We start from the raw sequence: 55109 nt of genomic DNA, 5'->3' as shown, positions 1-55109 counted from the left end.
CCGCGAACGACTCCTCGAGCTGATCGACGGTGGTGCTCGCCACGTGGTGGTGGACCTCGGTCGGGTGGACTTCCTCGACTCGACAGGGCTCGGCGTGCTGGTCGGCGCGCACAAGCGGCTGCGGACGGCCGGCGGCTCGTTCGCCCTGGTCTGCGACAAGGAGCCGCTGCTCAAGATTTTCCGGATCACGGCGCTGGACCAGGTGTTCCCGCTGCACCCCACGGTCGAGGCAGCGGTCGGCGCGGGCCCGACCGGCGCCGACGCGTGATGGCGACCGTCCGGCTCTCCTTCTCTCCGGCGCCGGTGCACGTGCGCACCGCGCGTCTGGTCGGCGTCGCTGTCGCCCGGCGCGCTGGTGTCCGTGAGGACCTGCTGGACGAGGTGCGCCTGGCCATCGGCGAGGCGTGCACCCGGGCGGTGGCGCTGCACCGGCAGTACGGGCTTGCCGATCCGGTGCTTGTGGAGATGTCCGACGGCGGCACGTACGCGGTGCGCGTGGTGGACCGGGCGCCGATCGAGGCCGGTATCGGGTTGGCGGCGCTGCCACCGGACGAGCTGGCCAACGAGTCGCTTACCGATGAGGCGTTGACGACCGGCGTCGGCTTCGCGCTGCTCGCCGGCTTCGTCGAAGACCTCCAGGTGCGCCCGGTCGACGAGGGCATCGGCACCGAGGTGCGGATGGTGTGGCCGGTCAGCCGCTGACAGGTCCCGATTCGACAGGCCGCATCCCCACCGGGGGGTGCGGCCTCTTTGTCATGGACCGCTCCCTATATCAGATTTTGATTCATAACACAGCGACGAAGATCATCGAGACACGGTGCCACCTGCGTGTGACCTCCGACACGGTGGAGGGCTACAGTACCCGGGTTGTCAGCAAGTGACCCGTCCCGCAGCCAGCGGTTATGGGTGGTCATCGCTGGTCCGCTGGGATGGGATGGCGCGCTTGCGAGTCCGCATCCAGGCGCCGGTCGGTGCGTCTCCACCCACCGGCGCGAGTGTTCGGTAACAGGAGGACACAGATGTCCGAGACCTTGGCCGCCGATGGCGGCGGGCTATCCCTTACCGGTAGCAATGTCACATACGTCGTCATCGCTGCGGTCATCGCGCTGGTGGCGCTCGTCTTCGCCGCCGCACTGACAAAGGCGGTGCTGGCAGCCGGCAAGGGCACCACCAACATGCAGGAGATCTCGGGGGCGGTCCAGGAGGGCGCCTCGGCCTACCTGCTCCGTCAGTTCCGTACCCTGGCGATCTTCGTCGTCATCGCCGTGGTTCTGCTCTTCCTGCTGCCGGTGCACGACACCAATGGCAGTGAGTTCGCGGTCAAGTTCGGCCGCTCGCTCTTCTTCGTGGTGGGCGCCCTGTTCAGCGCGTCCATCGGTGGTGCCGGCATGTGGCTGGCAACCCGCGCGAACCTGCGCGTTGCCGCCGCCGCCCGGGAGCGACAGGGCGGCCGCGAGGCGGCCATGAAGATCGCCTTCCGGACCGGTGGCGTGGTCGGCTTCCTCACCGTCGGCCTCGGCCTCTTCGGTGCCGCGCTCGTCGTCCTGGTCTACAGGGGTGACGCGCCGACAGTGCTGGAGGGCTTCGGCTTCGGCGCCGCGCTGCTCGCGATGTTCATGCGGGTCGGCGGTGGCATCTTCACGAAGGCCGCCGACGTCGGCGCCGACCTCGTCGGCAAGGTCGAGCAGGGCATCCCCGAGGACGACCCGCGTAACGCCGCCACCATCGCCGACAACGTGGGCGACAACGTCGGTGACTGCGCCGGCATGGCCGCCGACCTGTTCGAGTCGTACGCGGTGACGCTTGTCGCCGCGCTGATCCTCGGCCGCGCCGCGTTCGGCGAGGACGGGCTGGTCTTCCCGCTGATCATCTCCACGATCGGTGTGTTGGTCGCGATCTTCGGGGTCTTCATCACCCGCCTGCGCGCGTCCGACCGCAACGCCCTGACCGCGATCAACAGGGCCTTCTACATCTCGGCCGTGCTCTCCGCCGTGCTCGTGGCGATCGCCGCCTACGCGTACCTGCCGGCGACCTTCGGCGAGTTCAGCGGCGGGCTGACCGAGGCGAGCGGCAACCCGCGGTTCGTGGCCATCGGCGCGGTGGTGATCGGCATCGTGCTGGCCGCCGCGATCCAGGCGCTTACCGGCTACTTCACCGAGACCAACCGCCGCCCGGTGCAGGACATCGGCAAGAGCTCGCAGACCGGCGCTGCCACCGTCATCCTGGCCGGCATCAGCATCGGCCTGGAGTCGGCTGTCTACTCGGCGCTGCTCATCGGCGCCGGCGTCTTCGGCGCGTTCCTGCTCGGCGGCAGCTCCATCACCCTGTCGCTGTTCGCGGTGGCGCTGGCCGGCACCGGCCTGCTCACCACCGTCGGCGTGATCGTGGCGATGGACACCTTCGGGCCGATCTCCGACAACGCCCAGGGCATCGCCGAGATGTCCGGTGACATCGACGAGCACGGCGCACGGACGCTCACCGAGCTGGACGCGGTCGGCAACACCACCAAGGCGATCACCAAGGGCATCGCGATCGCCACGGCGGTGCTCGCGGCGACCGCGCTGTTCGGCTCGTACACCGACTCGCTGAGCACCGCGTACGCGGACGCCGGCGTGAGCGACGTGGGCAACGAGATCCTCAACTCGCTGAACGTGGCGAACCCGCGCAACCTGGTCGGCCTGATCATCGGTGCCGCAGTGGTGTTCCTCTTCTCCGGGCTGGCCATCAACGCGGTGTCCCGCTCGGCCGGGGCCGTGGTGATGGAGGTCCGCCGGCAGTTCCGTGAGCTGCCCGGCATCATGGACCGCACCCAGCGCCCGGAGTACGGCAAGGTCGTCGACATCTGCACCCGGGACGCGCAGCGCGAGCTGGTGACCCCCGGCCTGCTCGCCATCCTCGCGCCGATCGCTGTCGGCTTCGGTCTCGGGCCCGGCGCGCTCGCCGCGTACCTGGCCGGAGCGATCGGTGCCGGCACCCTGATGGCCGTCTTCCTGGCCAACTCCGGTGGCGCCTGGGACAACGCCAAGAAGCTCGTCGAGGACGGCGCGTACGGCGGCAAGGGCTCCGAGGCGCACGCCGCCACGGTCATCGGCGACACCGTAGGTGACCCGTTCAAGGACACCGCCGGTCCGGCGATCAACCCGCTGATCAAGGTGATGAACCTGGTCTCCCTGCTGATCGCCCCCGCCGTGGTGGCGTGGAGCGTCGGCGACGATCGCAATGTCGGGCTGCGGGTGACAATCGCGCTTGTCGCGACGGCGATCATCGTGGCGTCCGTCGTGTTCAGCAAGCGCAAGGGCATCGCGATGGACGAATCCGACACCGGTGGCAACACCGGCGCGGGCAGCACCGACCACCGCCCGGAGACGGTGAACGCCTGACCGAAACCGGCACCTGGTCCCCGGTCGGCGCGACACGCCGACCGGGGACCGTCGGTGTCCGGTTCGATCCATCCGACCAGTGCCACACCTGCCCAAACGTCGTACGCTGCAACGCATGCGTACGTGCCGGGCGTCTGCCGCCGGAAAGTTCACGGTGGTCCTGGCCACGTTCGTCATCGTCGTCGCCGGCTGTGGGGGTGGACCCAGCCCACGGGCCTGGGCGGCCTCGGTCTGCGGCGCGCTCACCCCGTGGCGCTCCGAGATCAGCAAACTGACAAGCAGCACCGACGAACAGATGACCGCGCAGACCACCCCGGCGCAGGCCAAGGAGAACCTGGTGCGGCTCTTCGGCGGAGCGGAGCAGGCGAGCGAGACCGCGCGGCGCAAGGTGGAGCAGGCCGGCATCCCGGAGACCGAGAACGGCGAGGCCATCTCCGTCGGCTTCCGTACCTCCCTGGGGAAGATGCGCGACGCCTACGGCCGCGCGAGGGACACCATCGACGGGCTGGGCACCGGCGAGCCCACTGTCTTCTACGACGGTGTGCGGGCCGCCGTGGAGACGCTCAACAAGGAGTACGACGCCAGCGCGCTGGACACCAGCCAGCTCAACTCCGAGGAACTGAAACAGGCCTTCGACGAGGTGCCAGAGTGTCGCTGAGCGGGCTCGGCGAAACCGGGGCGACGCAGCCGCCGCCGGCCCTGTTCCCCGCACCCGAGCCCGACCCGCCGACGTCCGGCACAGCGACGTCCACGTCCGGCACGGCGACGTCCACGTCCGGCACAGCGACGTCCACGTCCGGCAAGCGCGCCTCCGGCACGGCCCGCTCCGGGTCGGCCGACGGCGATGACGCTGGGCGGCAACTTGTCTTCTTCGGCGCGGAGGCCGCCGAGCCGACGGTCGCCGATCTGGCCGGGTTGCTCGCCGGGCCGGGCGAGGTAGTCCGGATGGGCGGCACCGCGCGCCTCACGGTGCGGGTGGACGCCGCCTGGCGGGTGCACGTGCTCGTCGCCGAACTGGCGCTGCGGGGCCTCGCCGCGAGCTGGGAGCCGACCGAGGACGAGCGACACACCGTCCGTACGTCGTACACGAGGGTGTTGAAGCCGCTCGCGGTCGCCTGGCTGCACGGCACTGTCAAACGCGCGCCGGCGGTCTTTCACCTCACCGGCCGGCGGCTGCGGCTCTGGGTCGCGGCGGCCGGGAGGCCGGAGCCGCCCGGCGGCTACCTGCTGGGGCTCGGCGACGGCGACCAGGCTTCCTGGGACGCGATCGGTGCGGCGCTCGCCGCCGCCGGGCTGTCCGGCCCGTTGCTCGGCCCGGACGAGGGCGGCCCGGCGTACCGGATCACCGGCCGCCGCCGCCTGACCCGGCTCGCCGAACTGATAGGCGGCCCCCCACCCTCGACACCCCCGAACACCTGGCCCTCCCACCTCTGAGGTCGATCATGGAGTTGTGGTGGTGGACGTACCGCTCTCCGGGTGTTAAAACGCCCACCACAAGCCCATGATCGACGTGGTTGGATCGCAATCCAGAGGTGTCCGGTGCCGGACAACCGGCGGGCTTACGCCGAGGCGAACGGGTGGTTCGGGCCTCGGCTGAGGGTCCGCCATCGTCACAGTGACCCGCTTTGGGCCCTACCCACGGTGTACGGTGGCGCCGTTCGGCAGTGCCGAGCGCCGCGCCGCAGCGGTTTGCCGCCCGCGAAACCTGAAACGCGGACGGCGCGTTACGTTGGACATCCGGACCGCCGGTGCCACGGCGGGGTCGAGAACGGTCGCTTTTCGGGCGCCGGCAGGCCACGAGCAGGAGTGAGGTCGACAGAGACGTGCCGAGCAACGCTGGAACCACCCGTCTGGTCATCGTCGAGTCACCGGCGAAGGCCAAGACGATCTCGGGCTATCTCGGCCCGGGGTACGTCGTGGAGGCCAGCTTCGGTCACGTCCGCGACCTGCCGCGCAACGCCGCCGACGTGCCGGCGAAATACAAGGGCGAGGCCTGGGCACGACTCGGTGTCGACGTCGACAACGGCTTTCAGGCCCTCTATGTCGTCTCCGCCGACCGCCGCCAGCAGATCAACAAGCTGGTGAAGCTGGCCAAGGAGGTCGACGAGATCTTCCTGGCGACGGATGAGGACCGCGAGGGCGAGGCGATCGCCTGGCACCTGGTCGAGACGCTCAAGCCCAAGGTGCCGGTCAAGCGGATGGTCTTCCACGAGATCACCAAGCCGGCGATCCAGGCGGCGGTGGCCAACCCCCGGGAGATCGACCGCGACCTGGTCGACGCCCAGGAGGCACGGCGGATCCTCGACCGGCTCTACGGCTACGAGGTCTCGCCGGTGCTGTGGAAGAAGGTCATGCCGAAGCTCTCGGCCGGCCGCGTGCAGTCCGTGGCGACCCGCATCGTGGTCGAGCGGGAACGCCAGCGGATGGCTTTCCGCACCGCCGAATACTGGGACATCCTGGCCACCCTCGCCGTGGCCAATGCCGGTGAGGGCCCGCGCGCCTTCAACGCCACACTCATCGCGCTGGGCGGCGACCGCATCGCCACCGGCAAGGACTTCGAGCCCACGACCGGCAAGGTGAGGCCCGGCGCCGGCGTCGTGCACCTCGACGAGTCCGGTGCCCGTGGGCTGGCGGCCCGGCTTGAGGGCCGGCCGTTCACTGTCACCCGTGTCGAGGAGAAGCCCTACCGTCGTCGCCCGTACGCGCCGTTCATCACCTCCACGCTTCAGCAGGAGGCGGCCCGTAAGCTGCGCCTGTCCTCGCAGCAGACGATGCGCACCGCGCAGCGGCTCTACGAGAACGGCTACATCACCTATATGCGTACCGACTCGGTGAACCTGTCGGAGACCGCCATCTCGGCGGCCCGCCGGCAGATCGTCGAGCTGTACGGCGAGCGCAGCGTGCCGCCGGAGCCGCGTCGCTACACCGGCAAGGTGAAGAACGCGCAGGAGGCGCACGAGGCGATCCGCCCGGCGGGGGACAACTTCCGCACCCCGGGCGAGGTGGCCAAGGAGTTGTCCGCCGAGGAGTTCAAGCTCTACGAGCTGATCTGGCGGCGGACCATCGCCTCGCAGATGACCGACGCGGTCGGCTCCAGCGTCTCGGTGCGCATCCGCGCGGTCTCCACCGCCCAGGAGGAGGCCGACTTCGGCGCCACGGGCAAGACCATCACGGACCCGGGCTTCCTGCGCGCGTACGTCGAGTCGTCCGACGACGAGAACGCCGAGGCCGAGGACGCCGAGCGTCGGCTGCCGACCCTGGTCAAGGACCAGCCGCTGACCGCCGACGAACTGGCAGCGCAGGGCCACCACACCCAGCCGCCGTCGCGCTACACGGAAGCGTCGCTGGTCAAGGCCCTGGAAGAGCTGGGCATCGGCCGCCCGTCGACCTACGCGTCGATCATGCAGACGATCCAGGACCGGGGGTACGTCACCAAGCGCGGCCAGGCGATGATCCCGACGTTCCTGGCGTTCGCGGTGATCGGCCTGATGGAGCGGCACTACCCCCGACTGATCGACTACGACTTCACCGCCACCATGGAGAACGAGCTGGACGAGATCGCCGGCGGTGACCACGCCGCGGTCGACTTCCTCACGGCGTTCTACTTCGGCAGCTCCAACGGTGCCGGTGACCAGGACATCGCCCGCTCTGGTGGGCTCAAGAAGCTGGTCACCGAGAACCTCAACGAGATCGACGCGCGCAGCGTCAACTCCATCCCGCTCTTCACCGACGACGACGGCCGCGAGGTCGTGGTCCGGGTCGGCCGGTACGGGCCGTACCTGCAGCGGGAACTGCCCGAGGGCGCCCAGCCGGCGCCGGCCGCCACGGGTGACGGCGAGGAGGGCGGCACCCAGGGTGACCGGGCGCCGATCCCCGAGGGCCTGGCCCCCGACGAGCTGACCCCGGAGAAGGTGCACGAGCTGTTCCTCGGCGGCAGCGGCGAGCGCAAGCTCGGCGACGACCCGGCCACCGGCGAGCCGATCGTGCTCAAGGCCGGCCGCTTCGGCCCGTACGTGTCGAGCGGTGAGCGGAAGTCGTCGCTGCTGCGCTCGCAGACTCCTGACACGCTCACCCTGGAGCAGGCGCTGAAGCTGCTCAGCCTCCCCCGGTTGGTGGGTGTCGCGCCGGACGGCGTCGAGGTGTTCGCCAACAACGGCCGCTACGGCCCGTACGTGAAGCAGGGCGAGGAGTTCCGGTCGCTGGAGTCCGAAGAGCAGATGTTCACGGTCAGCCTGGACGAGGCGCTGGCTCTGCTGGCAGCTCCGAAGGCCCGTGGACGGCGGGCCGCCGCGCCGCCGCTGCGGGAGATGGGCGTCGACCCGCTGACCGAAAAGCCGCTGGTGATCAAGGACGGTCGGTTCGGCCCGTACGTCACCGACGGGGAGTTCAACGCCTCGCTGCGTCGCGCGCAGACCCCGGAGGCGCTGACCATCGAGGAAGCCTCGGAGATGCTCGCCGAGAAGCGGGCCAAGGGTCCGGCGCCGAAGAAGAAGGCTGCCGCGAAGAAGGCTCCGGCCAAGAAGGCTCCGGCGAAGAAGGCCACGGCCACCAAGAAGACGGCCGCCGCCAGCAAGTCCACAGCCGCGAAGAAGACCACAACAGCCAAGGCCACCACCGCGGCGGCAAAGAAGACCCCGGCCAAAAAGGCTGCCCCCCGCAAAGCCGCGACGGGCACGGAGTAGCCGTACTCCTGTAGATCTTGGAAGGAAAGTTCCCCTCGGGGGGCACTTTCCTTCCAAGATCTTTTCGTTGTCCACAGGGGCAGATGGCGGGGTTGGTGATCGCCAGACTTGACTGTCATGAGTTCCCGGAGAGGGTCGTCGCTGGCTGCCTGGGGTCGCCGGCTGCCGCACGACGACGCGGACGAGATGAGCTGGCTGCTCTTCCACCAGGACGACGTGGTGAGCCTCGACCAGGCGAGACGGCACCTCTCGGCGAAGGCCATCCGGCACCGCGTGGCGACCGGGTCGTGGCGACAGATCCACCGAGCCGTGTTCGTCACGCACAACGGTCCGGTAAGCGGCGGTCAACTCCGGTGGGCGGCCGTCCTCGCCGCAGGGCCGCAGGCGATCCTCGGCGGTCTGACCGCGGCGCAGGCCGGAGGGCTTCGAGGGTTCCCGGCCCGACCAGTCCACGTGTTGCTTCCCGCTGCTTGCCGACGCAGCTCGCTGCCGCCGGGTGTGGTGCTGCACCGGACCGTGAAGCTGACGGATCAGGATGTGCTGGCAGTCGGGCAGCCCCGGCGCACGATGCCGGCTCGTTCGATAGTGGACGCCGCGCAGTGGGCGCATGGTGACCAGGAGGCGCGGGCGATCGTCGCCGCCGGATTTCAACAACGGATGGTGGCGGCCGACGACCTGTACGAGATCGTCGACCGGCTTCCTCGGGTCCGCCGTCGCCGGCTGATCCTGGCGACGGCCGCAGATGCCGCAGGCGGCGCTCACTCCGTGGCGGAGTTGGATTTCCTGGGCCTGGTCCGTCGCGCGGGGCTACCCGAGCCGACGCGTCAGAAGATCCGCCATGACTCGACCGGGCGACGGCGCTACCTGGACGCCTACTTCGAGCAGTGGGCAGTGCACGTCGAGATCGACGGTGGGCAGCACGTCGATCCGCGCGCCTGGTGGGCCGACATGAGCCGCCAGAACGGCCTGTGGGTGGCCGGTGACCGCCTGTTGCGCTTCCCGTCCTGGGTTCTACGCGCCCATCCGGACGAGATCCTGGCCCAGCTCCGCGCTGCCCTCCGCGCCGCCGGCTGGCAGGGCTGAGCCGTACTCCTGGAGATCTTGGAAGGAAAACGCCCCTCGGGGGGCACTTTCCTTCCAAGATCTACGCGGGCGTTCTCAGGCGCCGAGGATGTGGGTCAGGTGGGGGTTTGTGAAGACGCGGTTGGGGTCCAGGCGGTCGCGGAGCGCCTGGAAGTCCGTGAAGCGCGGGTAGGCAGTGCTCAGCGAGTCGGCGCCGCGGTAGTGCAGCTTGCCCCAGTGCGGCCGGCCGCCCAGCTCGGCGGCGACCTTCTCGAAGGCCCGGAAGTACGGCTCGTACGGCATGCCGACGTACTGGTGCACGGCTATGTACGCGGAGTCCCGGCCGTAGCCGTGCGACAGCCAGATGTCGTCGGCGGCGGTGAACCGCACCTCCACCGGGAAGAGCACCTTGAACGGCAGCCCGTCGACGATGCGTCGGAGTGCGGTAAGCGCCTCGGGTAACGCCTCGCGGGGCAGGCCGTACTCCATCTCCACGAAGCGGACCCGGCGCGGTGTGCAGAACACCCGGTCGGAGCGGCCGGTGTACCGCCGTTCGGTGAGCGCGCGGGCGGAGACCGCGCTGATGCCCGGCGCCAGGGCGGGCACGGCCCGGCCGACGCGGCAGGCGCCGGCGAAGACGGTGTTGGAGAGGAAGTCGTCGTCCAGCCAGCCGCGCCACCGGGGCAGGGGTTGGTCGTTGGTGGGTACCCGGTCGTTGGCCTTGACCTGGACGCGCGTCGTGTAGGGGAACCAGTAGAACTCGACGTGGTCGTGCGCGTCGACGAGTGTCGGCAGTTCGCCGAGCAGGTCGGCGAGCGCGGCCGGGCGTTCGTGGGCGCGCAGGACGAAGGCGTCCACGCAGCGCAGCGTCACGTCGACCAGGACGCCGAGCGCGCCGAGTGAGACACGGGCGGCGGCGAAGACGTCGGGGTGTTCGTCGGCGGAGCAGTGCAGCACCTCGCCGGTGCCGGTGACCAGTGTGAGCGCCTCGACGAATGTGGAGAGGCAGCCGTAGGCGGCGCCGGTGCCGTGGGTGCCCGTGGAGATCGCCCCGGCCACCGTCTGCGCGTCGATGTCGCCGAGGTTGGGCAGTGCGAGGCGGTGCCGAGCGAGCAGCCCGTTGAGCGTTCGCAGGGTCATTCCGGCCGGCACTGTGACAAGTCGCCGCTCGACGTCGACACTGACTGTGGTGTCCAGCTCGGACAATTCCATCCGCTGGTCGTCGGCCAGGGCGATGGCGGTGAACGAGTGGCCGCTGCCCGCGACGCGGATCCGGCCTCCGGCGGCGGCGGTGGCCCGGACGGCCTCGGCGACGTCGCTCGGCGAGCCGGGGCGCAGGATCGCGGTGGCGCTGCCACGCTGGTTGCCGGCCCAGTTGGACCAGCGTGCGGTGGGCGGTGCGGTGCCGGCCATGCGCGCTCCTCATCACGAATATGAACTGACTTCATATCAGGAACGTTGTACCTGGTAAATACCGCAATTGCGGTCCGCTCGTTGTACCGGTAGTCACGGACTCGTGACATGAAGATATGTTCATCCGTCGAAGGGGGGTGGCGCCGAGTGTCCACACCAGCCGCCACGACCGGGCCGCTGCGCCGCGTACCGGTGCAGGGTCGAAGTGTCGCGCGGGTCCAGCGCATGTTGGATGCCTGCGCCGAACTCGTCGACGAGGTGGGGTACGAGGGGCTGACCACGACCCTGCTCGCCGAGCGCGCCGAAGTGGCGATCGGGTCGGTCTACCAGTTCTTTCCGGACAAGCGGGCGATCGTGCAGGCGTTGACCCTGCGCACGATGGAGTCCTACCTGCAGCGGCTCGACGAGCGCTTCGCCTCCGACGAGATGACCCACTGGTGGGACGGCGTCGACGCGGGGATCGACGAGTACATCACGATGCATCGCACCGTCCCCGGGTTCCGTACTCTGCACTTCGGCGACGTGGTCGACCTGCACCTGCTCGATGAGCAGCGGGACAACAACGGTGTGATCGCCGACCAGTTGGCCCGGGTGCTCACCGAGCGCTTCGGTCTGACCGACGTGCCGAAGCTGCGCTTCGTCCTGGAGATCGCGGTGGAGGCGGCCGACGCGCTGATCAAGCTCGCGTTCCGGCGGAAGTCCGACGGCGACGAGCGGGTGCTGCTGGAGGCGAAGGCGCTGATCCGGGAGTATCTGCACCGCCACGTCGACGGCTCCGAGAGCGACAGTTCCGCCGCCGAGCGGCCGACCGAGGCGGCCCAGCCCGCCTGAGTCGACCCCGTGGCCCAGCGCCACGGGCCACTCCGGCTCGTCGCTCCGGGCGGCGCTGCGGGCACAGCCCGGGTCGGCCCTGCGGACCCGTCCGGCCGGGTCAGAGGAAGGCGTGGCCCTCACCCCGATAGGTGGGCACTGTCGCCACGACCGTGTCCCCCTCGACCAGGTGCAGCTCGTTGACCCGTTCGCACAGCTCACCGGCCTTGGCGTGCCGGAACCACACCCGGTCGCCGACGCGCAGGGTGGTCGCCGCCGCGCCGGACAGCGGGGTCTGCACCTCGCCGGCTCCCTCGGTGCCGACCAGCTTCAGGCCGGCTGGCAACCACGGTTGGGGGAGTCGGCTGTCGGCGGCCGGCCCGGAGGCGATCCAGCCGCCGCCGAGCACTGTCGCCAACTCCGGCGTCGGCCGGCGGACCACCGCGCAGGCGAAGAACGCCGCCGGGGTGGGCCGCCAGGCACGGTACGCGTCGAACAGCGTCGGCCCGTACAGGCCCGATCCCGCGGTGACCTCGGTGACCGCGGGATCGGCGCTTGTCGCGGCCACGCTGCCGGTGCCGCCGCCGTTGACGAACTCCAGGTCGGCGTGCTCGCGTACCGCCGCCACCGCCGCGCCCCGGCGGGCCAGCAACTCGCGATACGACCCGCGCTGGGCCAGCCTGATCGCGCCGGCCAGCAGCGTCTGCCCGGGCGGCGCGTCGCCGAGGCCGGCGATCTGCGCCTCGTACGACATGAGGCCGACCAGCCGGAAGCCGGCGCGACCGGCCACGGTGGCGGCGAGCGCGCCGGCCGCCCGGGCGCTGTGCACCGGTGAGCGGCGGACGCCGACGTGGACCCGCCCGCGCAGCGGTCGCCAGGAGGCATCCAGGTCCAGGCAGAGGCGCAGTTCGGCACGCTGCCCGGGGGCCCGGACGCTGTCGATGAGGTCGAGCTGGCCGGTGCTGTCGATCATGAGGGTGATCGCGGCGGCGAGTGTCGGGTCGGCCGCCAGTTCGGCGAGCGCCGCCCGGTCCACGCTCGGGTAGGCGACGAGCACGTCGTCGCTCACCCCGGTCCGCACCAGCCAGATCGCCTCGGGCAGGGTGAAAGCCATCACGCCGTGCCAGCCGGATCGGCCGAGCGCTCGGCCGATCAACTCCCGACAGCGCACAGACTTGCTTGCCAGTCGGAGTGGTTTGCCGGCGGCGCGATCGGCAAGCGCGCCCGAATTCGCGTCGAATGCGGCGAGATCCACCACTGCGTAGGGCGGGTCGAGGTGCTCGGTCGCCCGTTCCAGGCGCTCACGAAGTTTGTCGCTCTCGATGGCCACGTGTGCACGCTAACTGTCCGACGATGAATGCGAAATACCCTCGCGTACGTCCGGGCTGCGGCTGGTGCCTTTAGCGGCCTAGGCTCAGCGAGCAGGAGAATGTCGCCGGTGGGACGGCACCCCACCCGGTCTAGAGTGTTCCACCGGAGGTGCCCAGCGATGGGCCGGCACGTGGAGGTACGGCCATCGAAAGCCAGAACAGCGGCGAGTCGCCCGGCGTGTCGCGATCGAGCGACCAGTCGAGCAACGCCGCCAACCAGTCCGGCGGTGCCCAGGTCGACCTGTCCGGTTACGCCGCGATCCGCTCGGTGCTGCGCATCCGGCCGTTCCGGCGGCTCTGGATCGTGCTCGGCGCTGCCTCCTTCGGCGACTGGCTCGGCCTGCTGGCCACCTCGGTCTTCGCCGCCTCCCAGGTGCAGGGCAGCACCGCGCAGGGCGCGGTCTTCGGTGGTGTCATCGCCATCCGGCTGCTCCCCGCCCTGGTGCTCGGCCCGGTCGCCGGCGTGCTCGCCGACCGCTTCGACCGTCGCTGGACGATGGTCATCTGTGACCTGCTCCGGTTCGTGCTCTTCGCCTCGATCCCGATGGTGGCGCTTGCCGGTGCCAGCGGCGGGGTGGTGGTCGCGTGGGCGACAATCGCCACCTTCCTGATCGAGTCGATCACCCTGATCTGGATCCCGGCCAAGGAGGCCGCGGTCCCCAACCTGATCCCGCGCGCCCGGTTGGAGGCCGCCAACCAGCTCACGCTGATCACCACGTACGGCCTCACCCCGGTGCTCGCCGCGCTTGTCAGCGCCGGCCTGGACCGCAGCGTCCGGGGCGTGACCGGCGGCAACTTCCCGGACTGGGCCGAGCCTGCGCAGTTGGCGCTCTGGTTCAACTCCCTGTCCCGGCTGGCCACCGCCATTGTCGTCGCGTTCGGCATCAAGGAGATCAGCCAGGGGCAGACCGCCGAGGGCGACCGCCACGAGCAGAGCATGATGCGCCAGTTCAAGGAGGGCTGGCAGTTCATCGGCCAGACCCCGCTGGTGCGCGGGCTTGTCCTCGGCATCCTCGGCGCGTTCGCCGGCGGCGGCATCGTCATCGGTACGGCGAAGTTCTTCGCCAGTTCGCTCGGTGCCGGCGACGCCGCGTTCTCGCTGCTCTTCGGTGCGATCTTCGTCGGCCTGGCACTCGGCATCGGCCTCGGCCCGATGATCGTCAAGGAGATGTCCCGGCGCCGCTGGTTCGGCATGAGCATCGTGCTTGCCAGCGCCGCCGTGATGACCCTCGCCTTCGCCATCCACCTGACCATGGCGATCGTCGGCGCGGTGCTTGTCGGCGCCGGCGCCGGCATGGCCTTCCTGGCCGGCACCACACTGCTCGGCGGCGAGATCAAGGACGAGGTGCGCGGCCGGGTCTTCGCCGTGGTGCAGATCGGCACCCGACTGGTGCTGATCCTGGCCATCGCGCTGAGCAGCCTGCTCGCCGGTGTCGGTGGCTCGCGCAAGCTGGAGATCGCCGACCTGGGCATCTCCATCTCGTCGACCCGACTGCTGTTGCTCGCCGCCGGTGCCGCCGGCATCTTCGCCGGAATCAGCGCGTTCGGCCAGATGGACGACAAGAAGGGCGTCCCCGTCCTCGCCGACCTCTGGGGCTCGATCCGGGGCCGCCCGCTGATGCCCGCCGAGCCGTTCGTCTCCGCAGGGCTGTTCGTGGTGTTCGAGGGCGGCGAGGGTGCCGGCAAGTCCACCCAGCTCGCCGCGCTCGCCGAGCGCCTGCGCGGCCAGGGGCACGACGTCGTGGTCACCCGCGAGCCGGGGGCTACCGCTGTCGGTCAGCGGATCCGGTCGCTTGTGCTCGACACCTCCGGCGACGACGCGCCCTCCCCGCGTGCCGAGGCACTCCTGTACGCCGCCGACCGGGCGCACCACGTGGCCGCCGTGGTTCGGCCCGCGCTGGTCCGGGGCGGCGTGGTGATCAGTGACCGGTACGTCGACTCGTCCCTGGCATACCAGGGCGCGGGGCGGACGCTCCCTGTCGACGAGGTTTCCTGGCTCTCCTCCTGGGCCACCGGCGGGCTCAAGCCCGACCTGGTGGTGCTGCTTGACGTCGAGCCGCGTACCGGCCTGTCCCGGGTCGCCTCCCGTAACGAGGGCACCGACCGGCTGGAGGCCGAGTCGCTGGCCTTCCACGAACGTGTCCGGTACGCCTTCCTCGACCTCGCCGCCGCCGACCCGAAGCGCTACCTGGTGCTCGACGCGTCCCGGCCGGTCGACGAGATCACCAGGCTGGTGGGCCGGCGTGTGGAGGAGCTGCTCGGCAAGCCGGGCGGCATCGTGCACCCCCGCCCGGCGCAGGGCCCGGACACGTCGGTGCAGCCCGAGTTATCCGACGCGGAGCTGGTGACGATGGAGCACAAGACCTGATGCCGGACGTCTTCGCCGACCTCGTCGGCCAGGACGAGGCGGTGACCGAGCTGCGCCGGGCAGCCGCCGCTGCCGCCGCCGTGCTGCGTGCCGGCGCGGCCGACCGGGCACCCGCGTTGCTCGCCGCCGGCCCGGCCAGTGATGCCGAGTCCGCGCTTGCGGCCGACGATGCCGCGCCCGGCGAGGTGGATCCGTCCGCCGGGATGACCCACGCCTGGATCTTCACCGGGCCGCCCGGCTCCGGCCGCTCGGTCGCCGCGCGGGCCTTCGCCGCGGCCCTGGAGTGTGTGCACGGCACCGGCTGCGGCGAGTGCGCCGGTTGCCGCACCACGATCGGCGGCACCCACGCCGACGTCCGGTTGGTGGTGCCGGAAGGGCTCTCCATCGGCGTCAGTGAGATGCGTGCGCTTGTGCTCCGCGCGGCAAGCACCCCGTCGGGCGGGCGCTGGCAGGTGGTGGTCATCGAGGACGCCGACCGGCTCACCGAGGCCGCAGGCAACGCGTTGCTCAAGGCGATCGAGGAGCCTCCGCCGCGTACGGTCTTCCTGCTCTGCGCCCCGTCCACCCACCCGGACGACATCTCGGTGACCATCCGGTCGCGCTGCCGTGTCGTACCCCTGCGGCAGCCGCCGGCTGCGGCGGTGGCCGAGGTGCTGGTCCGTCGGGACGGCATCGCGCCCGACGTGGCGCAGTGGGCGGCGGCAGCCGCGCAGGGCCATGTGGGTCGGGCCCGCCGGCTGGCCCGCGATCCGGAGGCCCGCAAGCGTCGTGAGGCGGTGCTCGCTGTGCCGCGTCGGCTGACCGGCGTCGGCGCGGCGTTCGACGCGGCGTCCGCGCTCATCGAGGCGGCCGAGGCGGAGGCCGAGGCGTCGGTGTCCGAGGCCGACACGACCGAACGGACCGCGTTGGAGCGGGCGCTCGGCGCGGGCGGCACCGGCCGGGGCGCCGCCGGGGCGATGCGCGGCGCCGCCGGGCAGCTCAAGGAGTTGGAGAAGCGGCAGAAGTCGCGAGCCACCCGCGCCCAGCGGGACGCGCTGGACCGGGCGCTCGTCGACCTGGCCGGTTTCTACCGGGACGCGCTCACAATGGCGCTGCGTGCGCCGGTCGATCCCGTGCACACCGACACCGCAGCGCTGGCCGGCGCCGGGGCTCAGAAGTGGGACGCCGAGGGGTCGCTGCGCCGGCTGGAGGCCGTGCTCGCCTGCCGGACGGCGATCGAGGCGAACGTCAAGCCACGGATCGCGGTCGAGGCCATGATGCTCGCCCTCTGGAAGGGCTGAACCGCAGCCCTTCGGCAGTGGCCCCGCCCGGTGGATCGGTCATCCACAGGGCATCGACACGCGCGATTGCTGTGCGGTACGGTCCGGTGTGCCGTGGTGACGGTCGCAGCACGCTCAGTGAGGACCATCCGGGAGGAGTCGCCGATGCCGCGGGAGATCGACGAAGCCTGGATCGAGGAGGCGGTGCGGCGCTACCGCCGCATCGAGTCGCTCCAGGCCGAGTTCGACCAGGCGGTGTCGACCGTCGAGGTCACCGTCCGCTCGCCGGACGGGCTGGTCGAGGTCGTGGTCACCGCCGGTGGTCGGATCACCGACGTCCGGTTCCTCGGGCCACTGCACGCCCGCAGCCCACGGGACGTGGCCAACTCCGTGCAGGCCGCGGTCACCGCGGCGGCCGACGCCGCCGAGTGGGCCCGCGAAAAGCTGCACAACGAGACGTTCGCCGCCTACCGACCACTCGCGGGGGCCTGAGATGGAGGCACTGCGCGCGCTCTCCGCACGCCTGGACGAGGCGAGCGCCACGCTTACCGCCATGTCCCACCGGGTCACCGCAAGCGATCCGGCCCAGGTCGCCTTCGGTGCGGACGCCCCAGGTCGACCCGGCGAGATCGGTCGCGCGTTGCACCGACAGTGGGCCGCCGCCACCGACGACCGGGCTCGCGAGGCGCGGGCAGCGGCCCACCGGCTGGCCGCCGCCGCCTCGGCTGTCCGCGAGGCCGCCGACCGCTACGGCGACGTCGACAGGGCCGCCCGACGCCGCATCACCGGGGAGCGGTGATGGACCCACTGGACCGGCTCGCCGACCCCGGCCTCGACTTGCTACGCCGGGTGGACGCGTTGCTCGCCGCAGGTGTTCCCGAGGGGCACCGGGTCTGGCCGCTGCTGCGCCGGATGCAGGTGCTGCCGGGCGACGCCGTCCGCGGTTTCCTCGACCTCCACCCGGCGCCGCTCGCCGGTGCCGGGCACGCGGTGCGCCGGCTGGTCCGGGGGTACGACGAGGTCAGCGCCACGCTCACCGACCCGGTGCTCTGGTCCGGCCCGGCCGCCACGGCGTACGGGCAGGAACGCGCGGCGCTGCTGCGCCACCTCGACGAGGGGCCGGAGAGCCTGGTCGGGCGACTGGAATCCACAGCCGGATACGCGGACGCGCTCGCCGACTGGGTGGAGGGCAGCCGCCTCGCACTGGCCCGCACCCTGGCCGACGTGCTGCGCTCGGCCGAGGCGGTCGCCGTGGTGGCCGCCACCGCCTCGGGCACACCGCACCGCATCGAGCCGGTCGGGCCGGGTGTGGCCGACGCGGCCGAGATCGCCGCGCGGGTGCTTGCGGTGCTCTGCGTCGCGTACGACGGTGTCGAGACGTTGCTGCGCCAGTGGGCACCGAGCCTGGCCGAGTCCACCTGGCGGCCGGCGGTGGACGGCCGGCCCCGCTACGACGAGCCCACCCGGGTCGGCTGGTAACTGGTCGCCGTCACCCCCCGGCGTCGCTCGCGGATGCCCGGCGCGAGCCGGCACCGGCTACGTCGACAGTCATGGATGGAAGCACGGTGTAGTCGTTCGGCGACGGCCGGAGCGCAATACCGCAGTGGTCCGTCGTAAGGTGGGGGTATGGGCATGCTCTGCGCGGTCAGCTTCAACCGGTACGGGCGCCTCTACTACCTCGACCCGGGTGAGTTACGCCCACAGGTCGGCGACAAGGTGCTGGTGCCGACCGACGACGGGCCTGAGGTGGCCGAGTGCGTCTGGGCCGCGCAGTGGGTGACCGAGGAGACCGACGGCTTTCCCCGGCTGGTGGGGCTGGCCGGTGACGACGACCTGAGCCGGGACGAGGCGCTGCGTCGGCGTAAGGCCGAGGCCAAGGTGGCGGCGAAGCGGCTGATCCGGGCGCACGGCCTGCCGATGAAGGTGGTGGCCGTCGACCACGTGCTCGCCTCCGCCGACGGCGGCGGCGAACGCAGCACCGTCTACTTCACCGCCCCGCACCGGGTGGACTTCCGCTCCCTGGTCCGCGACCTGGGCGCCACCCTGCACTGCCGGGTCGAGCTGCGACAACTCTCCGCCCGGGACTCCGCGCGGGTGCAGGGCGGCATCGGCTCGTGCGGCCGGGACCTGTGCTGCGCCACATTCCTCAACGACTTCGAGCCCGTGACCATCCGGATGGCCAAGGACCAGGACCTGCCGCTGAACCCGCTGCGCATCTCAGGCGCGTGTGGCCGGCTCATGTGCTGCCTGAAGTACGAGCATCCGCTCTATCAGCGATTCCAGGAGACCGCCCCGGCGGTGGGCAGCCGGGTCACCACGCCCGAGGGCGACGGTCGGGTGGTAGGCCACAGCGTCCCTCGCGACGCGGTGACCGTGCGGTTGGACGCCGACGGCTCACGCTGCTCCTGCTCCCGCGCCTCGGTCTGCGCCCCCCGCCAAGCCCACGACCAGCACTACACCCCCTGACCCACCCCCACCCGCCGGCCCCCCACACGGGCTTGATCATGAAGTTATTGCCCGTCGCCTCGGCGGGTCGTAGCAATAACTTCATGATCGACGAGGGTGATGGGGGGTTCGGCCAGGCGCGGGGTCAGGGGGTTTTTCGGGGTCAGCCAGCTCGCCGTCGGAGACTGGTCGGGGTTTACCTGCCAGTCACGGGAAACCCGGTCCACGCCGATCGGGTAGATGGTCAACGTGCCGTCCGGGTCGATGCGCAGCCGGAGGAACGACTTGGAGTCCTCGATGCCCTGCCCGGCGAACAGTTCGTTGACGTTCACCCCGAACGACCCCGCCACCAGCAGGTACGCCGCCACAAGCTGGCTGGACACCAGACCGATCACCGGGCCGTACACCACCGCCGCCGCAGCGGCCGGCAGAGGCCACGGCCAGTCGTAGAACGGCAGCGCCAGCCAGACCCAGGTGCCGGCCGCAGCCAGCGCCACATGCGCCACGCCGTGGCTGACGCCGAGGATCCAATGCCGTACGTGCCGCTTGCCGCTCGCGTTGGGCGGCTGGGCGAACAGGACCGTCGCAGCCACCGTGATCAGCACCATCGCCACCAGCGGCACGCTGAACAACCGCTGCCCGGTCGCGTCGGCCCAGTTCCCGACCGCGCCCGCCATGGCCAGCATCAGCAACGTGTGCAGGGTGCCGAGCAGGGTCGTGAAGCCCGGATTGCGGAACGGCAGCCGGGCGAAGATGCCCCAGCCGTAGCGGCGGGAGCGGGCCGCGTCCGGATAGCGGGCCACCAGGTCGTACGGCCGGGCGCGGCTGGCCTTTCGCGCCAACGTGTCGCGCGGCGGCACCTCGATGCGCTCCGGCAACTTGTGGGTGGGGTACAGGTACGCCCCGCCACCGCCACAGGTGATCAGCTGCCGATCCGTCCCCGTGTAGCGGGCGTAGTGGTGCAGGTCGCCGGAGAGCAGCAGCCGGACCTTCGCCCCGGTCGGGTCGATGATCGTCCGGATGAAGTAGTCGATGGAGTCGTACGCCGTCGGATGGTCCGCGGCCTTGACCCAGGTCGGCGCCGGCGCCGCGATAATGACCTTGGATTCCGGGCCGAGCCGCTTGGCGACCTCGTCGAAGTACGCAAGCTGCGGGTCGTCCAGGTACGAGCCGGACTGGTCGTCCACGCCGAGCAGCCACCAGCCGGCCGGCAACTCGACGGCGAAGTACGACCGCGACTGCCCGGTGCCCCAGCCAGCGAAGTTCCGGTCCCGGGAGCGGACGAACATCCGCAGGAACGCGGTCAGCCCGTCGTACCAGTCATGGTTGCCGGGCACCGCGAACAGCGTCGGCTGCTCCGGCGGCGCCACCGGCAGCGCGGCCTGGTACGGGCCTTTGCACCGGTTCTCGTACTCGGCGTAGGCCGCCGACGGGTACACCTGGTCGCCGCCCATCACCAGGGTCTGCGCCCGGGGCAGCCGGTGCCCGTCCACCGTCAGATCCGGCTGCGCCAGCAGGTACGCCACTGAGTAGGTGGCGTTGAAGCCGTCACCCAGATCGGCCACGTAGTCGAGCCACAGCCCGCCATCCGGCCCGACCTGGCGGAAGATGCCGTCGCCGAACGCGTTCTGCAACTCACGCTTGTCCAGGTACGCCCCGAACAGCATCGCCAGCAACGTCCGGATGCCCGTGCTGATCAGCAGGAACGGCGCCAGCCACGGCACCGGCTTGCGCGGGGTGAAGCCCAGCTCCAGCGGGTCGGTGGAGCGCGGCCGGTGGGCGACCCGTTCGTCGGCAGGTACGGGATCGGGGCGAGGGGTGTGATCGTCGCTCACCCGCCGCAGCCTAATGCGGCTCCTTATGATCCGCTGTCCGGTAAACGTCCAGATGGCGCTCGTTGTCCGGTTAGTGGCAGTGAGCGGGGAAGGGGTATCCCGTTCAGCCCACCGCCCGGGGGTGCCGTACACTTGCTGATCGTTGCCGCCTTAGCTCAGTCGGCTAGAGCGACGCACTCGTAATGCGTAGGTCGACGGTTCGATTCCGTCAGGCGGCTCGGCACAGAAGCCCAGGTCATCGACCTGGGCTTCGCCGTTTCCCGAGGTCGATCACGTCGCCGCTGGCCGGTCGAGTCCTTGAATAGTCCTTGTCCCGCGCAGCGACCGCCTCGTCCAGCCGGTTGGCGACCGCGTCCAGACCGATTACCAGCGGTGGGAACGCTGGATCGGCCGGTGGAACGTCGACGCCGGCGAGGAAATCCACTACCTGACGCGGGCGATTGCGCAAGAGATCGGTTTGCTGCCCGCAGCCGGCGACGTCGACTGGTGGTTGCTGGATTCCAGCCGACTGATCATGATGCGGTTCGACGAGGTCGGCCACCGGATCAGCAACGAACTGGTGTCTGACCCGGCGACCGTGGTGCAGGCGTGTGCGTGGCCGGGACCTGGCAGTCCACTACGCCGCTCCGACCAACGCGCGGAGTGCCGCCGCCTAGCACGAGGAAGTCATGCAATGAACCCGATCGAAGAGTGGCTGCGTCTCATTCGACACTTCGAGACCGTCTACGTGCCCGGCCTGCTCCAGACCGCCGACTATGCGCGCCGCATCTTGACGGAGATGGTTGAGCTGCACAACCTCGACATCGCCGACGTGGACGCTGCCGTCGCCAGCCGTATGCAGCGCCAGCACCTGCTGTACGACACCAGCAAACGGTTCGAGTTCCTACTAGCCGAGCCAGTGCTGCGATGGCTCTTGTGCCCGGCCGAGGTCATGCGCGGCCAGCTCGATCGCCGACAGCTGATGTGCGACAGATCTCCGTCAGTTGACGTGCGACATGTGCCAAGGAACAAGGCATCAGGCCGTCGGCGCCGCACGGATCTGCCGAATTGCGTGCGTCGGCCTCCACTGGGCTCAGGGCCTCGCGTCGCTACCGGCAGGTGAGAGGATAGCCGTGATGGAAGACGCGACGAAGGTTGACGAGGCTTGGCGCAACCTTCTCAACAGCTCGTCAGGCTGGTGGTCAGGCGATTCCGTCATCAGGGCTGCATATGAACACCCGACTCTACGCAGGCTTCTTCCCTTTCCTACACACGGAACGCTGCGGTTCTACACGACACCGCGGCCACCATGGCCGGCTCAGCCTGCCGATTCGCTGCCCTTCATCGTCTGCGGCGCCCCTCCTTACAGGATCTTCACGGCGGGCTATGGCCAGCTCATTGGTGAGGCCAACACAGCGGAGGAAGCCGTAACGCTTCTTGTCGCGAGCCTGCCCGCGGGCCTAGCGCCGCGCGGGTGACGGTGTGGGAAGGTCGGCGGCCACCGTTCCGAGCAGTGCCAATGCCTGTGCCGAGCGGCTGCCGGGCTCGGCCTGATAGATGATCAACTGCTGGCCCGTCGCGCCGTCGACGGTGAGGGAGTCATAGGTGAGGGTCAACTCGCCGACGTCGTGATGGTTGAACAGCTTCGCCTCGTGGGTCTTTCCCCGTACGTCGTGACGCGCCCACAGCCGGCGGAACTCCGGGCTCTTCAGGGACAGTTCCCCGACGAGATCGGTGAGTCGAGCGTCGTTGAGCATGTCGCCGGTGGCAGCGCGCAGCGCGCCGAGGCTGGACTGCGCGACCTGCCCCCACTGGGGGTAGAAGGAACGAGCCGCCGGGCTGAGGAAGACGAACCGGACAAGGTTGGGGTCGACAGCCTCGAACACCTTGGCGAACAGGGCGCGCCCCAACCGGTTGCCGGCCAACACGTCCATTCTGCGGTCGATAATCAACGCGGGGGTGTGCAGCCAACCGTCCATCAGGTGCAGCAGACTCGGCCGGACCGTTTCACGCTTCCCTCTGTGGACCGGGCCGCGGCCGGTCCTGGCCAGCAGGTGCAGATGTGCCGTCTCCTCGGGATCGAGCCCCAGTGTGCGGGCCAGGGCGTCCAGCACCTGATCCGACGGGCGCTGTTCCCGACCCTGCTCCAAACGGGTGTAGTAGTCGGTGCTGACCCCGGTCAGTTGGGCGACTTCCTCCCGCCGCAGACCAGGCGTCCGCCGCCGGCCCGAGGAGGCGATTCCGACCCCTCCTGGACTGGTCATTTCACGTCGGGCACGCAGAAAGTCGCCGAGTGGATTGATGCCGTCCATACCCCAAAGATAGCCACGGACGGTTGGCTGACCGGACACTCAGCCGGGGTGTGACACACCCTGGTTGCCGGCCGCCCGAGCTTGGAAGGTGGATTCATGGAATCCACAAACAAGGTCGTTCTGGTCACCGGCGCGAGCAGCGGGATCGGCGAGGCGGTCGCGCTTCGCCTGGCTGGCGAGGGGCATCACGTGTTCGCGGGCGCCCGGCGGCGAGATCGGCTCGCGGCGCTCGCCGAACAGCACGACAACATTCGGGTACGACGGCTCGATGTGACCGACCGTGGCGACGTCGCGGCGTTCGTCGACAGTGCCGTCGCCGAGTTCGGGCGGGTCGACGTGCTCGTCAACAACGCGGGTCTGATGCCGTTGTCCCGGCTCGACGCCCTGCTGGTCGATGAGTGGGACCGTTTGCTGGATGTCAACGTGCGCGGCCTGCTGCACGGCATCGCCGCCGCCCTACCCGTCTTCCAACGGCAGGGCAGTGGCCACCTGATCACCGTCGCCTCCGTCGGCGCCCACGAGGTGGTGCCGACCTCCGCTGTGTACTCGGCGACGAAGTTCGCGGCGTGGGCGATCACCGAGGGTCTGCGTCTGGAGGCTGACCCGAGTCTGCGGGTCACCACGATCACGCCCGGTGTCGTCGAGTCCGAGTTGGCCGAGACGATCACCGACCCGGTCGCCCGTGCGGCGATGACGGAGTACCGCAAGAACTCGATCTCGCCGGATGCCATCGCGCGGGCAATCTCGTTCGCCATCGACCAGCCGGCGGACGTCGACGTCAACGAAATCATCATCCGTCCGACCCGGCAGCGAGGCTGACATGGCCAGCGTTGATCAACGCAAGGTGTCCGAAGCCGTTGCCGGCCTCCTCGCGACGGCGGCGCTCACCGCCTGCGGGGCGGAGGCACCGGCGACACCACAGCCCGCCCAGGCGACGGCACAGGCGTGGCCACTGACCTCCGAGGCCACCCACCCGTGCGTCGGGATGTGGGTGACCGCCGACAACCACATCCGGCAGGAGTTGCTGGCCAACGGGCGATACGACGAGGCGCGTGGCCGCCGGAGCAGCGCCTACACCGGCCGGTACGAGGTGACAGGCGACCACATCGACTATTGGGATGACACCGGCTTCACCGCCGACGGCCGCTTCGAGGGCGATGTCCTGCACCACGGCGGCTACTTGTTCTATCGCGAGGGCAGCCCAGCCCACCGACTGGCTGTTGCCACGCCCGGGTCCTCTGCCTCGTAGGTCCAGAGCGACGGCCCGTTCCCACTCGGACGGGCCGTCGCTCACGGGTCGCGGCGCGCGAACACGATCCCGCCGAGCCGGCTCTCGGGCGACACGAGGATTGTCTGCGCCTCGACAGTGAAGCCACAGTCGTGCAGCCAGGCCGCCATCTGGGCTGGTTGGCGGCGGTGCACGTGGACCTTCATCGGGTGGCCGCCGTACCCCTGGGTCTTGAGTGTGGTCTCGTCGCCGACGTGGAAACCGAGCAGCAGCGGACCACCGGGACGCAGCACCCTCCGGAACTGCTCGAAGATCGCGCCGATCTGTTCGTCGGGGATGTGGATCAGCGAGTACCAGGCCAGCAGCCCGGCGACCGAGCCGTCGCCCAGGCCGAGGTCGGTCATGGAGCCCACCTCGAACCGGAGGCCGGGGTGGTCCCGCCGGGCGACGTCGATCATCCCGGGTGACAGGTCGATGCCGAATGCGTCGGCACCGAGGTCGTGCAGGTGGGCGGTGATGCGCCCGGTCCCGCAGCCGACGTCGGCGACCGGCCCGCCGCCGGCAGCGCGGACGAGGTCGGCGAACAGGGCGAAGGCCGCCCGCTCGTAGGGCGCGTCGGCCAGGAGGTCGCGCAGCAGGTCCGCGTAACTGTCGGCGACCGTGTCGTAGGAGGTGCGGGTGTCCGCCAGCCAGCCGTCCTCGCTCATTGTGGTCACGCTAGACCGACGACAGATGGCGCGGCGTCAGGTCCGGCCCGGGAGGTGCCGGTGAGTTCGCTTCTCCGGCGGACCCATACTGGAGACACGATCCGCCGGACACCTTGGAGCCGACTCCATGACGTACGCCCCCGTGACCGTCAGCCTGCCCGTCGCCGACCGCGCGACCGCACACCGCTTCTACTCCGACGGCCTCGGCCTGGAGGCGGTGGGGGAGTTGGCCGACGACGGCTTTCCGGAGCCGTTGCAGTTCGTGGTCAACGACGGGTTGCGGCTGATGCTCATCCCGACCGGCGGCTTTGGCTGGGTGATCGGCCCGCACGAGGTCGCCGCACGGGGTCAGAGCGAGTGCGTGCTCAGCCTCGGCGTCGCCTCTCCCGCTGACGCGGACGCGATCGTCGAGCGGGCCCGTGCCGCCGGCGCCCAGGTGGTCACGGAGCCGGCAGCGCAACCCTGGGGGTACGCGGGGGCCTTCGCCGACCCGGACGGTCACCTGTGGATGGTGTCCGCTGAGTAGCCGGCCAGACCCGAGCGGGCATGGGGGGTGCCGCCCCGGGAACCCGCGTCAGGCGTAGATCGTCTTGGCGTACTCCGGGCCGTAGTGTCGTTCCAGCTCTTCGAGGCTCTCCACGGGTGCCTCGACCTCCTTGATGAGGCGTGCCCGGGACGGCAGCACGTCGGGCTGCCAGGTCTCCGGCTGCCACAGCGAGGACCGCAGGAACGCCTTCGCGCAGTGGTAGAAGATCTGCTCGATCTCCACCACCACCGCGAGCACCGGCCGGTGTCCCTTGACCACCATGTCGTCGAACCAGGCAGCGTCGCGCACCAGTCGGGCCCGGCCGTTGATCCGCAGCGTGTCGGTCCGCCCGGGAATCATGAAGAGCAGCCCGACGTGCGGGTTGTCCAGGATGTTGCGGTAGCCGTCCGCGCGCTTGTTGCCCGGCCGCTCGGGCAGCGCGATCGTCGTGTCGTCCAACACCAGGGCGAAGCCGGCCGGGTCGCCCTTGGGTGAGACGTCGCAGGTGCCGTCCGCTCCGGCCGTGGCCACCAGGCAGAACGGCGAGGCGGCGAGCCACTGCCGGTCCCGCTCGTGCAGCCGGGCGCGATCCTTGTTGGCGGCCCGCGAGTGCGGCTCCCCGAGCAGTTCGCGCAACTCCTCGTGCGAGGTGATCTCCACCGTCACGTGTTCCTCCCCCAGCCGTTGAACCGGGGATGGCGGGGGCCACCCCTCGCCAGTCTAGGCGCGTGACCAGCGCGAGGTTTGTCCCCGACCGTCCGGGGTACGGCCTCAACCGACGCGCCCGCCGCACGTACCATCCGCAGCACGCCGACCAGTGGAGGCCGGGAGATGGAGAGCCGACTCAAGGTGCTGGGCCACCCGGTCCATCCGATGCTGGTCATGTTCCCGGTGGCGCTGCTGGTCACCGCGGTGCTGTTCGACCTGGTGGATACGGTCGGTGGTCCCGACCTGCTCGGCGAGGTCGCGTACTGGAACATCACCGTCGGCCTGATTGGCGGCCTGCTGGCCGCGGCGGCCGGCACGTTCGACCTGCTGGCGATCCCGACCGGCACCCGCGCCAAGCGGGTGGCGTTGCTGCACGCCGGGGCCAACGTCGCGGTGATCCTGCTCTTCGCCGCGATCTGGGTGGTCCGGCTCAACGCCGACTCCCGCGCCGCCGGCGGTGCGTTGCTCGTCGTCGAGGTGGTCGCCGTGGCGATCCTCGGGATCAGCGCCTGGCTCGGCGGTGAACTGGTCGACCGGCTCGGTGTGGGCGTCGACCGCGACGCGAATCTCGACGCGCCCAGCTCACTGCGGCCCCCCACGGCCGCCCAGCGGATCGGAGAGACGCGATGAGCGAGCAGCAGCCCGGCGGCTTCGGTCGGGGGTGGCGGAGCCGGCAGCAGGGCTGGGATCCGATGGGTGAGTTGCAGTCGCTGCGCGCCGAGCTGAGCCGGCTGGTCGGCGGCCGGGCCGGGGCGTCCGACGTCGAGCTGACCGAGACCTCCGACGGCTGGGAGGTCGTCGTCCGGTTGCCCGGTGTGGCGCCGGAGGAGGTGGCGGTCGAGCTTGACGACCGGGAGTTGTGCGTGCGCGCCCGCTCCGAAGCGGAGGTCAACGCCGACCAGGGCATCCCGGGCGGTTTCGAGACGCGCGGTTTCGAATACCGCGTCGACCTGCCGTCCCGTGTTGACCCGGAGGGCATCGACGCGGTGATGGACCACGGGCTGCTGCGGGTCCGCCTGCCCCGGGCGGCGCGGCCCACGCCCCGCACCATCACCGTCGGCCGCACCGGGCCGCGCTCCACAGTCCTGTCCGGTGGTACGCCGATGCCTGCCGATCCCGCTGCGGACCGGGAGCTGCACCACCCGGACACCGCCGGCGAGATCGACCGGCCGTAGCGGTAAGCGTGGTCACCCCGGCTCTGCTCGGCCTGACGGCGGGGCTGGTCTCCGACGTGCGACGGATCGCGGTGCTGCGGGCCAACGCGCTCGGCGACTTCATCTTCGTCCTGCCGGCGTTGGACGCGCTGCGCGCCGCGTACCCCTCGGCGGAGATCGTGCTGCTCGGCGCGCCGTGGCACGCGAAGCTCTGGTGTGACAGGCCCGGCCCGGTGGATCGGGTGCTTGTGGTGCCGCCGGCGCGCGGGATCCGCGACGCGGAGGCGGGCGAGTCGGCGTCGACGATCGACGAGTTCGTGACGGCCGCCCGCGGCGAGGGCTTCGACCTGGCGGTGCAGATCCACGGGGGTGGCGCCAACTCCAACCCGCTGATGAGCCGCCTCGGTGCCCGGGTCACCGTCGGGCTGCGCGCCGAGGACGCCCCGCCGCTGGACCGGTGGATCCGCTACGTCTACTACCAGCACGAGGTGATCCGCTACCTGGAGGTGGTGGCCCTGGTGGGCGCGGAGGCGACCACGATCGTGCCGACGCTGACGGTCACCGACGCCGACCGGGCCGAGGCGGCCCGGGTACTCGGCCCGGCGGACCGCCCACGGGTCGCGCTGCACCCCGGCGCCACCGACACCCGCCGCCGGTGGCCAGCCGAGCGCTTCGCCGAGGTGGCCCGTGAGCTGCACCGCGACGGCTACGAGGTGCTTGTCACCGGCACGCCCTCCGAGCGGGAGGTGGTGGACCGGGTGGTCGCGGCGGCGGGGGTGCCGGTCCGGCCGCAGGTCGGCACGTTGAGCCTCGGCGGGCTTGCCGGCTGCTACGCCGGTTGCGCGCTTGTCGTCTCCAACGACACCGGCCCGCTGCACCTGGCCGCCGCGGTGGGTGCCCCCACGGTGGGGATCTTCTGGGTCGGCAACCTGATCAACACGGCGAACCCGCTGCGCGGGAGGCACCGGCCGATCAGCTCCTGGATGGTGCACTGCCCGGTCTGTGGTGTGGACTGCACGCCGGGCATCTACCCGCACCGGCCCGGCGACGGCGAGTGCCCGCACCGGGACTCGTTCGTCACCGACGTGCCGGTGGCCGAGGTGCTGGAAGCGGCCCGCGAACTGCTCATGCAGTAGGTCACGCCGGCTGCGGGGTGTCCTCGTCGGCGAGGACGACCTCCCACGCCTCCACGTCCCGCTCGGTGACAGTGGTGGGGGACTCCAGGTGGTACGCGCCGCTGGGCAGGACTCCCGCGCCGCCGTACCGGGCCAGCACCCTGAGTTGGGCGGCAACGTCCTCGCCCTGGTGGTTCTCCTGCACCCGCTGCCAGAAGTCGAAGCCACCGGAGTCGACGAGCTTGGCCCGGTCGTAGAGCACGCACCCGCCCACCCAGGAGACCTTGTACGCCCGCCACGCGCCGGGCGGCAGCGCCAACTGGGCGGTGATGTGCAGCAGGTTGGCCGCCGAGTGGATACGCGCCCGGTTCCACTGCTCGGTGCCCGGCCGGATCCGCTCCGGCGCCGGCGGGCCGGTCCACTCCTCGTAGTGCCCGTGCGTGTCCGGCCGCACGTCCTCGGTGTACGACAGCCCGTGCACCCCGTTGCCGACGAACCCGCAGCCCAACTCCTCGATGGCGGTGACCAGCCGGTGCAGCGCCCCCGGTTCGAGCCAGACGTCGTCGTCGAGGCTGAGCACGTATCTGGCAGCCGACGCGGCGAGCAGGTACGCGCGGTGCTCAGCCAGCCCACGCCGGGGCAGGCGGCGGGTCAGCAGCACCGGGTGACCCCCGTGGCGCAGCGCCCGGACCATTGTGGCTGCCGCCGGGTGGGCGTACGTCGGTTCCCCGTCGGACTGGTCGCTGACCACCACACCGAACCCGGGTACGCCGCTCTGGGCGGCGAGCCCGGCCAGCGTGACCGCCAGTTCGGCGGGCCGGTTACGGGTCGGGATCAGCACGTCGACAAGCCGGTCGGCGCGGAACTCCTCCGGGGCGCCGAGGTCGAGTGGCCGGTTCACGACTGTTGGGTGCGGGTGCTCAGCGACGGGTCGGGCACGCTGGCCTCGACGCTTGACGTCGCGTCGGGTTCCCGGTCTGTGGCGTGCGCCGACGCGTCCTGACTGTGTGACCGGATCCGTTCGATGATCGCCGACGTGGACCTGTCGGGCACGTACCCAAGGGTGCGCACCTGGCCGCCGAGCCGGCGCACCAGCGGCGCCTCCGGCACCAGCTCCGGCGGATAGTCCCCACCCTTGACGTACACGTCGGGTCGGACCGCCTCGATCAGCGCGGCGGGCGAGTCCTCCTCGAATACCACCACGTGGTCCACGCAGGACAGCGCGGCGAGCAGGGCACCTCGGTCCTCGACCGGGTTGACCGGCCGGTCCGGCCCCTTGAGGCGACGTACGCTGCCGTCCGAGTTGACCGCCACGATGAGCAGGTCGCCGAGGGCGCGGGCCTGCTCCAGGTAGCGCACGTGGCCCCGGTGCAGCACGTCGAAGCAGCCGTTGGTGAACACCACCGACCGTCCCGCGTCGCGATGCTCGGCGACGATCGCGTCCAACTCGTCGGTGCCGACAAGTGCCGGATGCCCGCCGGTCTCCGGTGACATGTCGAGGGCGGCGAGGAGGTCGTCGCGCAGGCACACGCAGGTGCCGGTGTCGGACACGGTGATGGTGGCCGCGAGCTGGGCGAGTTGGGCGGCGGTGGGCAGCGGCGCGTCGGCGGCCAGGGCCAACGTCATCGCCGCCAGGTACGCGTCGCCGGCCCCCACGGCGTGGCTCGCCGGGACCGGGGTGCTGTGGCTGCGCCGCCGCTCGCCGTCGGCACCGCCGACAACCGCGCCCTCGGTGTCAAGGGTCACCGCGACCACGTCGGCACCGGTGTGCGCATGCAACTCGGCCAGGCGCGACTCGGCAAGCACCGCCCGGTCGACGCCCGCGCCAGCCTCGGTGTTCACTGTGACGCCGGTGCCTGTGACGCTGAGCCCGTCGCCGGTGAGCGCCACCCGACCCTCGCTGGCGGTGGGTTCGCCCACCGGCCCGGGCCGGTCGCCGTCGGCATCCGCGGCGGCCACCGCGACGCCGTCCGCGCGGGTCCCGCCAGGCGCGGCGCCGACGGTCAGCTCCGACGGCCCGTCGCTCGGGTCGCTGTCGGGGTGTTCCAGGTGCAGGTCGACGCCGTGCGTCGGGCGAGACTCGCCGCCGGCTCGGGCCAGCAGCCTGGTCGCCTCCGCGAAGCTGGGGGTGACCACCGTCGGTGCGAGGCCCCGCCAGTCGGCGAGGTCGTGGGCGTCCAGCGCGACAGTGGCGTACCGCTCCCGCTGCTCGACAAGCCACGCGCGGACCGGCGCGGGCAGGGCGCCCAGGCCGTAGTCGCAGACCACAAGGGTCGGCGCCTCGCCACCGGCGGCTGCCCGCAACTCCTCGGTGGCGCAGTCCAGCGCCGTGAGCAGCTGGGAGATCCCGTCCGGGTCGAGTGCGTCGTCCGGGTCGCCGGAGTCCTCCCGGAGCAGGATCTGGTTGCCGGCGAGCATCCGCCGCTTCACAGGGGTGTGCCGGCCGGAATGGCTGACGGTACGGTCCCAGACGCCTGCCCGGTCCAGACAGTCGTGCAGTTCGTCGCCGGCCACGTCGGCGCCGACCGGGGCCACCAGGACCGCCCGTCCGCCGAGGGTGGCGACGTTTACCGCTGTGTTAGCGGCCCCGCCGGCGGCGGAGATCCGCCGCCGCAGGGTGAGGACCGGGGCGGGCGCCTCCCGGCAGAGCCGGTCGGAGTCGGCGAACCGCCACTCGTCGAGCATGGCGTCACCGACGATCAGGACTGGGCGACCGAGCCAGCTCTCCACGACGGTCGCGAGCCGGCGCTGTTCCGCTGCTGCTCCTGCCATGCCTCCCCGGGTCCCCAACGCCCCCCGGGCCAAACCTGCGCGGCGACCGGTCCCGGGGGTACCGGGCCTGCGGTTCCGCTGAAACTCTGCCAACAAGGTGCCCTTGCTGCTCGCCCGGGTTGTTTCGGGTGTTCGGCGGCGGGAAGGGAATTGAGGTAACCCCGGAGAGGAGATGTACCGAGATGGCAGCGACATTGCAGGGCAAGCGGATCGCCTTCCTGGCCGCCGACGGCGTCGAGGAGGTCGAGTACGTCCAGCCGCGCGAGGCGGTCGAGAACGCGGGCGCGTCGGTCGAGCTGGTCTCGCTCAAGCCCGGTTCCATCACGTCCTTCAACCACCTGGACCAGTCCAAGACGTACGACGTGGATGTCACAGCGGACAAGGCGGACGTGGGCGCGTACGACGCGTTGGTGTTGCCCGGTGGGGTGGCGAACCCGGACTTCCTGCGGAGCGACCCGGAGGCGGTGCGGTTCGTGAAGTCGTTCTTCGACGCGGGCAAGCCCGTCGGGGTGATCTGTCACGGCCCGTGGACGCTGATCGAGGCGGACGTGGTGCGGGGCCGGCGCATCGCCTCCTGGCCCAGCCTGCGCACCGACCTGACGAACGCAGGCGCCACCTGGGTCGACGAGGAGTGCGTCACCGACGGCAACCTCATCAGCAGCCGCAACCCCGACGACCTCCCCGCCTTCTGCAAAAAGATCACCGAAGCCTTCGCCCAGGCCTGACCCCAGTCCCCAACCCCAGGCCCAACCCGTTGATCAAGAGGTTTGCGTCATGCGGAGCGCGAAATCTGACGCAAATCTCTTGATCAACAAGAAGGGGTTGCCCGGTAGGGCGCATGTTCTGCTGCTCCCGGGATAGAAGGCCACATGACCGAAGCCTCCGCCGCGCCGGTGTTGAATCGTCGGCAGATCCGGCTGCTCATGCTCGGATTGATGACCGGCATGCTGCTGGCCGCACTCGATCAGACAATCGTCGGTACGGCCCTGCCGACAATCGTCGGTGAGTTGGGCGGGATCAACCACTACTCGTGGGTGGTCACCGCGTACCTGCTCGCCTCGACGGCGTCGACGCCGCTGTACGGCAAGATGGCCGACCTGTACGGCCGCCGCCCGGTGTTCCTCTTCTCGATCGGAACGTTCCTGGTCGGGTCGTTGCTGGCCGGGTTGTCGCAGAACATGACCCAGCTGATCGTCACCAGAGGTATCCAGGGCCTCGGTGCCGGTGGTCTGCTGACCCTGGCGTTCACCATCATCTCGGACGTCGTGTCACCCCGGGAGCGTGGCCGCTACCAGGGGTTGTTCGGCGCTGTCTTCGGCATCTCGTCGGTGGCCGGCCCGCTTGTCGGTGGTTACTTCGCGGAGACCGACTGGCGGTGGATCTTCTATATCAACGTGCCGCTGGCGATCCTTGCCATCGTGGTCTGCTATCACGTGATGCGGCTGATCCCGTTCGAGCGGCGGGAGCACGCGATCGACTGGCTGGGCGCGGGTCTGCTGGTCGCCGGGGTGAGCTGTCTGCTGCTCGCGTTGAGTTGGGGCGGCACCGAGTATCCGTGGGGCTCCGGGGTGATCATCGGCCTGCTGGCGGCGGGCGCGGTGCTCGCCGTGCTCTTCGTGCTCCAGGAGGCCCGGGTGGCCGAGCCGATCCTGCCGCTTCGGTTGTTCCGCAGCGCCACGTTCGCGCTCGCCAACTCGGCGGGCTTCGTGCTCGGTCTGGTGATGTTCGGGTCCATCATCTTCATCCCGCTGTACCTGCAGATCGTCAAGGGCGCCTCACCGACCCGCAGCGGTCTGCTGATGCTGCCGATGATGGCAGGCATCATCTTCACCTCGATCATCACCGGGCGGGCGATGAGCCGGATCGGCCGGTACAAGTGGTTCCCGGTCGCCGGGTCGGCGACCCTGGTGCTGGGCATGTTGCTGTTCACCCGGCTGCACGTGGACACCTCGCTCTGGGTGGCGTTCCTCTTCATGGTGGTGATCGGCGTCGGCCTGGGGCTGTGCATGCAGTCGCTGGTCCTGGCGGTGCAGAACGCGGTCTCCGTGCGGGACCTCGGCGCCGGTACGTCCTCGGCGACGTTCTTCCGATCGTTGGGTGGTTCGTTCGGCGTGGCGATCCTCGGCACGCTGCTGTCCTCGCGGCTCAACACGCAGTTGGCCGACCGGCTGCCGGCTGCGATCGCCCAGCTTCCGCCGGAGCAGCAGGCGGCTGTCGCGGCGAGCGGCGGCACGAACATCTCGATCAACGATCCGGCGACGATCATGGCGTTGCCCGGTGCGGTCCGGGCCGCCATCCAGGAGTCGTTCGTCGACTCGCTGCACCTGGTCTTCCTGACGGCGGGTCTGGTCGCCATCGTGGCGGTGCTTGTCACAGTGGCGATGCCCAACAGCACCCTGCGGGGTGCGGGTCCCGAGGGCGCCACCGGCGGTGCCGACCCGCTGGGCGGTAAGGCTCCGGCGCCGGGCGGCAAGCCGCTGACCCGCGAGTCGAAGGAGGAGGCGGCCGCCGACATGGAGGCCAAGTCCCAGACGATGATCTGAGCACGACTCCTACTTCAGGATCAGCCTGTTGGTCTTGTCGAAGACGTCCAGGTCGGCCAGGGTCTCGTTGACCGAGGCGGAGAGTGGGGCGGGGAACCTGTCGCGCGGGAAGAAGCCCGCGTCGGTGGTCTCGTCGGTGGTCCGGGTCAGCTGCCCGTCCCACTCCTCCACCTTGAAGGCTGTCGTGAAGACCTGGTACGTGTGCCCGTACATGTTGGTGCTGGTCCGGTCCGGGCCGGTGTAGAGGGCGAACGCGCAGACCCGCAGCGCCCGCAGCCCGGTCTCCTCGCGGACCTCCCGCACGGCGCAGTCGGCGATCGACTCGCCCAGCTCCATCGCACCGGCGGGCATTGCCCACTGGCCGTTGTCCGAGCGTTGGATCAGCAGGATCCGCCCGGCGTTGTCGCTGACCACGGCCCGGGCGCCGACGAACATCAGCGTCCGGTCACCGGCCAGCGCGCGTAGCTGCCCCACGTACGAATCGGCCCAGGAGATGCTCACCTGCGACAATTTACGGGGGTTCCCAACGTGTGACCGGCGACACTAGCTTGTTACCCATGCGTAGCACGATGATGGACGCCCCTCTGCAGGTCTCCCGGATCCTCGACCACGGCGCAGGAGTGCACGGCGCGGCGGAGGTGGTCACCTGGACCGGCGCCGAACCCCGTCGGATGACGTACGCCGAGGTGGGTCGCGCGGCCGCCCAGTTGGCACACGGGCTGCGCGACGAGTGCGGGGTGACAGGTGACGAGCGGGTCGCCACCTTCATGTGGAACAACAACGAGCACCTGGTGGCCTACTTCGCGGTGCCGAGCATGGGCGCGGTGCTGCACACGCTCAACATCCGGCTCTTTCCCGACCAGCTCACCTACATCGCCAATCACGCGCAGGACCGGGTGGTGCTCGTCGACAGCACGCTCATCCCGCTGCTGGCCCGGGTGATCGGCGAGCTGGCCACCGTGCGGCACGTGGTGGTGGTCGGCGGCGGTGACCCTGCGCCGCTTGTGGCGGCGGCCGGTGACCGGATCGTCGTGCACCACTGGGACGCGCTGCTCGCCGACCGGCCGGAGGTCTTCGACTGGCCTGAGGTGGACGAGCGGGACGCCGCCGCGCTCTGCTACACCTCGGGCACCACAGGCAACCCCAAGGGCGTCGCCTACTCGCACCGCTCGATCTACCTGCACTCGTTGCAGGTGTGCATGCCGGAAGGCTTTGGTCTCGCGCCGACCGACCGGGAGTTGGCCATCGTGCCCATGTTCCACGCCATGTCGTGGGGCCTGCCGTACGCGGCGTTCCTGTCCGGCGCGTCGCTGATCATGCCGGACCGGTTCCTCCAGGCGGCGCCGATCGCCGAGATGATCGCCGCCGAGCGGCCGACCCTGGCGGGCGCGGTGCCGACCATCTGGACCGACCTGCTGGCCCACCTCGACACGCACGACGTGGACACCTCGTCGCTCACCGAGGTGATCGTCGGCGGCTCGGCCTGCCCGCCGGCGCTTATGCACGCCTTCGACGAGCGGCACGGGATCGAGGTGATCCATGCCTGGGGGATGACGGAGATGTCGCCGCTGGGCTCGGTCTCCCGACCGCCGGCCGGCGCGACCGGTGCGGAGGCGTGGCGGTACCGCTACACGCAGGGCCGGGTGCCGGCCGGCGTACAGGCGCGCATCGTCGGCCCGGCGGGCGAGCAGATGCCCGCCGACGGCACGTCCGTGGGCGAGCTGGAGGTCCGCGGGCCGTGGGTGACCGCCCGGTACGTCGGTGACGACGCACCCGACGAGGAGAAGTTCCGCGACGGCTGGCTGCGCACAGGTGACGTGGGCACGCTCTCCCCGGACGGCTACCTGACGCTCACCGACCGCGCCAAGGACGTGATCAAGTCCGGTGGTGAGTGGATCTCGTCGGTGGAGCTTGAAAATGCGCTGATGGCCCACCCGGCGGTGCTGGAGGCCTGCGTGGTGGGGGTGCCCGACGAGCGGTGGGGCGAGCGGCCGTTGGCGACAGTCGTGGTCCGGGAGAGCGCCACGGTGACCGTCGAGGAGCTGCACGACTTCCTCGCCGGCTCGGTGGCTCGCTGGCAGCTGCCCGAGCGGTGGGCGTTCATCGACACCGTGCCGAAGACCAGCGTGGGCAAGTTCGACAAGAAGGTCGTCCGATCGCGGTACGCCGGAGGCGAGCTGACTGTCCGAGAGCTGACATCCCCGTAACGTTTGAGCGAGCACCGTCGCCTGTAGGGATGAGGCGTGCTCCTGATCATTCCTCCCAGGGGGCGGCCCCGGCGTTCGCACCGCGCCGGGGCCGCCCTTTCCACGCGGGTAACCCGCACCGCCATTGTTGCGAAAATTGTTCGCCTCTGTCCCGATGACGGGGAAATCGGTGGCCGACGACCCGATCAGACGTCGCTGGTGGTGATCTGCACCTTGCCCACCACCGAGTCCTCCACCGCCTGGTGCGCCGCGGCCGCGTCGGCCAGCGGGTAGGGGTGCAGCGGCAGGCCCGCGTCCGCGCCCACCCGGATGCCGCCCTGGTTGGCAGCCGCCGCCACGTCGACCACACCCTGCGCCTTGGCCGCCTTCGGCTCGGTGTAGACAAGCACGAACTGCCAGCGACTGTTGAGCGCGAACAGCGGACGGACCGGCACCGTCATCTCGGCGCCACCGTCGTCGGCGTACACGCACACCGAGCCGCCCTGCCGCAGCACCTGCGCGTCCGTCGCCGCGTTGCGGGCCGGGGAGACCTCGACGATCGTGTGGACCCCGTCGGGCGCGATCTTACGGACCTCCTGGACCACGTCCTGGTCCCGATAGTCGATCACGAACGAGGCGCCGGCCGCCGCCGCGAGCTGAGCCTTCTCCGGGCTGCTCACCGTGGCGATCACCGTCGCGTCAGCCCACCGGGCCAGCTGGATCGCCGCGTTGCCGACCGCGCCCGCCCCGCCCTGCACCAGCACTGTGTGGTCGGCCAGCGCGCCGGCGCGCAACGTGTCAGGCATCAGCTCGCCGGCTGTCAGGCAACGGTGCGCGGTCAGGAACGGAATGCCCAGGCTCGCGCCCAACTCGAACGAGGCGTCACCGAGGCGGACCGCCTGCCGCACCGGGACCAGCGTGTACTCGGCGGCCGTGCCCCACGGCCGCTGCCAGGCCGCCTCCCAGATCCAGACCCGCTCGCCGATCAGGTCGGCGTCGACTCCCGTGCCGACCGCCTCCACCACTCCCGCACCGTCCTGCCCGGGGATCTGCCACCCCTTCGGGGCAGAGGACCGCCGGGATTTCCAGTCAGTCGGATTCACCCCGGACACCGCCATCCGGACCAGGACCTCGCCCGCCCCCGGTTCCGGCACCGGCCGGTCGACCAGTTGGAGCACCGAAGGGTCGCCGGTGCGCTCGTACACGATGGCCTTCATCCGTCGACTCCTCAGCTGTCCGCGCGCGGCACCCGGGTCGAGCACCGCCGCCTGCGGTACCCCGCACAGTCCCCGTCATGCCCGACCGATACGGGCCCTCGAAAACCGTACAACCGGGCACGCGCCGGCAGGGACCGGACGACAGTGACGCTGCGCCCGTCAGCCCGGCAGTTCGTCCACCAGCTCCGGAGTCAGCTCACCGACCGAGCCCAGCGTCACCGCCGCCAACCCGGCCGCGTCCGGATCCAGGGGGTACGAGCCGTGCGGCACCGCCACCACCCGCATCCCCGCCGCCGCAGCCGACCGAACCCCGTTCGACGAGTCCTCCACCGCCGCGCAGCGGGCCGCGTCGACGCCGAGGCGCTGCGCGACGGCCAGGTACACGTCCGGTGCCGGCTTGCCCCGCTCGGTCTCCTCGGTGGACAGGGTGGCGACGAACGCGTCGGTCAGGCCGGTGGCCTCCAACGCCGCCGCGATCAGCCGGGTCGGTGACGAACTCGCCAACCCCAGCGGCCACCGCGCGGCCAACCGGCGCACCACCTCGTCGGCGCCGTCGATCAGTGGCACGTGCTCCCGGTAGCGCTGGGCCATCTCCCGCACCACCTCGTCGGCGACCTGCTCGGCGGTGCGCTCCACGCCCAACTCGCCACTGAGATAGTCGGCCCACTCGCCGGTGCTCATGCCCATCAGCCGGCGCTGGGTGTCCGGCTGCCACGTGCCGCCGTGCTCGGCCACGTACGCCCGCCGGACCTCCTCCCACACCGGTTCGGAATCCACGATCACGCCGTCCAGGTCGAAGACCACCGCATCCACCACGGGGCCCATCCTGCCCGACCGACGGACCTCCGGTCAGGCCGGCAGCGGGGGCAGCCCGATCGGGCCGTCCGGCGGAATCAGCGTGTGACAGGTCCGGGCGATCGGGTCCAGCAGCTCACGCAGCCGGTCCGTGCGATCCGCGCCGAGGGCCAGCCACGGGTGCTCGGCGGCCCGGTCGGTGGCGTCCTCGACCGCCTGGAAGCCCGCATGGCCGACATCGGTGGCCTCGCCGTCCCCGGTCAGCCAGCCGCGCTGTGTCAGCCGCTCGCGGGCGGCGTGCCACTGCTCCTCCGTCCAGCCCCGGCCCAGCAAATTCACCGGTGACGTGCCGACGGCTACCTTCCAGGCAAGCGTCTCGACCGGGTCCAGATTGGCGGCGACCAGCGCCGCCACGTGCCCGTCGCCCCGAAGCTCGCGCAGCGTCGTGGCGGCCTGCCAGATCCGGGCGAGGGGGTACTCCCCGATGGGCAGCGCCGCGTTTGCCGCGCCGAGCACCCGACCGGCTGTCTGCGCCGCTGTGGCGGCCTCCTCCAGCAGGTCGGCGGTCTCCACCAGGTGCGACTCGGGCAGCTCGTAGGTCAACTCGGCGAGCGCCTGCACTGCACCGGTCAGCCGGGCCCGCAACGCCTCCGGCGGCGTGGCCAGCCGCCACACCGCCGGCAGCGCCCGGCTCACCATCGGTGGCGCGAAGCTGAAGAAGGCGGCGATCACCGGAGCAGCCTCGGTCGCGCCGAGCGGCGCGCACCGACCCGCGAAGTAGCCCCGCCAGTAGCCGCGCAGGCCAACCGCCTCGTACGCGGCACGGGCACGGGGGTGGAAGTAGGTGACCGCGTGCACCGCCTCGAAGTGCGTCCACATCAGCCGGGCCGTCCGCCCCGACTCGTCAAGTGCCGTCACACGCACCTCCGCGTCCCCGTCCCGGAATGCTCACCCCGGACGGCGGGCCGCCCGGGGTGACGCCGAACCTACTGCCGGTGGGTAACGGGCCGGAAGCCCCATGTGAACAACACCATCGCGGCCCGACGACAACCGGGGCGAAGCGGACAGGTTACTGGACGCCGAGCACGTCCACCACGAAGCGCAGCGGGCCGGTCGGACGCCCACCGGCGGCGGCCTCGTCGTTGCCGTACGCCAGCTCGCCCGGGATGTCGAGCTGCACGCGGCTGCCCACGGTCACGCCCACCAGGCCCTGGTCCCAGCCCGGAATGACCTGACCCACACCGATGGCGAAGGTGGCCGGTTGGCCGGCGTTCCAGGACGAGTCGAACTCCTTGCCGTCCTTGTAGAACACGCCAACGTAGTTGGTGGTGATGGTCTGGCCCTGCTTGACCACCGGGCCGTTGCCCTTGATGACGGGGGTGACCGTGAGCTTCTTCAGCTCGCCAGTGCCCGCCTTCACCGCCGGCTTGGTGCCCAGCGCCGGGTCGGCGCCCTCGGGTAGCTGCGGGGCGGGAGGCGCGGCGGCCTCGTCCGGGGCCGGGGCGGAGGCGGACGGGGTCGCGCCGGCCTGGTTGACGGGCTTGTCGTCGCCCCGGTTCCGGTCGATCCACACGAAACCGCCGATCAGCAGCGCCATCACGGCGACACCGGCGATGCCGCCGGCCCACGCCTGGCGGCGTCGCTTCGCCTCGGCTGCCTTCTGCGCCGCCAGCTGGGCGGCCAGGCGCCGCCCTGCCTTGGTCGCCGGGCTCTGACCCTCCGACCGGTTCTGCTGCGTGCGCTCGCTCACGTCGTCGACTCCCTGCTGCGAAGGTGTGGCCGGCACCCGGTGCCGGGGGGAAAGCCGACGCACACGGTACCCGCCCTGCGGCCCCCCGTGCCCGTCCCGGACGTCTCGGATCGACCAGGGACGCCGTCAGGGGACGTTATTCCGGTACGACCATGAAGTCGGTCACGAACGATGTCACGCCCCCGTCGGCGGCGCGTCCGATCCAGGTTCCGTAACAGCCGTCGCCCCAACCCGTGGCGACGGTGACGACGTTGGCGCCTGTGGTCTGGTCCAACACGGCGGTGATCAGGCCCGGAACCGGCGACGCCTGCAGTTCCGCCGGGATGAAGACCTCCTCGACCTGCTCCTCGTCCCAGGTTTCCAGGACGGCGAGCGCGGTGGGGTCGGCGAGGGTTCCCGCGCCGGCGTCCACCCCGTACCCGAAGTAGTCGTCGGGGCCGAGGGCGGCGACATCCTGGTCGCCCGCGACTGCCGGCTCCCATGCGACCGTCGGCGCCTCGGAGATCACCAGCTCCAGCGCCGCCACCCGCCGGTCCACCTCGGCGTCCTCCCGCAGCACCGCCGCCACCCAGGCCCGGGCGGGATGACGCCCCGGGGGCACGGTGACCGTGAACGGCTCGGCCTCCGGGCAGACCAGCGGGTCACACCCGACCACCCGACCGGTCGGCAGCACGATGTCACCCACCCAGTGGGCCTCGATCAGGTACGCGCCGTGTTCGTCGGTGAAGCGGGCGCCGGGCGTCAACAACCGGTCCAGATCAGGGGTGTACGGCATGAGGGCTCCTCCGGTTGCCAGCGGCCGGCGGAGCGTACCCGGCCGGCGGACACCCTGCGGCGCTGCCGTACCGGTCAGGCGGTCTTGCGGGGTGCGGTCTTGCGGGCTGCCGTCTTCTTCGCCGGCTCCGCCTTCTTCGCGGGGGTCTTCTTGGCGGCGGTCTTCTTCGCCGGTTCGGCGGTCTTCTTCTCGGCCGTCTTCTTCGCCGCGGTCTTCTTCGCGGGTGCCTTGGCCGCCTTCTTCTCGGCGGCCTTCTGTGCCGAGCGGGCCGACGAGATGGGTGTCGGCTCACCACCGCCACCGCCACCGCCACCGCCACCGCCACCGCCACCGCCACGGGCGGGTTGTTCGCCGCGCGCCGCGCGGGCCCGGTCCACCGATGCCTTCAGCGCGGCCATCAGGTCCACCGCGGCGGCCGGGGCCTCCTCGGCCTCCTCCGGCTGGACGACCTCGCGACCCTCCACCTTGGCGTCGATGACCTCCTGCAACGCGGCCCGGTAGTCGTCGGTGAAGACGTCCGGCTCGAACTCGCCTGTCATCGAGTCGATAAGCGAACTGGCCATCGCCAGCTCCGGCGGGCGGACCTTGAGGTCCTCGTCGAGGAAACCAAAATCCGGGGTACGGATCTCGTCCGGCCAGAGCATCGTGTTGAGCAGCAGCACACCCTCGCGGACGCGCAGCGTGGCGAGTTGCTCCCGCTGGCGCAGCGCCACCTTGACGATGGCCACCCGCTCCGAGTCGATAAGCGCGTCGCGCAGCAGCACGTACGGCTTGGTGGCCGTGCCCTCCGGTTCGAGGAAGTAGGCCTTGTTGTAGAGGATCGGGTCGACCTGGTCGGCCGGCACGAACTCCAGCACGTCGATCGCGCGTGAGCTGGTCAGCGGCAGGTCGGCGAAGTCCTCGTCGGTGAGGATCACCATCTCGCCGCCGCCGATGTCGTAGCCCTTGGCGATGTCGTCGTAGGTGACCTCCTCGCCGCAGACCGAGCAGGTGCGCTTGTAGCGGATCCGGCCGCCGTCCTCACGGTGCACCTGGTGGAACCGGATGTCCTTCTCCTCGGTCGCGGAGTAGAGCTTCACCCCGATCGAGACGAGCCCGAATGACACGGCTCCCTTCCAGATGGCACGCATCCTGCGCTCCCTTCGCCGGTATCGACCATGCTCGCATCTGGAAGATCCTGACGCGAGGTGTTCGGCCTGCTACTACAGTCGGGTCGTGCCCGGCGCGCCGCTCAAGCCGATGCTCGCGATGACCGGGCCCCTCCCGGCGGGTGACGGCTGGGCGTACGAGTTCAAGTGGGACGGCGTCCGCGCGCTCGCCGACATCTCCGGCGGTGTCCAGCACCTGTACGCCCGCTCCGGCGTCGAGATCACCGCCGCGTACCCGGAGCTGGCGACCCTGCCCGAGCAGGTCGACAACGTGCTGCTCGACGGCGAGGTGGTGCTGTTGGGGGCGGGCGGGCAGCCCTCGTTCACCGCGCTGGCCGAGCGGATGCACGTGCGGGACCGGAACAAGGCAGCACGGTTGGCAGCGGTCATGCCGGTTACCTACATGATCTTCGATCTGCTTCGGGTGAACGGCGACGACCTGACCGGCTGGCCGTACGAGCGCCGCCGCGAGGCGTTGGACGCGCTAGCGCTCGGCGGCGCCCGGTGGGCGGTGCCGCCGGTCTTCGCCGACGGCCCGGCGACCTACGAGGCGGCCGGCGAGCACGGCTTGGAGGGTGTGATGGCCAAGCGGGTCGGTGCCGTCTACCGCCCCGGGGTGCGCTCACCGGACTGGGTGAAGGTCAAGCTGGAGGTGACAGGTGACTTCGTCATCGGTGGCTGGCGACCGGGTGCGCGTCGGATCGGTGGACTGCTGGTCGGGGTGCCCGGCCCGGACGGCCGGCTGATCTACCGGGGCCGGGTCGGTGGTGGGATCGGCGCGGCAATCGAACGGCAGCTCCTTGCCGAGTTGGAGCCGCTGCGCTCCGGCGTGTCACCGTTCGCGCCGGGCGTGCCGCGCGAGGATGCGCGCGGTGCCATCTGGGTAACACCAAGCGTGGTGGTGGAGGTGAAGTACGGCCAGCGCACCCCCGACGGCCGGCTGCGCTTCCCCAGGGTGCTGCGGTTGCGCCCGGACAAGCCTGCCGAGGAGGTCGACGATGCCGGCTGAGCGGCTACGTGTGGACGTCGAGGGCCGTGCGCTGGAGTTGTCCAACCTGGACAAGGTGCTCTATCCGGCGGCCGGCTTCACAAAGGGCGAGGTCATCGACTACTACACCCGGATCTCCCCGGTGCTGCTTCCGCACCTGCGGGACCGGCCGGTCACCCGGATCCGCTTCCCCAACGGGGTCGACGACAAGTCGTTCTTCGAGAAGAACATGCCCGCCGCGACACCTGACTGGGTGCGCGTGGAGAACCTGCCCGCGCCCGGCTCGACCAAGGGTCGGGAGACCATCGACTATGTGGTCGCCGACGACCTGCCCACCCTGGTCTGGCTTGCCAACCTGGCGGCATTGGAGTTGCACACGCCGCAGTGGAAGGTCGGCGAGCACCCGGACATGATGGTCGTCGACCTGGACCCGGGGCCGCCGGCCGGGCTCGCCGAGTGCTGCCCGGTGGCGGTGCTGATGCGCGACCGGCTCGCCGACGACGGCATCGACTCGTACCCGAAGACGTCAGGCAAGAAGGGTATGCAGCTCTGCTGCCCGATCGCCGGCACGCAGTCCTCCGATGCCGTCTCCGACTACGCGAAGCGGATCGCCCAGGAGTTGGAGAAGGCGCACCCGAAGCTGATCGTGTCGAAGATGGCCAAGAACCTGCGCCCCGGCAAGGTCTTCATCGACTGGAGTCAGAACAACGCGGCAAAGACCACAGTGGCGCCCTACTCGCTGCGCGCCCAGTCGGTGCCGTCCGTGTCGACGCCGCTGACCTGGGACGAGGTCGAAGCCGGCGCTCGCGGCCGCAAGCCGGCCGTCCGCCAGTTCACCGCCGCCGAGGTCCTGGCCCGCGTCGAGGAGTACGACGACCTGCTCGCCCCCCTGCTCGACGGCGGCCCGGAGCTACCTCTCTGAAGGCGGCGGCGCGCGGCGGGCTGTCCGTCACTGAGCGCAACAACGTCAGCCCTCTCGGCCGGTCCCCTCAACCCCTTTGCTCTGCTTACCTATACGCAACACCGCGTTGAGCTGCGGGTTCGTGCCTGGCTTCCGAGGGTGGCGGCCAGACCAGTGCTCGCGGAGCGTGAGCGTTGCGTATAGGTAAGCAGAGCAAAGGGACTGGGGGAGGGGTGGCGGCTGCGCCTGGCATCACCTTGCGTGACCGGCCCGGCGTCGTAGTCGGTGATCAACGTGAACAGTGGGCTTAGCGCGGCGCAGCCGCCACCATGCGCCGGCGATCAGGGCGAGCGTCACGACAGTGACCGAGCCCAGGGCGCGAGCAGCAGCAACGCGATCACCGGCAGGAGTCGGCGGCGTAACGGAGACGGTTGGTTGCGTTGGTAAGGTGGGCCGGCGTCACACCGGGGAGCGTGGACATGCAGCCAACCGCCATTGTCGGTCTGCCAGCGCAGGCCGTCGACGTCGAGCGTCCCCTGCTCAGCTACCGCGACGAGGCGACCGGCGAGCGCGTCGATCTGACCGCGCAGCAGGTGGGTTCCTGGGCGGCGCGCAGCGCCAGTCTGCTGCGGGACGGCTGCGGGCTCGGCCCCGGCAGCCGCGTAGCGGTGCTGTTGCCTCCTCATTGGCGTACCGCCGCAGTGTTGTTGGGCGCGTGGGCCTGCGGCCTTGCGGTGTCGTTCCGGCCCCGCGCCACGGCGGGCCTGCCGGTGCTCGAACCGGGCGGCGACCGACCGTTCGACGCGGTCTTCGTGACGCCGGAGCGGCAGGACGACTGGCTGGAGGACGTGCCGGACGCCCCGCACCGCTACCTCGTCGGCACCGGGCCGGGGCGGCTGGCCGACGTGCCGCTGGGCTGGCTGGACTGGTCCGCCGAGGTGCTGCGCCACTCCGACGTCACGCCCGATCACGCCGCCATCGCTCCGTCGGACCCGGCGAGCGCGGACGGCACCACCTACGGACAGTGGGGTGCGCTCGCCCAGGAGGTCGCCGGAATGCTGGGCCTGCGTGCCGGTGACCGACTGCTTGTCGACGCCGCCGAGCACGAGCAGCCCCTGAAGTGGTTGCTCGCGCCGCTCTCCGCTGGCGCGTCCGTGGTTATCAGCGCCAACCTCGACCCGGCGCGACAGGACGCGGTCGCCGCCGCCGAGCAGGCCACCCGGGTCCTGTAGCTAGTGCGGTTCTCGGGGTTCAACTCGCCTACAACGATCTTTATCGAGTGTGCGAGCACTACTTCGGCAAGCCGCGGCAGGTGGGCACATCGCACGCTGTGTTCAAGATGCCGTGGGCCGGTGACCCGCGTGTCAACATCCAGGACGATAAGGGTAAAGCCAAGGCATACCAGGTCCGGCAGGTACTCAAGGCGATCGACAAGAAGGAGGCCATGTGATGCACCCCGACCGTCCCGAAATCACGCACTACACCTACCGCGTCACATGGTCGGCTGATGATCAGGAGTTTGTCGCCACCTGTGCCGAGTTCCCATCGCTCTCCTGGCTGGCGCCCTCGCAGGTCGAGGCACTGCAAGGTCTTCAGAGGCTCCTGCAGGAGACGATCGCGGACATGGAGGAGCAGGGCGAGGCGGTGCCGCAGCCGTTCGCCGAACGCAGCTACTCAGGCAAGTTCAACCTCCGCGTCGGGGAGAGCCTGCATCGCGAACTCGCCATCGAGGCCGCCGAGGACGGGCTGAGCCTCGACCAGTACGTCCTTCGGAAACTCCGCGCCGCCTGAGGAGTCGGGCACCTTCTGCCCGCCCTGGGACGCGCGTTCGCGTGGTGCCGGCCCGGGACTGCTTCGATGCCGCCCCTTCACCCGTCCGATGGAGCCGAAACGTTCCACCGCCTCTCACGTTCTGCCTGCTCCTACGCTTCGCCCAAGGCACGCGTGCTGTCGAAGCGCCGGCCGCGATCCATACCCGGCGGAGGGGACATGGCGTCGAGGCGTACACGTCGGACACTCGTGTCGGCGGTCGCCGGTGGACTGTTCGCCCTCGGCATCGTCGCGCCTGGTCCGGAAGCGGTGCCGCTGCCTCGCGCGGCCCAGGCCGACGGCCCTACGGTCCCCGATTCGCGGGAGCCGCGCCCACCGCAACTCCCGGCGGACTTCCAGGGCACCGGCCGGTACGTCGTGCGGGACCTCGGCATTGACGTGCCGTTCTCGTGGCAGGGGCGCGACGGCAATAGCCAGATGATTGCCGGAGGCCCGGATCATCCGATCTGGTTCACGAACCTGATCTACGAGAACACGCTCTACACGCTCACCTGCAAGTGGCCGAACATCCCGCTGTTCCCGCCGCGCGAGTGCAGCAAGGTCCCGGGGTTCTTCAACCGGCAGATCTTCAACGACAAGCTGAAGACGTCTCGCTTCGTCGGGCTGGAGATCCTGCAGGGGGAGAAGGACCGGCACGTCGACCACTGGCGGGTGGGTGTCGTCGGCGGCTCCACAGTGCCGGGCGAGTTCTTCCGGTTCCCGCTAGCGCTCGGCGACATCTACGTCGACCAGCGGGACCCGAACAGGTGGTGGCAGGTGCTCCAGTTCGGCCTGCAGAACCTCTTCGACCCGGAGCTGGACGAGTGGTTCACGATGGACACCTTCGACCACCGCGCCGGCACTGTCACCCTCCCCGACCGCTGCCCACCGCCTACGCCGTGACGTCAATGGCCGTTGATCGACTCGGTTTCCGTGAAACTGGGGCATCAACCCGCATCGGATGCCGCGACTTCCAGGAAGCCGAGTCGATCAAGGTGGGGCGGTCAGGGCAGACGCGGCAGGGTGCTGCTGGCGCTCACAGGGCGAACAGGAGGGCGGCGTCGAGGAGGACGACGACGGCGGTGGCGAAGTGGATGCCGAAGGCGACGGCCTTCGTTCCGCCGTTCCGCAGCACGATGACGGTGTCGCCCAGCGGGACAAGCGCGACGATCAGCATGAACCACGCGACCGCGTCGGCGGTCGTGAAGGCGATCAAGGCCAGGCCGAGCAGGCCGTAGGTGAGATCCCGTACTCCCTTGACCGTGAGGTAGGCGGGATCTCCCTCCGGCCGGGCCGGGACGCCGTACCCGGCAGCCGACGCGGTGGGCACCAGCAGGAACCGCGCACCGATCCACGCGATGAAGAGGTTGAGCACGACGGCGAGCCCGTAGGCGATGAGGGACAGCATGATCTGCTCCATTTCCTAGCACTGCTAGATATGAGAGCGACGCTAGCAGAGCATCGACAGGATTTCTAGCGGTGCTAGGATGGGTGCATGTCGACGCAGGGACGCCGGGAGCGCGAGCGGGCGGAACGGGAACAGGCGATCATCGCCGCAGCACGTGACCTAGCCCTGGCGGAAGGCTGGGACGCGGTGACCACCCGCCGGCTCGCCGCCGAGATCGAGTACAGCCAGCCCGTCCTCTACAGCCACTTCAAGGGCAAGGACGCCATCATGGCGGCCGTCGCCATCGAGGGCTTCGCCGAGTTGGCCAACGCCCTAGCCTCGGCCCGGGCCTCGGCCGCCAGTCCCCGACAGGCGGTCGCCGACGTCGCGGCGGCATACGTCGCGTTCGCCGAGCAGCGTCCCGCGCTCTACGACGCGATGTTCACCCTCGCCGTGGATCTGCCGTTCGCCACCCAGGACGTCCCGACGGACCTGGCCCGAGGCTTCGCGGAACTGGCCGAGACGGTGCGCCCGGTCGCCGGGGACGACGACCTGGAGACGTTCACCGAGACGTTCTGGAGCGGCCTGCACGGGCTGGTCACGCTGATGCGCAGCGGCCGGCTCCGTCGCCCCGGCCACGAGCGCCGGCTGTCGGTGCTTGTGGATCGATTTTCCCGGTGAGAAGAAGCCGCAGAAGGCGCAACCGAGTCGATCAAGGCCGCCCGTGGGTCAGTCGATCGTCGGGAGCTTCGGGCCGAGGACGTCGTCGGCGTCGATGATCGTGTACGCGTACCCCTGCTCGGCGAGGAAGCGCTGCCGGTGCGCCGCGTACTCGGTGTCGATCGTGTCCCGGGACACCACCGTGTAGAAGTGCGCCTGCCGCCCGTCGGACTTCGGCCGGAGCACCCGGCCCAGCCGCTGCGCCTCTTCCTGCCGTGACCCGAACGTCCCCGACACCTGAATCGCCACCGCCGCCTCGGGCAGGTCGATGGAGAAGTTGCCGACCTTGGAGATCACCAGGGTTCGGATCTCCCCGGTGCGGAACGCGTCGAAGAGCCGTTCGCGCTCCTTGTTCGTGGTCGAGCCCTGGATGATCGGCGCGTCGAGGTATTCGCCGAGCTGGTGCAACTGGTCGATGTACGCGCCGATCACCAGCACCTGGTCGTCGGGGTGCCGGTCGACAAGCGCCTTCACCACCGGCAGCTTGGTGCGGGCGGTCGCCGCCATCCGGTAGCGCTCCTCGGCCTCCGCCGTCGCGTACGACATCCGCTCCGCGTCGGTAAGCGTCACCCGGACCTCGGTGCACTGGGCCGGGGCGATCCAGCCCTGCGACTCGATGTCCTTCCACGGCGCGTCGTACCGCTTGGGCCCGATCAGGCTGAACACGTCCCCCTCGCGGCCGTCCTCGCGTACCAGAGTCGCGGTGAGGCCCAGCCGGCGGCGGGCTTGGAGGTCCGCGGTGAACCGGAAGATCGGCGCGGGCAGCAGGTGCACCTCGTCGTAGACGACCAGGCCCCAGTCGCGGGCCCCGAAGAGGTCCAGGTGTGTGAACGCGCCGCCGCGCCGCGAGGTGAGCACCTGGTACGTCGCGATGGTGACCGGCCGGATCTCCTTGCGCTCGCCGGAGTATTCCCCGATCTCCTCCTCGGTCAGCGAGGTGCGGGCGATCAGTTCCCGCTTCCACTGCCGGCCCGCGACGGTGTTGGTGACGAGGATCAGCGTCGTCGCCTTCGCCTCGGCCATCGCCGCCGCGCCGACCAGGGTCTTCCCGGCACCGCACGGCAGCACCACCACACCCGACCCGCCGGCCCAGAACGCCTCGACAGCTTCCCGCTGGTACGACCGCAGCGTCCACGGCTTGCGGCCGTCCTTGCCGGCTTCGGCCAGCTCGATCGGGTGCGCCTCGCCGTCGACGTAGCCGGCCAGGTCCTCCGCAGGCCAGCCCAGCTTGAGCAGCGCCTGCTTGAGTCGGCCCCGCTCGGACGGGTGGACCCGGATGGTGTCGTCGTCGATCTTGTCGCCGAGCATGCCGGCGAGCTTCTTGCTCTTGGCCACCTCGATCAACACCAGCCGGTCCAGTGCCCGCAGCACCAGCCCGTACGCCGGGTCGTTGGCGAGTTGGAGTCGGCCGTAGCGGTCCATCGTCTCGGCCACGTCCACAAGCAGCGCGTGCGGCACCGGGTAGCGGGAGTATTTGATCAGCGAGTCGACCACGCCCTCGGCGTCGTGCCCCGCCGCGCGGGCGTTCCACAGCCCGAGCGGGGTCAGCCGATAGGTGTGCACGTGCTCGGGAGAGCGCTCCAGCTCGGCGAAGGGCGCGATAGCCATCCGGCAGGCCTGGGCGTCAGGGTGGTCGATCTCCAGCAGCAGGGTCTTGTCCGACTGAACGATCAGTGGTCCACCACTCACGCCAGCGTCCTCTCCTCGGTTGGCCGTCAGGTCGCGGCGGTCGCTTACCCGCCGCTGGCCGACCATCAAGTGTTGCACGATGCGAGATCTGCCAAGAAAGTTGCCGACAGGCGCAACCGCAGTGGCACCGACAAACGTCTAGCAATGGGACGGCTGTCCAGGGGAGGGCCCATGAAGCGCATCCGGATCACTTCCCGGCTGGTCGCCCCGCTGGTGGTCGTGCTGGTCGGCACCGGCGCGTGCACGTTCGATCCGCAGTCCGGCGGGGGTGGCGGCGGGGGAGCCGCCCCGGCCGGTGCGGCGGAACAGGTAACGGGGGCGAGCGGCACGTCCGGGCCAGACCAGCGCGGCCGGCCAACGCCGGCCGCGTCGACGCCAGCGCCGACCAGGAGCACCACAACAAAACCCACGCCCAAGCCGACCCGCAGCACGGCGGCGCCTGCCACCCCCGCCACTGCCACCCCCGCGCAGGCCGCCGGCTGCCCGCAGGGCGAGCATCAGCGCGCGGTGGAGACCTACCTGGCCCGGCTGGGCGGGTTCGGGCCCGTGACCGTGGACGGCCGACAGTCCGCCGCCGACTGCGCGGCCATCAAGAGGTTCCAGAAGAGGTACGGCATTCGCCCCGTCGAGGGTCGCGCCGGGCCGACCACCTCCGACGTGGCCCAACGGCTCGCCACCACCGACCCGGCCCGCTGCAAGGCCGGCACCGGCACCACGTTCTGCGTGGACCTGACCCGGCAGACCGTGTGGGCGGTCCGCAACGGCAAAGTGATCATGGAGCCGACGGTGACCCGGACCGGCATGTCCGGCTACCGCACCCCGTCCGGCAGCTACGCCGTCAACTACCGCAACCCCAAGGAGTGGTCCAACCCGTACGAGGTGTGGTTGCCGTACTGGCAGCACTTCACCCAGGGAATGGGCTTCCACGAGACCACCACCTACCTGCACGACAAGTCCATCGGCTCGCACGGCTGCGTCAATCTGCTGCACGCCGACGCCGTCCGGATGTGGGAGTTGGGCAAGGTCGGCACCCGCGTCGTGCTGATCGGCCGCCGCCCCGGCACCTGAGTGAGCTGCCCGACTCCGGGTTTTAACCCCTGTCACACAGGTCCCAGGAGTGACACTCTTGGGAGTTCAGGGGTTGGACCGGGCGGGGAGGCTGGGCATGACGGTCGACCGTGACGTGATCGCAGAACATGAGCAGGCGCCACCCGACGAGGTGTCCCGAGCGACAGTCGTCGCGTACGGCATCGCGGCGGCGGTTCTGCTCGGGTGGTTCCTCTTCGGCTGGCTGGTGCTGCAGCAGGGCTTCATCGACTCGGTCGGGGAGTCCGCCGGCGCCGGGTTCGCGCTGCTGCTGATCATCTCGGTCGTCGGCACCGTACGCCGCAGCCGCCGCTGACCCAGCGGCAACGCCGCGCACCGGGCCGCGCAGCGGCGGCGTCCTCTGTTCGGGTCAGTCCGCAAGCACCGCCGCGGTGATCCGGTGCAGCGCGAACGTGTGCAGCATCTCGGTCCGCTCGTCCTCGGCGCGCAGGTAACCGGCGCCAATCGACACCGGCTTGACCAGCCGCGACGCTGTCGCCCCGTGCGCGTCCACGTAACCGACCCAGACCAGCGCCTTGTCGCGGACCGCCTGCTGGAGCACCGCGAGGGCCTCGCTGTGCGTGTGCGCCGGCACCGGACCGCCGCCGAGCCCCGGCGCGCCGCCGCGTACGACCGCAGGCGCCCGCCGGGCCGCCCGCGCCGCCGCGTCACCCCGCCGGATGTGCTCCACCACGCCGAGCAGCCGCGGCATCGGCAGCTTCGGAGCGGCCAGCGGATCGAGGGCACGGGTGGTCATCGGCACCCGCGCCGGGGCCCGCCGGATCCGGGGCCGGGACAGCATGGTGCTGCCGGTCCCGTCCTCCTGCACCGGGGCGAACCCGGCGTCACGCAGCGCGCCCAACAACCGACTGACCTGGTACGGGGTGCTCAACACCGTCGGCGCGAGCCGCCGCAGGGCAAGCGACTCCAACCGGCGGTCGGCCAACACCTCGGTGAGCAGCGCCTCGTCGTCGCTGCGCAGGTACGCCCCGGCCGACCCGACCCGCAGCCCGCCGTGTTTGCGGGCCACGTCGTCCACCAGATAGCTGAGGCCCTGTGGCACAGGCGTACGCGAGCGTCGCCGGAACAACTCGTGCAGGTCGTCGGCCGAGTAACCGGCGTCCAGGGCCCGCCGGATGCTCGCCGTGGTGACCCGGTGAACGCTGGCCCCGCCGGCCGACTCGGGTTCGGTCGTCGCCTCCAACTCGGCGGCGAGCGCGGGCTCGGGCGGGCCGGGCACCACCACTGTCAGGTCGGCCTGCACCAGGAAGTGATCGACAGGGGCGGGCAGCAGCGCGTCAAGCGCCCGCGCGGCGTTTGACGGATCACCGCTCTCCGCGTCCGCGTGCAGCCCCAGCGGGTCGCCGACGCCCGGCTCGTCGGCCGACGTCAGCTCGCCCAGCAGCAGCCTGCCGTACGAGGTGATCGCCCCCAAGCCCGTCACACCGAGCTGCGCCGCCTCGGCCAACACCTCCCGATGGGCGGCCTCCCGGCCCCGGCTGCGCCGTGGCGACCGCCAGTCCAGCAGGGCCTGGACCTCCTCGGTGGTGGGTGAGGTAGCGGGTTCCAGGTCGGCGAGCACAGCAAGCACCGCCCGTCGGGTTGCGGGCGCGCCGGCCCGCTCCGCCTCCGCGGAGAGCGCGGTGATCGGCCGGTCCCGATCGTCACGCTTGCCGACCAGGCCCACCTGCCGGGTCATGGTCAGCCAGGCGCGGGCCAACTGCTCCCAGCGTTGGGCCAGCGAGGCGGCCCGCCACACCTCGTACCCGCCGGTCGGCAACACCTGCTGGTCCGCCCCGTACCGGCCGGTGCTCGTACCGGACAGCTCCAGCTCACCGGCGATGCCCGCCGCGTACGCCACCTCCAGCAGCAGCGCGGTCGTCGCCTCGTCCAGCCCGCCGGTACGCGCCAGCCGCCGCAGGTCCCGCACGCCGATACCGCCGGAGCGCAGCACCGGCGCGGGTTCGGCGGCGAGTTGCTCCAGCAGCCCTTCGGTGTGCCGGACGACCTCCATCGTCTGCCCGGCCCCGGCCGAGTCGACAGCCTTCGGCTCGCGCGGGGCGCCCGCCACCGGTGGCGGGCTCGTGCGCAACGGTCCGAGTGGGCCGGTGTCGCGGCGCAGCAGGAGGCCTACCTCCCGGGGCAGCTCCACCGTGCCGCCACCCGTCGGCGAGCCGGCCGAGACGGCGACCAACAGCCGGTTGTCGACCAGCCAGCGCACCGGTGAACCGGTCGGCGCGCCACCGTTCGTCGGGTCGGCGAGCACGGCATCCTCCGCGCCGATCGGCGGTGCCTGCAACGCGCCCGGCGGCACACTGCCGACCGGTGGCCCGGCGGCAAGCCGGTCGAGGATCGCCCGGGCCGACGGGGGCGCGGCGAGCAGCGTCCGCCGCAGCTTCGCCGGGTCCGCACAGAGCGCGGCCGAGCGCAGGTCCAGGTCCGCTGCCGGTCGGCCGAGCCCAGCAGGGTACGGGGAGACCTCGTCGACGGCGGCCGCCACGTGCAGGGCGTGCTCCGGGCCGTACAGCAGAAAAAGCGCCCTGAGCCGGCCGACGGCGGCCCGGACGGCCGTCGGTGCCGGCGGGTGCGGGCCGGCGGTCGCCATGGCGAGCACGGAGTCGGTGTCCGTGGTGCCCTCGTCGGGGTGCCGGGTGAGCCGGGCGGCGTCGAGGATCTGCATGGTGAACTGGTCCAGCCCGTCCAGCGCGCGGGCCACCGAGACCCGGGACTGGGCGCGGATGGCCAGGGCGGAGACGTCGGCTGGCACGGGCACGACGAGGTCCGGCCGCAGCTGGAGCAGCGCGGCCAGCGACTCGTCGGGCAGTGACCGCAGGTGGTCGGCGAGTGAGGTGGTCATCGTCTTTCCACGCTAGCCCGGCAGCGGGCCGTCGCGCCCCTCGGACGTCCGGCCGACCCGGAGTCGCCGGGTAGGTTTCTCGACATGCCCGCACTGACCGTCGGATTCGACCTCGACATGACTCTGGTGGACTCCCGACCCGGCATCGCCGCGACCTTCCGGGCGCTGACCGCGAAGACCGGCGTGCCGGTGGACGCCGACCTGGCCGTGTCCCGGCTCGGGCCGCCGCTGCGCACCGAGCTCGCACACTGGTTTCCGCCGGAGCAGATCGAGTCGGCAGTTCTCGCGTACCGCGAGCTCTACCCGGCGTACGCGATCACCCCGACTGTCCCGCTGCCCGGCGCGCGGGAGGCGGTCGACGCGATCCGCGCACGGGGCGGTCGTGTGCTGGTCGTCACCGCCAAGATGGGCCGGCTGGCCCGGCTGCACCTGGACCACCTCGGCCTCACGGTCGACGAGCTGGCCGGTGACCTGTTCGCCGAGCAGAAGGCGACAGCCCTGCGGGAGCACGACGCCACCCACTACGTCGGTGACCACGTCGCGGACATGGTTGCCGCGCGGACGGCCGGGGTGCCGGGCATCGGCGTCGCGACGGGCCCGTGCTCCGCTGACGAGTTGCGCGGGGCCGGGGCGAACGTGGTGCTGGACGAGCTCACCGAATTCCCGGCGGCGCTCGACGGCATGATCCAGCTAGCCTTGAAGCAGTAGCGGCTCAAGTGAAGCAGGGGTTTTCAGGTGCCTACGGGTCGAGTGAAGTGGTACGACACGGCCAAGGGATACGGCTTCGTCACGAGTGACGAGGGCGGCGACGTGTTTTTGCCCAAGGGTGCCCTGCCTGCGGGCGTCACCGATCTCAAGGGTGGCCAACGGGTCGACTTCAGCGTGGTGGACAGCCGCCGGGGCTCGCAGGCCATGGGGGTCAAGCTGCTGGACGCGCCGCCGTCGATGGCGGAGCTGCGCCGTCGGCCGGCCGAGGAGCTGCACGGCCTGGTCGAAGACATGATCAAGGTGTTGGAGGCGAAGGTCCAACCGGACCTGCGCCGAGGTCGGTACCCGGACAAGAAGGCCGCGCAGAAGATCGCTCAGCTGGTCCACGCGGTCGCCCGCGAGCTGGAGGTCTGAGGCACCAGGCCGGCGGTGGCGGCCCGGTCGAGCAGTGCCGCCACCGCAGCGAAACCGGCCTCGCCCAGGTCTGCGGTGAACTCGTTGACGTAGAGGCCGATGTGCCGGTCCACCACGTCGAGTTCCATCTCCTGGGCGTGCGCCAGCACGTACTCCCGGCTGGCCGCCGGGTCCGCCCACGCCTGCCGGACCGACTCGCGGACCCAGCCGGCCGCGGCCTCCGGGTCCACCGCGCCACGCTTGGCCAGGATCGCGCCGAGGGGGATGGGCAGGCCGGTGTCGCCCTCCCACCACTCGCCGAGGTCGACAAGCGCGCTCAGCCCGTGCCGGTGGTAGGTGAACCGCGCCTCGTGGATGACCAACCCGGCGTCGTACCGGCCGGCCGCGACGCCCGGCATGATCTCGTGGAACGGGACCACCTCGATCCGGGCCGGCGGCTGGCCCGCCGACCAGAGCCGGAACAGCAGGTACGCGGTGGTCCGATCACCCGGCACCGCCACCGTGGCGCCGGTCAGGTCGGTGCGGTCGCCCTTGGTGAGTACGAGCGGCCCACACCCTCGGCCGAGGGCGCCGCCGCAGGGCAGCAGGTGGTACTGGTCGAGCAGCCACGGCAGCGCCGCGAAGCTCACCTTCACCAGGTCGAACGCGCCCCGCTCGGCCGCGGTGTTGGTGACGTCCACGTCGGCGTACGTCACCTCGACGGGCGGCGCGCCGGGCACCCGGCCGTGCACGAGGGCGTCGAAGACGAACGTGTCATTGGGGCAGGGCGAGATCGCCAGGGAGAGCGCCACGCCCCTCACGTTATCCCCGCACCCGGCCCGCCGCCCGCACCCACCCCGCCCACTGTGATCCACACCAGCGGCGTGCCCGCGGCCCGCGTGCCCGCCGCCGTCCGCCCGCCGCCCGCCGCGTGCCCGGCCCGCGTGCCCGCCGCCGTCCGCCCGCCGCCCGCCGCGTGCCCGGCCCGCGTGCCCGCCGCCGTCCGCCCGCCGCCCGCCGCGTGCCCGGCCC

General features: G+C 70.9%; 55 protein-coding genes, 1 tRNA gene and 2 pseudogenes (1 of these 58 running past the window's edge). 38 read left to right on the top strand and 20 right to left on the bottom strand.

Annotation, left to right across the window (positions count from 1 at the left end; genetic code table 11):
- The 7 genes from ACFY2Q_RS01240 to ACFY2Q_RS01210 form a co-directional block, all read left to right on the top strand.
- On the top strand, positions 1–268 hold the 3' portion of the coding sequence (locus tag ACFY2Q_RS01240) for an STAS domain-containing protein (RefSeq protein WP_387126382.1). The gene continues 89 nt to the left of window position 1, outside the view; only the last 268 of its 357 coding nucleotides appear in the window; its start codon lies beyond the left edge, outside the window; it ends in the stop codon at positions 266–268.
- Complete coding sequence (locus ACFY2Q_RS01235) at positions 265–702, top strand: ATP-binding protein (protein ID WP_053652286.1); 438 nt, start codon at positions 265–267, stop codon at positions 700–702. The genes ACFY2Q_RS01240 and ACFY2Q_RS01235 overlap by 4 nt, the downstream gene beginning before the upstream one ends.
- A gap of 317 nt (positions 703–1019) precedes the next feature.
- Complete coding sequence (locus ACFY2Q_RS01230) at positions 1020–3380, top strand: sodium-translocating pyrophosphatase (protein WP_387126380.1); 2361 nt, start codon at positions 1020–1022, stop codon at positions 3378–3380.
- 115 nt (positions 3381–3495) lie between these two features.
- Positions 3496–4038, top strand: a complete 543-nt coding sequence (locus ACFY2Q_RS01225; RefSeq protein ID WP_387126378.1) for a hypothetical protein — start codon at positions 3496–3498, stop codon at positions 4036–4038.
- Complete coding sequence (locus ACFY2Q_RS01220; protein WP_387127530.1) at positions 4035–4814, top strand: hypothetical protein; 780 nt, start codon at positions 4035–4037, stop codon at positions 4812–4814. Before ACFY2Q_RS01225 ends, ACFY2Q_RS01220 begins: the two co-directional genes overlap by 4 nt.
- Positions 4815–5203: 389 nt before the next feature.
- Positions 5204–8062: a type I DNA topoisomerase gene (topA, locus tag ACFY2Q_RS01215; protein WP_387126376.1), complete on the top strand. Its 2859-nt coding sequence runs from the start codon at positions 5204–5206 to the stop codon at positions 8060–8062.
- A 117-nt stretch (positions 8063–8179) separates the two neighbouring features.
- A complete protein-coding gene (locus ACFY2Q_RS01210) occupies positions 8180–9145 on the top strand; it encodes a hypothetical protein (protein WP_387126374.1) in 966 nt (321 codons plus the stop codon).
- Between the two features lie 75 nt (positions 9146–9220).
- On the opposite strand, the gene ACFY2Q_RS01205 is transcribed toward ACFY2Q_RS01210, so the two are convergent.
- Complete coding sequence (locus ACFY2Q_RS01205; protein ID WP_387126372.1) at positions 9221–10537, bottom strand: D-arabinono-1,4-lactone oxidase; 1317 nt, start codon at positions 10535–10537, stop codon at positions 9221–9223.
- 225 nt (positions 10538–10762) lie between these two features.
- Between ACFY2Q_RS01205 and ACFY2Q_RS01200 the strand changes: the two genes are divergently transcribed.
- Positions 10763–11368: a TetR family transcriptional regulator gene (locus ACFY2Q_RS01200; RefSeq protein WP_387127528.1), complete on the top strand. Its 606-nt coding sequence runs from the start codon at positions 10763–10765 to the stop codon at positions 11366–11368.
- Between the two features lie 100 nt (positions 11369–11468).
- Here ACFY2Q_RS01200 and ACFY2Q_RS01195 read toward each other — a convergent pair whose 3' ends face one another.
- Positions 11469–12677 (bottom strand): amino acid deaminase/aldolase, encoded by a 1209-nt coding sequence (locus ACFY2Q_RS01195; protein WP_387126370.1) that lies wholly within the window; start codon positions 12675–12677, stop codon positions 11469–11471.
- 344 nt (positions 12678–13021) lie between these two features.
- Between ACFY2Q_RS01195 and tmk the strand changes: the two genes are divergently transcribed.
- From tmk to ACFY2Q_RS01165, 6 genes are all read left to right on the top strand, one after another.
- Positions 13022–15085, top strand: a complete 2064-nt coding sequence (gene tmk, locus ACFY2Q_RS01190; RefSeq protein ID WP_387127526.1) for a dTMP kinase — start codon at positions 13022–13024, stop codon at positions 15083–15085.
- Positions 15085–16365, top strand: a complete 1281-nt coding sequence (locus tag ACFY2Q_RS01185) for a DNA polymerase III subunit delta' (RefSeq protein WP_387126368.1) — start codon at positions 15085–15087, stop codon at positions 16363–16365. The genes tmk and ACFY2Q_RS01185 overlap by 1 nt, the downstream gene beginning before the upstream one ends.
- Positions 16366–16509: 144 nt before the next feature.
- A complete protein-coding gene (locus ACFY2Q_RS01180; RefSeq protein WP_387126366.1) occupies positions 16510–16836 on the top strand; it encodes a YbaB/EbfC family nucleoid-associated protein in 327 nt (108 codons plus the stop codon).
- A 1-nt stretch (position 16837) separates the two neighbouring features.
- Complete coding sequence (locus ACFY2Q_RS01175) at positions 16838–17143, top strand: hypothetical protein (protein WP_387126364.1); 306 nt, start codon at positions 16838–16840, stop codon at positions 17141–17143.
- Positions 17143–17823: a hypothetical protein gene (locus ACFY2Q_RS01170; protein ID WP_387126362.1), complete on the top strand. Its 681-nt coding sequence runs from the start codon at positions 17143–17145 to the stop codon at positions 17821–17823. Before ACFY2Q_RS01175 ends, ACFY2Q_RS01170 begins: the two co-directional genes overlap by 1 nt.
- 147 nt (positions 17824–17970) lie before the next feature.
- On the top strand, positions 17971–18810 hold the full coding sequence (locus ACFY2Q_RS01165; RefSeq protein ID WP_387126360.1) for a stage 0 sporulation family protein: 840 nt from the start codon (positions 17971–17973) through the stop codon (positions 18808–18810).
- 44 nt (positions 18811–18854) lie between these two features.
- Here ACFY2Q_RS01165 and ACFY2Q_RS01160 read toward each other — a convergent pair whose 3' ends face one another.
- The gene (locus tag ACFY2Q_RS01160) at positions 18855–20624 is read right to left on the bottom strand and encodes a metallophosphoesterase family protein (protein ID WP_387126358.1); all 1770 of its coding nucleotides are present in this window, start codon (positions 20622–20624) and stop codon (positions 18855–18857) included.
- 144 nt (positions 20625–20768) lie between these two features.
- On the opposite strand from ACFY2Q_RS01160, the gene ACFY2Q_RS01155 reads away from it, so the two are divergent.
- From ACFY2Q_RS01155 to ACFY2Q_RS01140, 4 genes and pseudogenes are all read left to right on the top strand, one after another.
- Positions 20769–20842, top strand: a tRNA-Thr gene (locus tag ACFY2Q_RS01155).
- An 83-nt stretch (positions 20843–20925) separates the two neighbouring features.
- A pseudogene (locus ACFY2Q_RS01150) lies at positions 20926–21162 on the top strand (DUF6879 family protein); the annotation flags it as partial.
- 135 nt (positions 21163–21297) lie between these two features.
- Positions 21298–21726 (top strand): Scr1 family TA system antitoxin-like transcriptional regulator, encoded by a 429-nt coding sequence (locus ACFY2Q_RS01145; RefSeq protein WP_387126356.1) that lies wholly within the window; start codon positions 21298–21300, stop codon positions 21724–21726.
- Positions 21620–22081: a DUF6193 family natural product biosynthesis protein gene (locus ACFY2Q_RS01140; protein WP_387126354.1), complete on the top strand. Its 462-nt coding sequence runs from the start codon at positions 21620–21622 to the stop codon at positions 22079–22081. The genes ACFY2Q_RS01145 and ACFY2Q_RS01140 overlap by 107 nt, the downstream gene beginning before the upstream one ends.
- Here the strand turns inward: ACFY2Q_RS01140 and ACFY2Q_RS01135 are convergent.
- Positions 22064–22915 (bottom strand): helix-turn-helix transcriptional regulator, encoded by an 852-nt coding sequence (locus ACFY2Q_RS01135; protein WP_387126352.1) that lies wholly within the window; start codon positions 22913–22915, stop codon positions 22064–22066. The genes ACFY2Q_RS01140 and ACFY2Q_RS01135 overlap by 18 nt on opposite strands.
- A 96-nt stretch (positions 22916–23011) precedes the next feature.
- Between ACFY2Q_RS01135 and ACFY2Q_RS01130 the strand changes: the two genes are divergently transcribed.
- Together ACFY2Q_RS01130 and ACFY2Q_RS01125 are read left to right on the top strand one after the other, a co-directional pair.
- Positions 23012–23734 carry an SDR family oxidoreductase gene (locus tag ACFY2Q_RS01130; RefSeq protein ID WP_387126350.1) on the top strand — a complete coding sequence of 241 codons (723 nt, stop codon included), beginning with the start codon at positions 23012–23014 and terminating at the stop codon, positions 23732–23734.
- Position 23735: 1 nt separating this feature from the next.
- Positions 23736–24164 (top strand): Atu4866 domain-containing protein, encoded by a 429-nt coding sequence (locus tag ACFY2Q_RS01125; protein ID WP_387126348.1) that lies wholly within the window; start codon positions 23736–23738, stop codon positions 24162–24164.
- A gap of 41 nt (positions 24165–24205) precedes the next feature.
- On the opposite strand, the gene ACFY2Q_RS01120 is transcribed toward ACFY2Q_RS01125, so the two are convergent.
- Positions 24206–24850, bottom strand: a complete 645-nt coding sequence (locus ACFY2Q_RS01120; RefSeq protein WP_387126346.1) for a class I SAM-dependent DNA methyltransferase — start codon at positions 24848–24850, stop codon at positions 24206–24208.
- Between the two features lie 127 nt (positions 24851–24977).
- Between ACFY2Q_RS01120 and ACFY2Q_RS01115 the strand changes: the two genes are divergently transcribed.
- Positions 24978–25376 (top strand): VOC family protein, encoded by a 399-nt coding sequence (locus tag ACFY2Q_RS01115; protein ID WP_387126344.1) that lies wholly within the window; start codon positions 24978–24980, stop codon positions 25374–25376.
- Positions 25377–25424: 48 nt separating this feature from the next.
- Here ACFY2Q_RS01115 and ACFY2Q_RS01110 read toward each other — a convergent pair whose 3' ends face one another.
- A complete protein-coding gene (locus ACFY2Q_RS01110; RefSeq protein ID WP_387126342.1) occupies positions 25425–26042 on the bottom strand; it encodes a pyridoxamine 5'-phosphate oxidase family protein in 618 nt (205 codons plus the stop codon).
- A 165-nt stretch (positions 26043–26207) separates the two neighbouring features.
- On the opposite strand from ACFY2Q_RS01110, the gene ACFY2Q_RS01105 reads away from it, so the two are divergent.
- The 3 genes from ACFY2Q_RS01105 to ACFY2Q_RS01095 are packed head-to-tail and all read left to right on the top strand — an operon-like array spanning position 26208 to position 28374.
- Positions 26208–26714 (top strand): DUF2231 domain-containing protein, encoded by a 507-nt coding sequence (locus ACFY2Q_RS01105; RefSeq protein ID WP_387126340.1) that lies wholly within the window; start codon positions 26208–26210, stop codon positions 26712–26714.
- Entirely contained in the window at positions 26711–27259 is a 549-nt protein-coding gene (locus tag ACFY2Q_RS01100) for an Hsp20/alpha crystallin family protein (RefSeq protein ID WP_387126338.1), read from the top strand. Before ACFY2Q_RS01105 ends, ACFY2Q_RS01100 begins: the two co-directional genes overlap by 4 nt.
- Before the next feature lie 8 nt (positions 27260–27267).
- Entirely contained in the window at positions 27268–28374 is a 1107-nt protein-coding gene (locus tag ACFY2Q_RS01095) for a glycosyltransferase family 9 protein (protein ID WP_387126336.1), read from the top strand.
- Between the two features lies 1 nt (position 28375).
- On the opposite strand, the gene ACFY2Q_RS01090 is transcribed toward ACFY2Q_RS01095, so the two are convergent.
- Together ACFY2Q_RS01090 and rfaE2 are read right to left on the bottom strand one after the other, a co-directional pair.
- Positions 28376–29254, bottom strand: coding sequence for a glycosyltransferase family 2 protein (locus ACFY2Q_RS01090; RefSeq protein WP_387126334.1), 879 nt, complete (start codon positions 29252–29254; stop codon positions 28376–28378).
- Positions 29251–31125, bottom strand: coding sequence for a D-glycero-beta-D-manno-heptose 1-phosphate adenylyltransferase (rfaE2, locus tag ACFY2Q_RS01085; protein ID WP_387126332.1), 1875 nt, complete (start codon positions 31123–31125; stop codon positions 29251–29253). Before rfaE2 ends, ACFY2Q_RS01090 begins: the two co-directional genes overlap by 4 nt.
- A gap of 182 nt (positions 31126–31307) precedes the next feature.
- Here rfaE2 and ACFY2Q_RS01080 point away from each other — a divergent pair, with 182 nt between their 5' ends.
- Entirely contained in the window at positions 31308–31850 is a 543-nt protein-coding gene (locus tag ACFY2Q_RS01080) for a type 1 glutamine amidotransferase domain-containing protein (protein WP_387126331.1), read from the top strand.
- 144 nt (positions 31851–31994) lie between these two features.
- On the top strand, positions 31995–33668 hold the full coding sequence (locus tag ACFY2Q_RS01075) for an MDR family MFS transporter (protein ID WP_387126329.1): 1674 nt from the start codon (positions 31995–31997) through the stop codon (positions 33666–33668).
- 9 nt (positions 33669–33677) lie between these two features.
- Here ACFY2Q_RS01075 and ACFY2Q_RS01070 read toward each other — a convergent pair whose 3' ends face one another.
- A complete protein-coding gene (locus tag ACFY2Q_RS01070; protein WP_387126327.1) occupies positions 33678–34169 on the bottom strand; it encodes an NUDIX domain-containing protein in 492 nt (163 codons plus the stop codon).
- Between the two features lie 56 nt (positions 34170–34225).
- Here ACFY2Q_RS01070 and ACFY2Q_RS01065 point away from each other — a divergent pair, with 56 nt between their 5' ends.
- Positions 34226–35875, top strand: a complete 1650-nt coding sequence (locus ACFY2Q_RS01065; protein WP_387126325.1) for a fatty acid--CoA ligase — start codon at positions 34226–34228, stop codon at positions 35873–35875.
- Positions 35876–36060: 185 nt separating this feature from the next.
- Here ACFY2Q_RS01065 and ACFY2Q_RS01060 read toward each other — a convergent pair whose 3' ends face one another.
- The 6 genes from ACFY2Q_RS01060 to ACFY2Q_RS01035 form a co-directional block, all read right to left on the bottom strand.
- On the bottom strand, positions 36061–37071 hold the full coding sequence (locus tag ACFY2Q_RS01060) for an NADPH:quinone reductase (RefSeq protein ID WP_387126323.1): 1011 nt from the start codon (positions 37069–37071) through the stop codon (positions 36061–36063).
- Between the two features lie 159 nt (positions 37072–37230).
- Positions 37231–37896 (bottom strand): HAD family hydrolase, encoded by a 666-nt coding sequence (locus ACFY2Q_RS01055; RefSeq protein ID WP_387126321.1) that lies wholly within the window; start codon positions 37894–37896, stop codon positions 37231–37233.
- Positions 37897–37920: 24 nt separating this feature from the next.
- Positions 37921–38745 (bottom strand): hypothetical protein, encoded by an 825-nt coding sequence (locus ACFY2Q_RS01050; RefSeq protein ID WP_387127524.1) that lies wholly within the window; start codon positions 38743–38745, stop codon positions 37921–37923.
- A 190-nt stretch (positions 38746–38935) separates the two neighbouring features.
- Positions 38936–39652 carry an FKBP-type peptidyl-prolyl cis-trans isomerase gene (locus tag ACFY2Q_RS01045; protein ID WP_387127522.1) on the bottom strand — a complete coding sequence of 239 codons (717 nt, stop codon included), beginning with the start codon at positions 39650–39652 and terminating at the stop codon, positions 38936–38938.
- Positions 39653–39752: 100 nt separating this feature from the next.
- Positions 39753–40391, bottom strand: coding sequence for a DUF4241 domain-containing protein (locus ACFY2Q_RS01040; protein ID WP_387126319.1), 639 nt, complete (start codon positions 40389–40391; stop codon positions 39753–39755).
- Positions 40392–40465: 74 nt separating this feature from the next.
- Positions 40466–41521, bottom strand: coding sequence for a Ku protein (locus ACFY2Q_RS01035; protein WP_387126317.1), 1056 nt, complete (start codon positions 41519–41521; stop codon positions 40466–40468).
- An 85-nt stretch (positions 41522–41606) separates the two neighbouring features.
- On the opposite strand from ACFY2Q_RS01035, the gene ligD (ACFY2Q_RS01030) reads away from it, so the two are divergent.
- The 6 genes from ligD (ACFY2Q_RS01030) (at position 41607) to ACFY2Q_RS01005 (ending at position 46140) form a co-directional block, all read left to right on the top strand.
- The gene (gene ligD / locus ACFY2Q_RS01030; RefSeq protein WP_387126315.1) at positions 41607–42548 is read left to right on the top strand and encodes a non-homologous end-joining DNA ligase; all 942 of its coding nucleotides are present in this window, start codon (positions 41607–41609) and stop codon (positions 42546–42548) included.
- Positions 42538–43449, top strand: a complete 912-nt coding sequence (ligD, locus tag ACFY2Q_RS01025; protein ID WP_387126313.1) for a non-homologous end-joining DNA ligase — start codon at positions 42538–42540, stop codon at positions 43447–43449. The genes ligD (ACFY2Q_RS01030) and ligD (ACFY2Q_RS01025) overlap by 11 nt, the downstream gene beginning before the upstream one ends.
- Positions 43450–43907: 458 nt before the next feature.
- Complete coding sequence (locus ACFY2Q_RS01020) at positions 43908–44660, top strand: TIGR03089 family protein (protein ID WP_387126311.1); 753 nt, start codon at positions 43908–43910, stop codon at positions 44658–44660.
- A gap of 47 nt (positions 44661–44707) precedes the next feature.
- Positions 44708–44878, top strand: a complete 171-nt coding sequence (locus ACFY2Q_RS01015) for a toxin HicA (RefSeq protein ID WP_387126309.1) — start codon at positions 44708–44710, stop codon at positions 44876–44878.
- On the top strand, positions 44878–45219 hold the full coding sequence (locus ACFY2Q_RS01010) for a type II toxin-antitoxin system HicB family antitoxin (RefSeq protein ID WP_387127520.1): 342 nt from the start codon (positions 44878–44880) through the stop codon (positions 45217–45219). The genes ACFY2Q_RS01015 and ACFY2Q_RS01010 overlap by 1 nt, the downstream gene beginning before the upstream one ends.
- A gap of 198 nt (positions 45220–45417) precedes the next feature.
- Positions 45418–46140, top strand: coding sequence for a hypothetical protein (locus ACFY2Q_RS01005; protein WP_387126307.1), 723 nt, complete (start codon positions 45418–45420; stop codon positions 46138–46140).
- Between the two features lie 133 nt (positions 46141–46273).
- On the opposite strand, the gene ACFY2Q_RS01000 is transcribed toward ACFY2Q_RS01005, so the two are convergent.
- The gene (locus tag ACFY2Q_RS01000; RefSeq protein WP_387126305.1) at positions 46274–46645 is read right to left on the bottom strand and encodes a DUF4267 domain-containing protein; all 372 of its coding nucleotides are present in this window, start codon (positions 46643–46645) and stop codon (positions 46274–46276) included.
- 87 nt (positions 46646–46732) lie between these two features.
- Between ACFY2Q_RS01000 and ACFY2Q_RS00995 the strand changes: the two genes are divergently transcribed.
- Positions 46733–47305 (top strand): TetR/AcrR family transcriptional regulator, encoded by a 573-nt coding sequence (locus tag ACFY2Q_RS00995; RefSeq protein WP_387126302.1) that lies wholly within the window; start codon positions 46733–46735, stop codon positions 47303–47305.
- Between the two features lie 48 nt (positions 47306–47353).
- Here ACFY2Q_RS00995 and ACFY2Q_RS00990 read toward each other — a convergent pair whose 3' ends face one another.
- Positions 47354–49033, bottom strand: a complete 1680-nt coding sequence (locus tag ACFY2Q_RS00990; protein ID WP_387126300.1) for a DNA repair helicase XPB — start codon at positions 49031–49033, stop codon at positions 47354–47356.
- 171 nt (positions 49034–49204) lie between these two features.
- On the opposite strand from ACFY2Q_RS00990, the gene ACFY2Q_RS00985 reads away from it, so the two are divergent.
- On the top strand, positions 49205–50101 hold the full coding sequence (locus ACFY2Q_RS00985) for a L,D-transpeptidase family protein (RefSeq protein WP_387126298.1): 897 nt from the start codon (positions 49205–49207) through the stop codon (positions 50099–50101).
- A gap of 97 nt (positions 50102–50198) precedes the next feature.
- Positions 50199–50435: a hypothetical protein gene (locus ACFY2Q_RS00980; RefSeq protein WP_387126296.1), complete on the top strand. Its 237-nt coding sequence runs from the start codon at positions 50199–50201 to the stop codon at positions 50433–50435.
- Between the two features lie 54 nt (positions 50436–50489).
- Here the strand turns inward: ACFY2Q_RS00980 and ACFY2Q_RS00975 are convergent, their stop codons facing one another.
- Positions 50490–52976 (bottom strand): helicase-associated domain-containing protein, encoded by a 2487-nt coding sequence (locus ACFY2Q_RS00975; protein WP_387126294.1) that lies wholly within the window; start codon positions 52974–52976, stop codon positions 50490–50492.
- Between the two features lie 84 nt (positions 52977–53060).
- On the opposite strand from ACFY2Q_RS00975, the gene ACFY2Q_RS00970 reads away from it, so the two are divergent.
- Both ACFY2Q_RS00970 and ACFY2Q_RS00965 read left to right on the top strand, forming a co-directional pair.
- Positions 53061–53684, top strand: a complete 624-nt coding sequence (locus tag ACFY2Q_RS00970; RefSeq protein ID WP_387126292.1) for an HAD family hydrolase — start codon at positions 53061–53063, stop codon at positions 53682–53684.
- A gap of 27 nt (positions 53685–53711) precedes the next feature.
- The gene (locus tag ACFY2Q_RS00965) at positions 53712–54098 is read left to right on the top strand and encodes a cold-shock protein (protein ID WP_053658827.1); all 387 of its coding nucleotides are present in this window, start codon (positions 53712–53714) and stop codon (positions 54096–54098) included.
- On the opposite strand, the gene ACFY2Q_RS00960 is transcribed toward ACFY2Q_RS00965, so the two are convergent.
- Both ACFY2Q_RS00960 and ACFY2Q_RS00955 read right to left on the bottom strand, forming a co-directional pair.
- Entirely contained in the window at positions 54059–54889 is an 831-nt protein-coding gene (locus tag ACFY2Q_RS00960) for a 1,4-dihydroxy-6-naphthoate synthase (protein ID WP_387126290.1), read from the bottom strand. The two genes, ACFY2Q_RS00965 and ACFY2Q_RS00960, sit on opposite strands and share 40 nt — an antisense overlap.
- Positions 54890–54894: 5 nt before the next feature.
- A pseudogene (locus tag ACFY2Q_RS00955) lies at positions 54895–55109 on the bottom strand (hypothetical protein); the annotation flags it as partial.

Source organism: Micromonospora sp. NPDC000316 (genome assembly GCF_042898885.1).
GTDB lineage: Bacteria > Actinomycetota > Actinomycetes > Mycobacteriales > Micromonosporaceae > Micromonospora.
Note: the sequence above shows the minus strand (reverse complement) of the source record. Positions and strands in the feature narration are given on the sequence as shown.

Excerpts from the sequence above, each read along its gene's own strand:
- ACFY2Q_RS01230 (WP_387126380.1), top strand. The coding sequence starts at position 1,020 with ATGTCCGAGACCTTGGCCGCCGATGGCGGCGGGCTATCCCTTACCGGT.
- ACFY2Q_RS01225 (WP_387126378.1), top strand. The coding sequence starts at position 3,496 with ATGCGTACGTGCCGGGCGTCTGCCGCCGGAAAGTTCACGGTGGTCCTG.
- ACFY2Q_RS01210 (WP_387126374.1), top strand. The coding sequence starts at position 8,180 with ATGAGTTCCCGGAGAGGGTCGTCGCTGGCTGCCTGGGGTCGCCGGCTG.
- ACFY2Q_RS01205 (WP_387126372.1), bottom strand. The coding sequence starts at position 10,537 with ATGGCCGGCACCGCACCGCCCACCGCACGCTGGTCCAACTGGGCCGGC.
- ACFY2Q_RS01200 (WP_387127528.1), top strand. The coding sequence starts at position 10,763 with ATGTTGGATGCCTGCGCCGAACTCGTCGACGAGGTGGGGTACGAGGGG.
- ACFY2Q_RS01185 (WP_387126368.1), top strand. The coding sequence starts at position 15,085 with ATGCCGGACGTCTTCGCCGACCTCGTCGGCCAGGACGAGGCGGTGACC.
- ACFY2Q_RS01180 (WP_387126366.1), top strand. The coding sequence starts at position 16,510 with ATGCCGCGGGAGATCGACGAAGCCTGGATCGAGGAGGCGGTGCGGCGC.
- ACFY2Q_RS01175 (WP_387126364.1), top strand. The coding sequence starts at position 16,838 with ATGGAGGCACTGCGCGCGCTCTCCGCACGCCTGGACGAGGCGAGCGCC.
- ACFY2Q_RS01170 (WP_387126362.1), top strand. The coding sequence starts at position 17,143 with ATGGACCCACTGGACCGGCTCGCCGACCCCGGCCTCGACTTGCTACGC.
- ACFY2Q_RS01165 (WP_387126360.1), top strand. The coding sequence starts at position 17,971 with ATGGGCATGCTCTGCGCGGTCAGCTTCAACCGGTACGGGCGCCTCTAC.
- ACFY2Q_RS01145 (WP_387126356.1), top strand. The coding sequence starts at position 21,298 with ATGAACCCGATCGAAGAGTGGCTGCGTCTCATTCGACACTTCGAGACC.
- ACFY2Q_RS01140 (WP_387126354.1), top strand. The coding sequence starts at position 21,620 with ATGTGCCAAGGAACAAGGCATCAGGCCGTCGGCGCCGCACGGATCTGC.
- ACFY2Q_RS01135 (WP_387126352.1), bottom strand. The coding sequence starts at position 22,915 with ATGGACGGCATCAATCCACTCGGCGACTTTCTGCGTGCCCGACGTGAA.
- ACFY2Q_RS01130 (WP_387126350.1), top strand. The coding sequence starts at position 23,012 with ATGGAATCCACAAACAAGGTCGTTCTGGTCACCGGCGCGAGCAGCGGG.
- ACFY2Q_RS01125 (WP_387126348.1), top strand. The coding sequence starts at position 23,736 with ATGGCCAGCGTTGATCAACGCAAGGTGTCCGAAGCCGTTGCCGGCCTC.
- ACFY2Q_RS01120 (WP_387126346.1), bottom strand. The coding sequence starts at position 24,850 with ATGAGCGAGGACGGCTGGCTGGCGGACACCCGCACCTCCTACGACACG.
- ACFY2Q_RS01115 (WP_387126344.1), top strand. The coding sequence starts at position 24,978 with ATGACGTACGCCCCCGTGACCGTCAGCCTGCCCGTCGCCGACCGCGCG.
- ACFY2Q_RS01105 (WP_387126340.1), top strand. The coding sequence starts at position 26,208 with ATGGAGAGCCGACTCAAGGTGCTGGGCCACCCGGTCCATCCGATGCTG.
- ACFY2Q_RS01100 (WP_387126338.1), top strand. The coding sequence starts at position 26,711 with ATGAGCGAGCAGCAGCCCGGCGGCTTCGGTCGGGGGTGGCGGAGCCGG.
- rfaE2 (WP_387126332.1), bottom strand. The coding sequence starts at position 31,125 with ATGGCAGGAGCAGCAGCGGAACAGCGCCGGCTCGCGACCGTCGTGGAG.
- ACFY2Q_RS01080 (WP_387126331.1), top strand. The coding sequence starts at position 31,308 with ATGGCAGCGACATTGCAGGGCAAGCGGATCGCCTTCCTGGCCGCCGAC.
- ACFY2Q_RS01075 (WP_387126329.1), top strand. The coding sequence starts at position 31,995 with ATGACCGAAGCCTCCGCCGCGCCGGTGTTGAATCGTCGGCAGATCCGG.
- ACFY2Q_RS01065 (WP_387126325.1), top strand. The coding sequence starts at position 34,226 with ATGCGTAGCACGATGATGGACGCCCCTCTGCAGGTCTCCCGGATCCTC.
- ACFY2Q_RS01060 (WP_387126323.1), bottom strand. The coding sequence starts at position 37,071 with ATGAAGGCCATCGTGTACGAGCGCACCGGCGACCCTTCGGTGCTCCAA.
- ACFY2Q_RS01055 (WP_387126321.1), bottom strand. The coding sequence starts at position 37,896 with ATGGGCCCCGTGGTGGATGCGGTGGTCTTCGACCTGGACGGCGTGATC.
- ACFY2Q_RS01050 (WP_387127524.1), bottom strand. The coding sequence starts at position 38,745 with ATGTGGACGCACTTCGAGGCGGTGCACGCGGTCACCTACTTCCACCCC.
- ACFY2Q_RS01040 (WP_387126319.1), bottom strand. The coding sequence starts at position 40,391 with ATGCCGTACACCCCTGATCTGGACCGGTTGTTGACGCCCGGCGCCCGC.
- ACFY2Q_RS01035 (WP_387126317.1), bottom strand. The coding sequence starts at position 41,521 with ATGCGTGCCATCTGGAAGGGAGCCGTGTCATTCGGGCTCGTCTCGATC.
- ligD (WP_387126313.1), top strand. The coding sequence starts at position 42,538 with ATGCCGGCTGAGCGGCTACGTGTGGACGTCGAGGGCCGTGCGCTGGAG.
- ACFY2Q_RS01020 (WP_387126311.1), top strand. The coding sequence starts at position 43,908 with ATGCAGCCAACCGCCATTGTCGGTCTGCCAGCGCAGGCCGTCGACGTC.
- ACFY2Q_RS01010 (WP_387127520.1), top strand. The coding sequence starts at position 44,878 with ATGCACCCCGACCGTCCCGAAATCACGCACTACACCTACCGCGTCACA.
- ACFY2Q_RS01005 (WP_387126307.1), top strand. The coding sequence starts at position 45,418 with ATGGCGTCGAGGCGTACACGTCGGACACTCGTGTCGGCGGTCGCCGGT.
- ACFY2Q_RS01000 (WP_387126305.1), bottom strand. The coding sequence starts at position 46,645 with ATGCTGTCCCTCATCGCCTACGGGCTCGCCGTCGTGCTCAACCTCTTC.
- ACFY2Q_RS00995 (WP_387126302.1), top strand. The coding sequence starts at position 46,733 with ATGTCGACGCAGGGACGCCGGGAGCGCGAGCGGGCGGAACGGGAACAG.
- ACFY2Q_RS00985 (WP_387126298.1), top strand. The coding sequence starts at position 49,205 with ATGAAGCGCATCCGGATCACTTCCCGGCTGGTCGCCCCGCTGGTGGTC.
- ACFY2Q_RS00980 (WP_387126296.1), top strand. The coding sequence starts at position 50,199 with ATGACGGTCGACCGTGACGTGATCGCAGAACATGAGCAGGCGCCACCC.
- ACFY2Q_RS00975 (WP_387126294.1), bottom strand. The coding sequence starts at position 52,976 with ATGACCACCTCACTCGCCGACCACCTGCGGTCACTGCCCGACGAGTCG.
- ACFY2Q_RS00970 (WP_387126292.1), top strand. The coding sequence starts at position 53,061 with ATGCCCGCACTGACCGTCGGATTCGACCTCGACATGACTCTGGTGGAC.